Consider the following 56519-nt stretch of genomic DNA (forward strand, 5'->3'; position numbering starts at 1 on the left):
GCGTAACAACCTGTTCGTCGCCCCGATGGCCGGCGTGACGGATCGTCCGTTCCGCCAGCTGTGCAAGCGGCTGGGGGCCGGGTACGCCGTGTCCGAGATGGTCGCGTCCAATGCGCAGCTGTGGAAGAGCGCGAAGACGATGCGGCGGGCGAACCACGAAGGCGAAGTCGAGCCGATCGCAGTGCAGATCGCCGGTGCCGATCCGGCGATGATGGCCGAAGCGGCCCGCTACAACGTCGACAACGGCGCGCAGATCATCGACATCAACATGGGCTGCCCGGCGAAGAAGGTCTGCAACGTCGCGGCCGGCTCCGCGCTGCTGCAGAACGAACCGCTCGTGCAGCGGATCGTCGAGGCCGTCGTCGCGGCGGTCGGCACGGGGCCGGATGCGGTGCCCGTCACGCTGAAGATCCGCACCGGCTGGGATCGCGAGCACAAGAACGCGATCACGGTCGCGCGCCTCGCCGAGGCGGCCGGCGTCTCGATGCTGACCGTGCACGGCCGCACGCGCGCCGACCTCTACCGCGGCGACGCGGAATACGACACCATCGCGGCCGTGAAGGCGGCCGTGCGCATCCCGGTCGTCGCGAACGGCGACATCACGTCGCCGGCGAAAGCGAAGGCCGTGCTCGACGCCACCGGCGCCGACGCACTGATGATCGGTCGCGCCGCGCAAGGCCGGCCGTGGCTGTTCCGTGAAATCGATCATTTCCTGCAAACCGGCGAGCTGCTGCCCCCGCCGCGGATCGACGAGATCCAGCACGTGATGAACGAACACCTGGAAGACCACTACGCGTTCTATGGTGAATTCACGGGCGTCCGTACTGCGCGCAAGCACATCGGCTGGTACACTCGCGGCCTTTCCGGTGCCAACGGGTTCCGGCACAGGATGAACACGCTCGATTCCACCCGCGAGCAGCTCGCCGCCGTCAATGCATTCTTCGAGGCGCAAAAGGCGCTGTCGGACCACCTCGTCTACGTCGATGACGAAGAGGAAAACGGCCAGGGCGAGTCGGACGACCATAACCAGTTAGCAGCATGAGCAAGCACAACATCGAACAATGTGTCCGCGAGAGCCTGGACGTGTATTTCCGGGATCTAGACGGCTCCAATCCGCACGACGTCTATGAAATGGTGATGTCCTGCGTCGAAAAGCCGATGCTCGAGGTCGTGCTCGTACAGGCCGGCGGCAACCAGTCGCTCGCCGCGGAGTACCTCGGCATCAATCGCAATACGCTGCGCAAGAAGCTGCAGCAGCACGGCCTGCTGTAGGCGGCCGTCCCGTCCCCGTTTCCCTGGCTATTGGTGGTTCCATCATGATCAAGCAAGCGCTCATTTCCGTTTCCGACAAGACCGGCATCGTCGACTTCGCGAAGTCGCTGTCCGAGCTCGGCGTCAAACTGCTGTCGACTGGCGGCACCGCGAAACTCCTCGCCGACGCGGGCCTGCCCGTGACCGAAGTCGCCGACTACACGGGCTTCCCGGAAATGCTCGATGGGCGCGTGAAGACGCTCCACCCGAAGGTGCACGGCGGCATCCTCGCCCGCCGCGACCTGCCCGAGCACATGCAGGCGCTGGAGCAGCACGGCATCCCGACGATCGACCTGCTGGTCGTGAACCTGTATCCGTTCGTCGCGACGATCGCGAAGGACGACTGCACGCTCGCCGACGCGATCGAGAACATCGACATCGGCGGCCCGACGATGCTGCGCTCGGCCGCGAAGAACCACCGCGACGTGACGGTCGTCGTCGACCCGGCCGATTACGCGGTCGTGCTCGACGAAATGAAGGCGAACGGCAACGCGATCGGCTATGCGACCAACTTCCGCCTCGCGACCAAGGTGTTCGCGCACACCGCGCAATACGACGGCGCGATCACGAACTACCTGACGAGCCTGACCGACGAGCTGCAGCACGCATCGCGCAGCGCGTACCCGGCCACGCTGAACATGGCGTTCGACAAGGTGCAGGACCTGCGCTACGGCGAGAACCCGCACCAGAGCGCGGCGTTCTACCGCGACCTCGCGGCGCCGGCCGGCGCACTGGCGAACTACCGCCAGCTGCAGGGCAAGGAACTGTCGTACAACAACATCGCGGATTCGGACGCGGCGTGGGAATGCGTGAAGACGTTCGACGCGCCGGCCTGCGTGATCATCAAGCACGCGAACCCGTGCGGCGTCGCGGTCGGCAACGACTCGGCCGACGCATACGCGAAGGCATTCCAGACCGACCCGACGTCGGCGTTCGGCGGCATCATCGCGTTCAACCGCGAAGTCGACGAGACGGCCGCGCAGGCGGTGGCCAAGCAGTTCGTCGAAGTGCTGATCGCGCCGTCGTTCACGGACGCCGCGAAGCAGGTGTTCGCCGCGAAGCAGAACGTGCGCCTGCTCGAAATCGCGCTCGGCGACGGCCATAACGCGTTCGACCTGAAGCGCGTGGGCGGCGGCCTGCTCGTGCAGTCGCTCGATTCGAAGAACGTGCAGCCGAGCGAGCTGCGCGTCGTCACGAAGCGTCAACCGACCGCGAAGGAAATGGACGACCTGCTGTTCGCATGGCGCGTCGCGAAGTACGTGAAGTCGAACGCGATCGTGTTCTGTGGCAACGGCATGACGCTCGGCGTCGGCGCAGGCCAGATGAGCCGCGTCGATTCGGCACGCATCGCGAGCATCAAGGCGCAGAACGCGGGCCTCACGCTGGCCGGTTCGGCCGTCGCGTCGGATGCGTTCTTCCCGTTCCGCGACGGTCTCGACGTCGTCGTGGCGGCAGGCGCGACCTGCGTGATCCAGCCGGGCGGCTCGATGCGCGACGACGAAGTGATCGCGGCGGCCGACGAGCACGGCATCGCGATGATCCTGACGGGCGTGCGCCACTTCCGTCACTGATCGCACGCGGCCCGCGCGGCCGCCGCACGAAAACCCGGCGGCATCATCCCCGCCGGGTTTTTTATTGCGCGGCGCCGGCGCACGCAGCCACGCGGCCGGCCCCGCGCACCATTCGTTGTAGTATCGCGGCATCAGGTTTTTCTCCTCACTCATGCGAATTCTCGGCATCGACCCCGGCCTGCGCGTCACCGGCTTTGGCGTCATCGACGTCAGCGGCCACCGGCTCGCCTATGTCGCAAGCGGCGTGATCCGCACGCCCACAGCCGACCTGGCCACCCGGCTCGGTACGATCTTCCAGGGCGTATCGACGCTCGTGCGCGAACACGCGCCCGACCAGGCCGCGATCGAACAGGTGTTCGTGAACGTGAACCCGCAGTCGACGCTGCTGCTCGGCCAGGCGCGCGGTGCCGCGATCTGCGGCCTCGTCTCCGGCGGCCTGCCGGTGGCGGAATACACCGCGCTGCAACTGAAGCAGGCGGTCGTCGGTTACGGCCGCGCGACCAAGTCGCAGATGCAGGAGATGGTCACGAGGCTGCTCAACCTGACCGGCCAGCCCGGCAGCGACGCGGCCGACGCGCTCGGGATGGCGATCTGCCACGCGCACAGCGGCAATACGCTAGGCACGATCGGCGGCCTCGCGCCGGCGCTCGCGAAAAAGGGGCTGCGCGTGCGGCGCGGACGGCTCGTCGGCTGACGCGGCGGCACGCACCCCTTCGGCGCGGCGCGCGGCCACCCGCGTCGCGCGCATTGCGCCTGCCACCGTCCTGCCTGCCTACCCGCCCGCCTGATCGCCCCGCGTCGCGCGGCGCCCCGGCCTGACGGCCAACCCATCGGCATCGCGCCGCACCTGCGCTACACTCGCGCTTTCTTCCTCGCATCCCGCCATCCATGATCGGTCGCATCGCCGGCATCCTGCTCGAAAAGAATCCGCCTCACCTGCTCGTCGACTGCAACGGCGTCGGCTACGAAATCGACGTGCCGATGAGCACCTTCTACAACCTGCCGCAAACAGGCGAGCGCGTCGTGCTGCTCACGCAGCAGATCGTGCGCGAGGACGCGCACCTGCTGTACGGCTTCCTGACGCCGCAGGAGCGCACGACCTTCCGCGAACTGCTGAAGATCACCGGCATCGGCGCGCGCATGGCGCTGGCCGTGCTGTCCGGCATGAGCGTGCAGGAGCTCGCGCAGGCGGTGACGATGCAGGACGCCGCGCGCCTCACGCGCCTGCCCGGCATCGGCAAGAAGACCGCCGAGCGCCTGCTGCTCGAGCTGAAAGGAAAGCTCGGCGCGGACCTCGGTGCGCTCGCCGGCGCTGCGTCCCAGTCCGACCACGCGACCGACATCCTCAACGCGCTGCTCGCGCTCGGCTATTCGGAAAAGGAAGGCCTCGCCGCGATCAAGAACGTGCCGGCCGGCACCGGCGTGTCCGAAGGCATCAAACTCGCGCTCAAGGCACTGTCGAAGGTGTAACGGCCGCCCGAGCCGGCTGTCGGAGCCAGTGTCGCGCCGTCGCGCGGCACGCGCCAGTCGGCCGTTCGGCCAGTTCGGCCGCGTGACGGCGCGCGGTACAATGGCCGCATGATTGAAACCGACAAACTCGCCGCCGAGCGGATCATCGCCGCCACGCCCGCCTCGTCGCACGAGGAGGTGTTCGAACGCGCGCTGCGGCCGCGCCAGCTCGACGACTACGTCGGCCAGGAAAAGGTGCGCGGCCAGCTCGAGATCTTCATCGAGGCCGCGAAGCGCCGCGCCGAGCCGCTCGACCACGTGCTGCTGTTCGGGCCGCCGGGTCTCGGCAAGACCACCCTCGCGCACATCATCGCGCGCGAGATGGGCGTGAACCTGCGCCAGACGTCGGGCCCCGTGCTCGAACGCGCGGGCGATCTCGCCGCGCTGCTGACCAACCTCGAAGCGAACGACGTGCTGTTCATCGACGAGATCCACCGGCTGTCGCCGGTCGTCGAGGAAATCCTGTATCCGGCGCTCGAGGATTACCAGATCGACATCATGATCGGCGAAGGGCCGGCCGCGCGCAGCGTGAAGCTCGACCTGCAGCCGTTCACGCTGGTCGGCGCGACCACGCGCGCGGGGATGCTGACCAACCCGCTGCGCGATCGCTTCGGGATCGTCGCGCGCCTCGAGTTCTACGATGCCGAGCAATTGTCGCGCATCGTGCGGCGCTCGGCGTCGCTGCTGAACGCGCAGATCGATCCGAACGGCGCGCTGGAGATCGCGAAGCGCTCGCGCGGCACGCCGCGGATCGCGAACCGGCTGCTGCGCCGCGTGCGCGACTACGCGGAAGTGAAGGCCGACGGCCAGATCACCGCGGCCGTCGCCGACGCCGCGCTCGCGATGCTCGACGTCGACCCGGTCGGCTTCGACCTGATGGACCGCAAGCTGCTCGAGGCGATCCTGCACAAGTTCGACGGCGGCCCGGTCGGCATCGACAACCTCGCGGCTGCGATCGGCGAGGAGCGCGACACGATCGAGGACGTACTCGAACCGTACCTGATCCAGCAGGGCTTCCTGCAGCGCACGCCGCGCGGGCGCGTCGCGACGCTGCTCACGTACCGCCACTTCGGGCTCTCCGCGCCCGACGCCGGCAACCCCGAACGCGGGATGTGGGATACCGCCGACGGGAAGTAACCCGCTGCCCGCGCCAAGCTCGCCATGACCACGCCGCCCAGCCCGCACCCCGCCCCGCCCACACCGGGCCCGCGCTGGGTCGAACCGATCCGCAAGCGGCTCGTGGCCGGCATCACGCACCTGACGACGGGCGGCGGCGGTCCGTCGATCGATCTCTCGTCGCCGCCCGGAGACCCGGGGCTGTTCGGCCCCGACGCGATCTGCTGGCGCGTGCATGCCGATTTCACGTCGATGATGACGGGCGGCATTGCCGCGCTGCTGCTGCAGGCGCTCCATCCGCTCGCGCTCGCGGGCGTCTGGGATCACTCGTCGTTTCGCACCGACATCCTCGGCCGCTTGCGGCGCACCGCCACGTTCATCACGGGCACGACGTTCGGCAGCCGCGCGGACGCGCTCGCGCTCATCGAGCGCGTGAAAACGATCCACGCGCGCATATCGGGCACGGCGCCCGACGGCCGGCCGTATCGAGCCGACGATCCGGCGTTGCTGACCTGGGTGCATGTCGCGGAAGTTTCGAGCTTCCTCGCCGCGCATCTGCGCTACGTGAATCCGACGCTGTCGGGCGAGCTGCAGGACGGCTACTACGCGGAAACGGCATTGATCGCGGAGTTGCTCGGCGCCCGGGATGTGCCCCGTTCACGCGCCGAGGTAGCGGCCTATTTCGCGCGCATGCAGCCCGAGCTCGAAGCCGGGCCGCACACTTTCGAGGTCATGGACATCCTGCTGAACGTGCCGGTCGCAACGCCCGCGCTGCGGCCGGCCGCGTCGCTGATCATGCATGCGGGAATCGACCTGCTGCCGCCCTGGGCGCAGCGCATGCTCGACGTGTCGACGTTCGCGCCGCTGCGACGCGCGGTGGTCCGGCCCGGTGTGCGGGCAGTCGCCCCCGTGCTGCGCTGGGCGCTCGTCAACGGTGCGTCGAAGCGCGCACGCCGCCGCGCAACGGCGACACCGCCCGACGGCACCCCGCCCGCCTGACGATCGGCTTCTTCCGCCGGGCGGAGCCGGTACGACCGGATCAGAGTACCTTGCGATACCCGTCGTCGTCGCTCGCGGCGTCCAGGTGCGACACGTCGGCCCATTGCACGACCTGCGCGCGACCATCGACGTAATCGACGACGTTGATGCTCGTGTTGAGCAGCTGATAGCTGCGCGGCGCCGACAGGTCGATACCGTTTGCAAAGCGGTACACGCAGTCGAGCACGCCGCCGTGTGCGACACACGCGATCCGGCCGCCCGGATGCGCGGCGACGATCGGCTCGAGCGCATGCAGCACGCGATGATAGAACTCGCGCTGCGACTCGCCGCCGTCGGGCGCGAAGCCCGGGTCGCGCGTCTGCCACGCGGCGTAGGCGTCCGGAAACAGCGTCTCGATCTCGGTGCTGTCATGCCCCTGGAACACGCCGTACGCGCGTTCGCGCAGCCCTTCGCGCAACTGCAGCGGCAGCCCGAGCGCATCGGCAAAGGGTTGCGCGGTTTGTTGCGCGCGCATCAGGTCGCTCGAATAGATCGCGTCGATCCGCTGTCCTTCGCGCGCGTCCCGCGCGAGCCGGACGGCCAGCCGCTGCGCCTGCGCGAGCCCCGTGTCAGCCAGTGGAATGTCGATATGGCCCTGGATGCGCTTGATGCGGTTCCAGGCCGTCTCGCCATGGCGAATGAAGAGAATCTGCGTGGTGGCCATCGCGGCGTCTCCGGGAATGAATCAGGGCCGCACTTGCAGCCAGAACGTCACGGGGCCGTCGTTGACGAGCGACACCTGCATGTCGGCGCCGAACTCGCCCGTCTCGACGACCGGATGACGCTCGCGCGCGGCCGCGACGAAATAGTCGAACAGGCGCGCGCCTTCGTCTGGGGGCGCGGCCGGCGTGAAGCTCGGCCGCAGCCCGCTGTTGGTATCGGCCGCGAGCGTGAACTGCGACACGAGCAGCAGGCCGCCTGCGCCGCCCGCGCCGTCGATGTTCGACACGGGCAGGTTCATCTTGCCCGCGGCATCGCTGAACACGCGATAGCCGAGCAGCTTCGCGAGCAGCTTGTCGGCCGCGGCTTCGGTGTCGCCGCGCTCCGCGCAGACGAGCGCGAGCAGCCCAGCGCCGATCTCGCCCGTCGTGCGGTCGCCGACGCGCACGTCGGCGCGCTTCACGCGCTGGATCAGCGCGATCATGCGGTCAGCGTGACGCGCGCGAAGCGGCGCTTGCCGACCTGGACGACGAACTCGCCGGCCTCGACCTTCAGCCCCTTGTCGGAGACGGTCGCGCCGTCGATCTTCACGCCGCCCTGCTCGATGTTGCGCAGCGCTTCGCTCGTCGACGGCACGAGGCCCGCCTGCTTCAGCAGCTGGCCGATCGCGAGCGGCGCGCCCGCGAGCGTGACCGACGGGATGTCGTCCGGCACGCCGCCCTTCGCGCGGTGGTTGAAGTCCTCCAGCGCACGCTCGGCATCGGCCTGCGAGTGGAAGCGCGCGACGATTTCCTGCGCGAGCAGCACCTTGAAGTCGCGCGGGTTGCGGCCGCCTTCGGCGTCGCGCCTGAAGCCCGCGATTTCTTCGATGCTGCGGAACGACAGCAGCTCGAAGTAACGCCACATCAGCGTGTCCGAGATGCTCATCAGCTTGCCGAACATGTCGGTCGGCTTCTCGCTGATGCCGACGTAGTTGCCCTTCGACTTCGACATCTTCTCGACGCCGTCGAGGCCTTCGAGCAGCGGCATCGTGAGAATGCACTGCTGCTCCTGGCCGTACTGCTTCTGCAGTTCGCGGCCGACCAGCAGGTTGAACTTCTGGTCGGTGCCGCCGAGCTCGAGGTCGGCGTTCAGCGCGACCGAGTCGTAGCCCTGCATCAGCGGGTACAGGAATTCGTGGATCGAGATCGGCACGCCGCCCTGGAAGCGCTTCGTGAAATCCTCGCGCTCGAGGATCCGCGCGACCGTGTAGCGCGACGCGAGCTTGATCATCCCGTCCGCGCCGAGCGGCATCGACCATTCGCTGTTGTAGCGGATTTCGGTCTTCGCGCGGTCGAGCACGAGCGCGGCCTGCTCGAAGTAGGTCTTCGCGTTCGATTCGATCTGCTCGCGCGTGAGCGGCGGGCGCGTCGCGTTGCGGCCCGACGGGTCGCCGATCAGCGACGTGAAATCGCCGATGAGGAAGATCACGGTGTGGCCGAGGTCCTGCAGCTGACGCATCTTGTTCAGCACGACCGTATGGCCGATGTGGATGTCGGGTGCGGTCGGGTCGAGGCCGAGCTTGATGCGCAACGGCGTGCCGGTGGCCGCGCTGCGCGCGAGCTTCTGCGCGAACTCTTCCTCGATCAGCAGTTCGTCGACGCCGCGCTTCGTGACGGCGAGCGCATGGCGGACTTCGTCGGTGATCGGGAAAACAGGCTTGGAACTGGGTTCGGTGCTCATCGGGGCCAGGAAGAATGTCGCAAAGACAGGGATTTTCCCATAACTTGCGCGTGCATCGCTTAACGACGCGTCAGGTTGCGCGGATAATCGGGCGCAAGGCGCGTGGCACCGGCCCGCGCCGCTCGATCCAGGAGGACCCAACGTGCCGCAACGACATCCGCAACCCGCCCATCCGGCCGACGGCATCTACTTCGGGCTGATGTCGGGAACCAGCATGGACGGCGTCGACGGCGTCGCCGTGCGTTTCGAGACCGGCCGCGCGCCGGTCGTGCTCGCGGAAGCGTTCGTCGGCTTCGCGCAATCGCTGCGCGACGCGCTGTTCGCGCTGCAGCAGCCCGGCGACAACGAGATCGACCGCGAATCGGTCGCGGCGAATGCGCTCGTCGCGCGCTACGCGGTGTGCTGTCACGAGCTGCAGCGCACGGCCGGCCTGTCGCGCGACGAGATCCGCGCGATCGGCGTGCACGGCCAGACGGTCCGGCACCGTCCCGAGCGCGGCTACACGCGCCAGCTCAACAATCCGGCGCTGCTCGCCGAGCTCACCCATCTCGACGTGATCGCCGATTTCCGCAGCCGCGACGTCGCGGCCGGCGGGCACGGCGCGCCGCTCGCGCCGGCGTTCCACGCGACGGTGTTCGGCGCGCCGGGCGAGACGCGGGTCGTCTGCAACCTCGGCGGCATCAGCAACATCACGATCCTGCCCGGCGAAGGCGGCGACGTGCGCGGCTTCGACTGCGGGCCCGCGAACGCGTTGCTCGACGAATGGGCGACGCGCCATCTCGGCAAGCCTTACGACGACGGCGGCAAGTTCGCCGCGCGCGGTACCGTGCACGCGGCGCTGCTCGACGCGCTGCTCGACGAACCCTACTTCGTCGCGCCGCCGCCGAAAAGCACCGGCCGCGACCTGTTCAATCCCGCGTGGCTCGACGCGAAGCTCGCCGCGTTCGCGCAGGTCGCGCCGGAAGACGTGCAGGCGACGCTGACGGCACTCACCGCCGTCTCGGTCGCGCGCGAGATCGCCCGGCACGCGGCCGGCTGCAAGGCCGTGTTCGTCTGCGGCGGCGGCGCCCGCAACCCGGTGCTGCTCGATGCGCTCCGGCATGCACTGCACGAGGTCGGCGTGCCGGCGACGGTGGAGACGACGGCCGCGCTCGGCGTGCCGCCGCAGCAGGTCGAGGCGCTCGCGTTCGCGTGGCTCGCGTACCGCTTCACCGCGCGCCAGCCCGGCAATCTCGCGAGCGTGACGGGGGCCGCGGGCGAGCGCGTGCTCGGCGCACTTTATCCGCGCTGATGCGGAAACGAGGGGAGCCCCGGATGCGGCGCGTCCGATACACGCCGACAGGCCACCCACGCGGTTCGTCGCGTACAACGGACGCAAAAAAACGGGGCATCAAGCCCCGTTTTTCATTCCGGCGAACCGGACAGGATCCGTCGTGCGCTCAGACCGAGAACGACGAGCCGCACCCGCAGGTGGTCGTGGCGTTCGGGTTCTTGATCACGAACTGGGCGCCGTTGAGGTCGTCCTTGTAGTCGATCTCGGCGCCGACCAGGTACTGGTAGCTCATCGAGTCGATCAGGAGCTGGACGCCGTTCTTGTTCATCACGGTGTCGTCCTCGTTGACTTCCTCGTCGAACGTGAAGCCATACTGGAAGCCCGAGCAGCCGCCACCCTGCACGAACACGCGCAGCTTCAGGTCGGGATTGCCCTCTTCGTCGATCAGTTGCTTGACCTTGTCGGCCGCGGCGTCGGTGAAGACGAACGGTGCCGGCATTTCGGTGGTCGTTGCTGCGGATTCGGTAACAGCGTTCATGCGAACTCTCCAAAAAGCTTTAGCCGCTATTGTAGGGCCGATCAGAAGATCGTGCTGATGTCCATGAAATCAATAGGTTCTTGTTGATTTCAGTAAAGGAAACCGCCCGCGGGGCGCCGCCGCGCGGGCATAAAAAAACCGCCAGCGCGAAAACTGGCGGTTTTTCCGGCGGACGCCGCCCGGAAGCGGCGCGGCCATGAAGCGGAATTAACGCTTCGAGAACTGCTTTGCGCGACGTGCCTTGCGCAGACCAACCTTCTTACGCTCGACTTCACGTGCATCGCGCGTGACGAAGCCTGCGTTCGACAGCGACGGCTTCAGCGTTGCATCGTAGTCGATCAGCGCGCGGGTGATGCCGTGACGCACTGCGCCTGCCTGACCCGTTTCGCCGCCGCCGTTGACGTTGACCTTGATGTCGAACGTCTGGCCGTGGTTCGTGAGTTCCAGCGGTTGACGCACGATCATCAGCGACGTTTCACGCGAGAAGTAGTCGGCGATGGGCTTGCCGTTGACGATGATGTCGCCCTTGCCAGCCTTGATGAAGACACGTGCGACTGCGCTCTTGCGGCGGCCCGTACCGTAGTTCCAGTTACCGATCATGTGGGCTCCCCTTAGATCTCGAGCGCCTTCGGCTGTTGAGCCGAATGCGGATGCGTAGCTTCAGCGTAGACCTTCAGCTTCTTGATCATCGCGTAGCCGAGCGGGCCCTTCGGCAGCATGCCCTTGACCGCCTTCTCGAGCGCACGGCCCGGGAAGCGTTCTTGCATCTTGCCGAACGTCGTTTCATAGATACCGCCCGGGTAGCCCGAGTGACGGTAGTACTTCTTGTCCAGAGTCTTGTTGCCCGTGACCTTCAACTTGCTCGCGTTGATGATGATGATGAAATCACCAGTGTCGACGTGCGGGGTGAACTCAGGCTTGTGCTTGCCGCGCAGACGGCGTGCCACTTCGCTGGCAACACGGCCGAGAACCTTATCCGTCGCGTCAATCACGTACCATTCGCGCGTCACCTCATGGGCTTTTGCGGAAAACGTCTTCATGATCGATCCAAAAAAAATGCTTTGCCCGATGTGTTCTTCCTGCTTGTCTGTGTGCGCTTCGAGGCGCGGTGCAGGCTCTCCCTGTTCTTTTTCCGTGGGCATGAATGCGGAAAAGCCCTGAATTATAAAGGAAATACCGCAGCGCGGTCAAAGAGAATCCACGCCCCGTGCCGGCGGCGCCCGAAATGGGCCAAAATCCGGTCGTGCCCCGATACACCAGGCGAACCGAGCGCCTGGGGCGGCACCCATCGACGCGCGGCACCTGACCTTGCCGCGCCAGACCGGCCGATCACGGAAAAACAACAAACAAGCATGATGAAACAACGACTTACGCCATTTCTCGCGGCCGCGTTGCTGGCCGCCGCGGCGCCCGCCGTCGCCGCCCGGGCCGGCTGCGAGGCCAAGCTCGACGCCCTCGACGCCCGCATCGCCGACGCCCGCCGCGCCCATGCCGAAGATCGCATCGCCCGCCTGCGTGCGGTGCGCGAACGCGTACGCCACTTCTGCGCGCGCGGTCATGGCCAAGCGTCGGCCGCACACGTGCCGGCCCCTGCCGATCGTTCGACGAACACGCCGCCCGGCGCGGCCTCGCAGCCAACCACGCGGCGGCCAGCATAAACGGGAGTCAACGACGGATATCGACGCGCGCAAACTGCGCGCCGATGCTTGCATGGGACGAAAAAAAGCCCGAACGGCTGGTTCGGGCTTAATCCACCTTAGGAGGAGGGTGGAGGAGACATGCGGAGATTGCCGCAGCGCGACAACCAATGAGGCTCATTATACGAATGCGTCGCCGGCTTCACAAGAAAATTTGCATTACGAAATCCAACACCATAATGCGGAATTCAATGAGCCTCGCGCGACTAATGGATTTTCTCTTTTAAAATCAATCGATTGGGAAGCAAGCGCGCAACCGGGAGCCCGTTACGCCTAGAGTAAAACCCCTAAAGACAGCAGGGAAATCGCCGTTCGGTGCCCCGCCGGGCGCCGCACGCGGCGGCATGGCATGGCGCGTCGTGCAGCGCATCAGCCGACCGAAGCGCTGCGGGCTACAATGCCGGATCGAATCCGAATCAGGCAACGCTGGAGTGCAAGCATGGAATGCAAAGTAAGCTGGATGGGTCAGGACGGCATGGCGTTTTCCGCCCAGACCGGAAGCGGGCACCTCGTCGCGATGGACGGCGCGCCGGAAGGCGGCGGCCACAACCTCGCGCCGCGCCCGATGGAAATGGTGCTGGTCGGCACCGGCGGCTGCACCGCGTACGACGTCGTGCTGATCCTGAAGAAGAGCCGCCAGGAAGTCACCGGCTGCTCGGTCACGCTGAAGGCCGAACGCGCGAGCGAAGATCCGAAAGTGTTCACGAAGGTCCACTTCCATTTCACCGTCACCGGCCGCAACCTGAACCCGGCCACGGTCGAGCGCGCGATCAACCTGTCGCACGACAAGTACTGCTCCGCGTCGATCATGATCGCGAAGACCGCCGAACTCACGCATTCGTTCGACATCGTCGCCGACTGAACGCACGGCAGCCACGCATGAAAAAAAGGGCCGGCGCTCCTGACGGAGCGCCGGCCCTTTCGCATTCGAACGGCAAAGCAGGCCGATAAGCCGGATTCTGTGCACGCTGCACGCCGAAGCGCACAACGCGTGGCAGCCATTCCTCTAGGCGCGCCATTGCTGACGCGCTCAAGCTTCCTACCCGCAGACGAGACGGGGGCCCCGTCCTGCATCCGAAAATGCGCGCCTGCCTACTTGGAATTGCTCCGGGTGGAGGTTACCGTGCCGGCGGACGTCGCCGTCGCCGCGGTGCGCTCTTACCGCACCGTTTCACCCTTACCTGATCCCGGCTTGCGCCGGGCCATCGGCGGTTTGCTTTCTGTTGCCCTGTTCCGCGTGTCGCCACGGATGGCCGTTAGCCATCACCCTGCCCTGTGGAGTCCGGACTTTCCTCGCCCCCGCCGGCCCGAAGGCGGCGAGGCCGCGACTGCCTAGCCTGCTTTGCGACGCGCATTCTAGCACTGTGCGCCGCCGCCGGCAGCGCGCGAGCGGCGGCCGCTGCGGAAAACCGCCGGATCGTCGTAGAACGCGGGCGCGGCATTCGCTTCGCACCAGCCCGGCACGCCGAGCACCGGCAGCGGCGCGAAATCGTGGCTCGTCAGGTCGCGGGTCGCGATCTCGCCGGCGATCCGCGCATCGACATGCGCGGCACGCTGCGCGTCGGGCCACGAAAAATAGTCGTCGCCCACTTCGACGATCCATGCGTGCGCGGTGCACGACTTGTAGGGCGCGACGAGCTTCTCGAGCAGCGCATGGCCGACGAGCCGCGCCTCGCAGCGCGTGCCCCACGCGTCGCGCGCCGCCAGCAGCAGCAGCTGCCAGCTGAAGCCGCGCAGCGCGTCGGCGAGCGTGCGGTCGGCCGTCACGAACAGCGCGGCATTTTCGTCGAACAGCGTCAGCGCATCGCGCAGCGTGCCGCGCACCGGCCCGACGCCGCCCGCGGCATCGATCGCCGCGGCCTGGCGTGCGTTCAGCGCGGCCTTGGTGCGCGGATACGCGAACCAGACGAGCGCATTGAAGAAGTCGTGAAGATTGTGGCGGGTCGGGACGCCGCCGGTCGCGGCGATATGGGTTTCGTATGCGATGCCGGGCGGCAGCTCGGCCTGTGGCACGAAGCGCAGCGGCTTGCCGCGGCCGCTGACACGGGCATCACCGCGCAGTGCGCCGTTCAGTGCGTCGAGCAGCGCGGCCTCGCCCGCGAGCGCGGCCGCCTGAAGCGTGCGGCCCGGTTCCGCGTAACGCGCGAGCCACGGCGCGGACCAGTCGATCCGCGCGAACGCCGCCGCGCCGCCGCCGGCCGCGTGGCCGGCCGCGCGCGGCGGCGTGCCGGTCACGCGAGCTTCCAGCCGATCGATTCGCCGGCGCGCAGCGGCACGACCGGCGTATCGCCCGCGAACACCTCGCGCGGCAGTTCCCAGGTCTCGCGGCGCAGCGTGATCGTCTCGGTGCTGTGCGGCAGCCCGTAGAAATCGGCGCCGAAGCGGCTCGCGAAATTTTCCAGCTTGTCGAGCGCGCCCGCCTTGTCGAACGCTTCCGCATACAGCTCGAGCGCGTGCAGCGCCGTGTAGCAGCCCGCGCAGCCGCACGCGGTTTCCTTCGCGTCGCGCGCGTGCGGCGCGCTGTCGGTGCCGAGGAAGAAGCGCGGGTTGCCCGACGTCGCGGCTTCGACGAGCGCGACGCGGTGCGTTTCACGCTTCAGCACCGGCAGGCAGTAGTAATGCGGGCGGATCCCGCCGACGAACAGCGCGTTGCGGCTGTACAGCATGTGCTGCGGCGTGATCGTCGCGCCGAGCAGGCCCGGCGCCGCATCGGCGTCGCGCACGTAATCGGCGGCGTCCTTCGTGGTGATGTGCTCGAACACCACCTTCAGGCCGGGGAAATCGCGGCGCAGCGGCGTCATCACGCGGTCGATGAACACCTTCTCGCGATCGAACATGTCGATCGCCGGATCGGTCACCTCGCCGTGCACGAGCAGCGGCATGCCGGTTTCCTGCATGACCTCGAGCGTCTTCGCGCACTTCGCGAGATCGCTGACGCCGTGGTCGGAGTTCGTCGTCGCGCCGGCCGGATACAGCTTCACGCCGTGCACGAAGCCGCTGTCGCGCGCGCGGCGGATTTCGTCGGGCGACGTGTTGTCGGTCAGGTATAGCGTCATCAGCGGCTCGAACGCCATGCCCGCCGGCAGCGCGGCCAGGATTCGCTCGCGATAGGCCTGCGCTTGCGCGGTGGTCGTGACGGGCGGCTTCAGGTTCGGCATGACGATCGCGCGGGCGAACTGGCGCGCCGTGTGCGGCAGCACCGCGGCCAGCATGTCGCCGTCGCGCAGGTGCAGGTGCAGGTCGTCGGGACGGGCGAGCGTGAGCGTCGCCGGAGAGGAAGCGTTCGAGGCAGTCATAGGAGGCGTCGTGAGGAACGGGCTGGCCATCTGCGGGGCCGGAACGCGCGTGCGCGGGCCGACTGACGGCAAACCGCAACACGGGGCCTTCGGCCGGCGGAATCCGCTTTTTACCGCTCAAGGCTCGGTGATATGCTAGAAGCAACATTGTACCGGGGTTCACCCGGTTGGTTACCCTGCTTCCGCCCCCGCCCCAAGTAAAATGTGCCAACTCCTAGGAATGAACTGCGCCGCGCCGACGGACGTCACATTCTCCTTCACAGGTTTCGCGGCCCGGGGCGGCCTCACCGATCACCATGCCGACGGCTGGGGGATCGCGTTCTTCGAGGACAAGGCCTGTCGCCTCTTCGTCGACCACCAGGCATCGGCCACGTCGCCGCTCGCCGAAATGGTGAAGCGCTACCCGATCAAGTCCAAGAACACGATCGCGCACATCCGCAAGGCCACGCAAGGCCACATCCTGCTCGAGAACAGCCACCCGTTCATGCGCGAGCTGTGGGGGCGGCACTGGATCTTCGCGCATAACGGCGATCTGCAGGAGTACGAACCCGATCTCGACGGCAGCGTCTACCATCCGGTCGGCACCACCGACAGCGAGAAGGCGTTCTGCGTGCTGATGCAGGGGCTGCGCGAAGCGTTCCCCGGCGCGCAGCCGCCGTTGCCGGAGCTGTTCGAGCGCGTCGGCGAGCTGACGCGCGGCATCACCGATCACGGCGTGTTCAACTTCCTGATGTCGAACGGCCAGGCCCTCTTCGCGCACTGCTCGACGCGGCTGCACTACCTCGTGCGGCGCTGGCCGTTCTCGACCGCGCATCTGGTCGACGAAGACCTGTCGATCGACTTCGCGAAATACACGACGCCCGAGGATCGTGTCGCGGTGATCGCCACGCAGCCGCTGACCGACAACGAAATCTGGACCTCGTTCGAACCGGGCGAGCTGATCATGTTCCAGTGCGGCGACGTCGCCGCGCGGATGCAGATTCCGGTGCCCGAGTGCGTGCTCGAGAAACTGCGCAACCCGGCGCTCGACGCGTCGGCGTCCGCGCCGTGCGGTACGCAGCACGCCGCACTCGCGGCCGGCGCCGACGGCGATTCCGACGACGCGATCGATTTCTGAGCGCGCCGCGCCGCCGCCGGGCGCGCCCTTCATGCGTTGCGCTGTTCCGCCATCGTCGCGGCCCGACGATCCCGCGTCACGCCCGGATCGTTGAATCACGCATCCGGTGTCCGGCATCCGCCGATGATTGCCCGCATTGAAAATCTCCGCCCGACAACTCCATTCAGGCCGCCATTTCAAGCACGCTCGCGTCGCCACACGACATTCACTTTTCTTTTATTAATTTCCAAGTGAAAATAATTCACCGGCGAAACAAATAAAACAAGGCATTCAAAACCGGATAATCCGGAAGCCGCAGCTTAAAGCAAAACCCCCACGCCGATCGTGCGCCAGCCCACCGAACCGGTGATTTCGCCTGTTATATAAAAAACCCACCAAGTCTTTACCCACAAAGGCTTTCAGTTCGATTACCCACACAATTCAGAAATACCGCTCAATAGCGTTACCATCCCTACATATCCCGATTTTTTTGAAAGTCGGCCACCCCGCCGATTAGTAGACTCGCTCCATCTTCGGTGTAACGAAACCCGACCGGCGCGTCATGCAGCCACGGCTGCCGCATGTCCATTCGCGTCACACGTCACCGTGGAATGCGCATTCGCCGCATGCGGCGAATACCACTTCAAAACAAGAAAGAGGGCATGTCGTGAATCACTCATTTCGATCGATCTGGAGCGACGCCGCCGGCTGCTGGGTCGCGGTCGCGGAAACGACACGGGCGCGCGGCAAGCGTTCAGGCCGCGAATCGGGCGCAAGCCGCCGTGCCGCCCGCACGGCGATCCGCCGCTCGCCGCTGCGCGTCGCCGCGCTCGGTGCGGCGCTGGCCGCGCTGTCGGCCGGCTCCGCGTACGCGTCGAGCTGCGGCGACGGTTCGGCGGTCGCGAGCGGCGGCAGCTGCGCGCTCGGCAGCGTCAGCCCGACCGTGAACGACAACCTGGCCGGCGCCACGACCGTGTCCGGCGGCGACGCGGTCGGCGTGACGGGCGCATGGACGGCGCAGAACAGCGGCGACGCCGGCTACACGCGCATCCCGTTCGGCACGACGACGATCGTGTCGGGAAATCCGGATCAGCCGCTGGTGTCGCTCGGCGGCAAGACGCAAAGCATCGGCACGCCCGACACGATCATGGGCACCCATACGTCGGTCGCCACCTACGACTCGTCCGCGTTCGCCGCATCGACGGTCGGCGCGACCGACGTATCCGTCTACCGCGACGTCAACGGCGACCAGTACGTGAACACGCGGATCGGCACGGTCGACCGCTCCGGCGGCACGCTGAACGTGTCGATCGGCAATCCCGCCAACGCGCCCGGCTCGGCCGGCAACGCAATCACGCTGGCCGCGAAGCAGACGGACCTCACCGTCGCTGACGGGACGGGCGCCACCCCGAGCGTCGTCAACTGGAATTCGCGCAACCAGGTCTGGTTCACCACCGGCGACTACCTCGCGAGCGGCGGCTCCGTCGGCAACCTCCAGCTCGACGTGCCGGCCTATGCGGGCACCTTCACCGCGTTCGACGGCAGCACGTGGACCGTCAGCGACGCCGCGTCGCTCGCCGCCTACAACGACTTCCTCGTGCGTTCGGTCCGGAGCGGCGCGCTCGGCTCGCAGGCCGCGTACGACACCGCGTTCGGCCAGGCCGTCACGTTCTCGAAGGAGACCTTCCAGTACGCGAACAACGTGTCCGCCGGCGACAAGAACACGCTGCCGATCGATCACCTGTCGGCAATGCACGGCACCGGCGCGAACGCGACGCTGCAGATCGGCAAGGACGGCCAGATCGACTTCCGCGGCACCAACACGATCGCATCGAGTTCGGCCGTCGTCGCGGAAAACGGCGCGCACTTCGTCAACGACGGCCGCCTGTCGGGCGATTTCACGCTCGTGCGCCTGCTGAGCGGCGCGAGCGGCGTCAACAACGGCGTGATCTCGTCCGGCTACGCGTCCGGCGACAATTTCGACACGAGCAGCGGCACGCCGCCCGACAACTTCGGGTTCCATGCGTACACCGAGGGCAACGGCGTGTACGCGAACGGCTCGGGCACCTCGTTCGTCAACCACGGCATGATGAACGTCGGCGCGTGGACGCTCGCCGGCAACCGCCCCGACCTGCAGAACTACGCGGTGGCCGTGACGGGCGGCGCGAACGCGTCGAACGCCGGCACGATCAACGTCGGCGTCAACGCGACGACGCTCGACAGCCAGGTGATCGGCGGCTTCGCGGCGGGCGGCACCTTCACGAACGCGGCCGGCGGCACGATCTATCTCGGCCGCGCGGCCCAGTACGGGCCGGGGGCGGCGGCGAACGACGTCGCGCTGTCCGCGCACGCGTACGGGATCCTGCTCGGCGCGTCGGGCACCGCCAGCAACCGCGGCTCGATCGTGATCGGCTCGCAGACGCAGAACGGCGCCGGGATGGCGAGCATCGGCTCGTCGTCCGGCACGCTGCGCAACGCAGGCACGATCGTCGTGAACGGCGCGGCGCCCGGCACGCCGCTCGCGAACGTCGGCATGCTCGCGGCCAACACGGCCGCGACCGTGACCAACACCGGCACGATCACGCTGAACGGCGTGAACGGCATCGGCATCATGGTGGTCGGCACCGGCTCGAGCGCAACGGCCGCGACGTCGACCGGCACGATCAACGTGGCCGGCGGGCTCGATCCGGCATCGGACACGCGCAACTACGGCGTGTGGGCCGAAGGGCCGCGCGCGAAGGCCACGGTCGACGGCGCGCTCAACCTGACGGGCACCGGCGCGATCGGCGTCCATGCGCGCTCGGGCGCGACGATCAACGTCGACGCGAACGCGGTGCCCGACTTCAAGTCGGGTACGAACCAGATCGGCTTCTATGCATATGGCGCGGGCTCGAAGATCAACGTCGCCGCGCAGCACCTGAGCGTCGATACCGACGATTCGACGCTGTTCCGCATGGCGGGCGGCGCGGCCTATACGGGTGCATCGGCGGCCGGCACGCTGACGACCGACGTGAACGGCCAGCGCGCGCGCGGCGTGCTCGCGACCGGTGCCGGCACGGCGCTGTCGACCGGCCACGCCACCTACAACGTCAACGGCGCGAACGGCATCGCGGTAGCGGTCGAAGGCGGCGCGAACGGCACGATCGACTCGGGCGCGACCATCAACCTGAATGCGGCCGGCGCGATCGCGGGCGTCGTCGACGGCCAGGCGCACGACCTCGCCGGCGCGAATGCCGGCGCACCGGTCGCGACGACGCTGACCAACGATGCCGCGGTCGCCTCGTCGACCGCGGGCGTGACGGGTTTCGTCGCGCAGAACCTCGGCACGCTCGACAACCGCGATACGGTGCTGCTGAGCGGCGCAGGCTCGACGGGCGTCGTGGTCGGCACGCTCGGCACCGTGAACAACGCGTCGGCGATCCGCGTGGCCAACGGCACCGGCGCGCTCGTGCAGGGCGCGTCGGCGACGCTCGCCAACGCGGGCACGATCGAGGCCGACGACGGCGTCGCGGGCGTGCACCTGACCGGCGCGGGTGCGTCGGTCGCGCTGTCGGGCGCGGGCACCGTCGTCGCGAACGGCAGCGCCGACGGCGTGCTGATCGACTCGACCGTCTCGAACGGCGGGATCGCGGCCGGCGCGACGTCGATCGCGGCGGGCGGCGCCGGCAAGGGCATCGACAACCTCGGCACGAACACGACGATCGCGCTGTCGGGCACGCAGATCGGCACGACCGGCAATGGCGCCGACGGGTTGTCGTCGACGGGCACGGGCGCACGCATCGCGACCGACGCGGCGACCGTCGTACGCACCGCCGGCGACAACGCACGCGGCCTCTTCGTGACGGGCGCGGATTCGACGCTCGCGGCCGACGGCACGACCGTCGCGACGACCGGCGCCGGCGCGCATGCGATCGTCGCGGGCAGCGGCGCGACCGTGTGGCTGTCGGGCACGAAGGTCTCTGCGGCGGGCGCGGCAGCCGATGGCCTCGTCGCGCGCAACGGCGGCCGTATCGGCGACACGGGTTCGTCGCTCGCGAGCGCGGCCGGCAACGGCGCGACCGTCGACGGCGGCGGCGTGCTCGCGCTGAAGGGCACGACGCTCAGGGGCGCGACGGCCGGCGTCATGAGCACGGACACGCTCGCGACCGGCGCGACGAGCTCGGTGCGCGTCGACGGCGGCAGCGTCGCGTCGGTCGCCGGGCCGGCATTCGCTGCGCGCGGCAGCACCGTCGACATCGCGGTGCGCAACGGCACCGTCGTGACGGCCGGCAACGGCACGCTGCTGGACCTCGCGAACGGCAGCACCGCGACCTTCAACGCATCGGCCGTGAATCTCGCCGGCGACATCGTGTCGGACGCGTCGAGCACCGGCAACGTGTTCCTGACGAACGGCACGACCCTGACCGGCGCGATCGACCCGGTCGCGCTGACCGTCGACGGCTCGAGCACGTGGCACATGACCGGCAGCTCCGTGCTGAGCAGCCTGAACAACGCGGGCCTGGTCGCGTTCGCCGCGCCGTCCGGCGCGCCGACGGCCGCCGCCAGCTACCGGACGCTGACGACCGGCAGCTACGTCGGCAACGGCGGCACGATCGCGCTGAACACCTACCTCGGCGCCGACGCATCGCCGACCGACCGGCTGATCGTGAACGGCGGCACCGCGAGCGGCACGACCGGGCTGAAAATCGCGAACACGGCCGGCACCGGCGCGCAGACGACGGGCGACGGGATTCCGGTGGTCGTCACGGCCAATGGCGGCACGACTACCGCGTCGGCGTTCCATCTCGCGGGCCCCGTACAGGCCGGCGCGTACGAATACCGTCTCTACCGCGGCGGACAGGGCGATGCGAACGGCTGGTACCTGCGCTCGCAACTGGACCCGACGGACCCCGGCGATCCGGTCGGCCCGTCCGTCATCGAGGGCGGCGACAACGGCGGCGATCTCGCGTACCGTCCGGGCGTCGCGGGTTATGCGATGACACCGCTGCTCAACGCCGACTACGGCTTCTCGACGCTTGGCAAGCTGCACGAGCGCGTCGGCGACATCGATAACCTCGAGAAGCAGGCGCCGGGCAACCGCGACGGCGTGTGGGGCCGCATCGGCGGACAGAGCCTCGACGCGAACGCGGGCCGCTTCGCGGCCGACGAGCGCACGTTCTTCGCGCAGTTCGGCAAGGACTGGACGCTCGACCAGGCGCCCGCCGGCGGCAGCACGCATGCGGGCGTGACGGCGAGCATCGGCGTCGCGAACACGAGCTTCAGCGACACGGCACGCGCCGACACGGCCGGGCTGTCGACGTCGACGGGCTCGGTCGAGATGCACGCGCAGAGCATCGGCGGCTACTGGACGCGCTACCTGTCCGACGGCACCTACTTCGACAGCGTCGGCCAGGTCACGCACTACGGCAACCGCTATCGCGACAGCTACGGCAACGAGGCCTCGCAGAACGGCTTCGGCATCGCGCTGTCGCAGGAGGTCGGCAAGCCGTTCGGGATCGGCGGCACACCGATCGCGGTCGAGCCGCAGGCGCAGCTGATGTACCAGTACCTGAAGCTGAACGGGTTCAACGACAACGTATCGGCCGTGTCGGGCACGACGACCCACGCGTTGCGCGGACGCGTCGGCGTGCGCGTCTTCCGGCCGAACCTCGACGCGAACGCGGGCGGCGGCGCCGCGACACCGTACTTCACGGCTGACGTGCTGCACGACTTCCTGTCGCCGGGCCAGACCGTCGTCGGCGGCACGCCGTTCGCGACGCACCTGGGCCGCACCTGGTACGAGCTCGGCCTTGGCGTGACCGCGGGCTTCGGCAAGTCGGGCGCGTTGTACGCGAACGTGAAATATGCGCGCAACATCGGCGGCGATTACCGGCGCGGCGTGACCGGGCAGGTCGGCTACCGCTACAGCTGGTAACGCCCGACTCGGCAACCCGTACGCTGCCACCGGCGGGCGACGGGCAGCCCGCGAAAAAAAACCGCCCGGTGTTCAGCCGGGCGGTTTTTTTCATCGGCGTGCATGCGGCACACGCGCTGCACGAACGCTCAGTGCAGGATTTTCGCGAGGAAGTCCTTCGCGCGGTCCGACTTCGGATTCGAGAAGAAATCGTCCTTGCGGTCGTCCTCGACGATCGCGCCCTTGTCCATGAAGATCACGCGATGGGCGACCTTCTTCGCGAAGCCCATCTCGTGCGTGACGACCATCATCGTCATGCCTTCCTGCGCGAGTTCGACCATCACGTCGAGCACTTCGTTGATCATCTCGGGATCGAGCGCGGACGTCGGCTCGTCGAACAGCATCGCGATCGGATCCATCGACAGCGCGCGCGCGATCGCGACCCGCTGCTGCTGGCCGCCCGACAGCTGGCCCGGAAACTTGTGCGCATGCGCCTTCAGGCCGACGCGATCGAGCAGCTTCATGCCCTTCTCGGCCGCTTCGTCCTTGCCGCGGCCGAGCACCTTGACCTGCGCGAGCGTCAGGTTCTCGGTGATCGACAGGTGCGGGAACAGCTCGAAATGCTGGAACACCATTCCGACCTTCGAGCGCAGCTTCGACAGGTTCGTCTTCTTGTCGCCGACCGACTGGCCGTTCACGAGGATCTCGCCCTGCTGGAACGGCTCGAGGCCGTTCACGGTCTTGATCAGCGTCGACTTGCCCGAGCCGGACGGGCCGCACACGACCACCACCTCGCCTTTCTTGACCTCGGTCGTGCAATCGGTGAGGACCTGAAACTGGCCGTACCACTTGGAAACGTTCTTGATGGAAATCATCTTGTGACCTTTTTCTGGAGACCTTTGACGAGGGCAGACGCCACCGAGCAAATCACGAAATAGCATGCACCCGCGAACAGGACCATCTCGACGGTCGTGCCGTCGCGATCGCCGACGTTGGCGGCCGTGCGGAAGAAGTCCGCGAGACTGATCACGTACACGAGCGACGTATCCTGGAACAGGACGATCGCCTGCGTGAGCAGCAGCGGCACCATCGCGCGGAACGCCTGCGGCAGGATCACGAGGCGCATGGCCTGCGCGTAGTTCATGCCGAGCGCGAACGCGGCGTTGACCTGCCCGCGCGGCACCGCCTGGATGCCGGCGCGGATGATCTCGGAATAATACGCGGCTTCGAACAGCGAGAACGCGACCATCGCCGACGCGAGGCGAATGTCGATCGTCGGCGACAGCCCGAGCACGCCCTGCAGCACCTGCGGCACGATCAGGAAGAACCACAGCAGCACCATCACGAGCGGGATCGAGCGGAACACCGTCACGTACGCCTTCGCGAACCACGCGAGCGGCTTCACGCCCGACAGCCGCAGCAGCGCGAGCAACGTGCCCCAGACGATGCCGACGACGATCGCGATCAGCGTGATCTTGAACGTGACGATCGCCCCCGTCCACAGCGTCGGTATCGCGCCGGGAATACTACTCCAGTCGAACTGATGCATCACTTGCCTCCGATGTAGCCCGGCAGCCGCGTGCGGCCTTCGATCCAGCGCATGAACGCCATCACGACGAGGTTGATGATCACGTACGCGAGCGTGACCGCGATGAACGACTCGTAGGTCTGCGCGGTGTAGTCGACGAGCTGGCGCGCCTGCGCGGACAGGTCGAGGAGGCCGATCGTCGACGCGACCGCCGAGTTCTTGAAGATGTTCAGGAACTCGGACGTGAGCGGCGGCACGATGATCCGGTACGCAACCGGCAGCAGCACGTAGCGGTACGTCTGCCATTGCGTGAAGCCCATCGCGAGGCCGGCCGCGCGCTGGCCCTTCGGCAGCGCGTTGATCCCCGAGCGCACCTGTTCGCACACGCGCGCGCCCGTAAACAGGCCGAGACAGATGATCGACGAGGTGAAGAACTGCGTGGTCGGCGGCAACTGCTTGATCCAGGTGCCGATCGACGCGGGCAGCAGTTCGGGCACGACGAGGTACCAGATGAAGAACTGCACGATCAGCGGGATGTTCCGGAAGATCGACACGTACACGGTGCCGATCGCGGACAGCCATTTGTTCGGCACCGTGCGCAGCACGCCGAACAGCGAACCGACGATCAGCGCGATGACCCAGGCGACGAGCGACACCTCGATCGTCACCCAGAAGCCGGACATCAGCCATCCGAAATAAGTCGTCGGCTCGCCGGTCGAGACGGGGCTCAGGAAGACGCCCCAGTTCCAGTGGTAAGACATGGGCAAGACTCCAGCAAAAAGAAACGGAAGAAGCGTGGCCTCTTCCGTTTCAGTAGCGTCATTTCTGCGTCAACGGCCGCGTGGTCAGTCGAGCGCCTTGTCGTTCGGGTTCGCGTACAGCTTCTTCATCGAATCGGACAGCGGGAAGTTCAGGTTCAGCCCCTTCGGCGGGATCGGGTTCTCGAACCACTTCGCGTAGATCTTCGCGGCTTCGCCCGACTTCTCGACTTGCGAGATCGCGTCGTCGACGACCTTCTTGAAGTCCGCATCGCCCTTGCGCATCATGCAGCCGTACGCCTCTTCCGACTGCGGCGTGCCGACGATCACCCATTCGCCCGGCTGCTTCGCCTTCGCGCGCTCGCCCGCGAGCAGCGCGTCGTCCATCATGAACGCGACCGCGCGGCCGGACTCGAGCGTGTTGAACGAGTCGCCGTGGTCCTTCGCGCTGATGATGTTCATGCCCAGCTGCTTATCGTTGTTCATCTTGCGCAGCAGGCGCTCGGACGTCGTGCCGGCGGTGGTCACGACCGTCTTGCCCTTCAGGTCGGCGAAGTCCTTCACGCCCGAATCCTTCTTCGTCATCAGGCGCGTGCCGATCACGAAGATCGTGTCGGAGAACGCGGCCTGCTGCTGACGCTCCAGGTTGTTGGTCGTCGAGCCGCACTCGATGTCCACCGTGCCGTTCTGCACGAGCGGGATGCGGTTCTGCGACGTCACCGGGATGTTCTTGACCTGCAGGTTCGGCAGGTTCAGCTTCTTCTTCACCGCGTCCACGATCTTCATCTGGAATTCGCGCGAATAGCCGACGACCTGCTGGTTCTGGTCATAGTAGGAGAACGGAATCGACGATTCGCGGTGGCCCAGCGCGATCACGCCCGTGTCCTTGATCTTCTTCAGCGTGCCGGTCTCCTGTGCATGCGCGCCGCTCGCGAACGCGCACAGCGCCGCGACCATCAGGACTGCCTTGTGGTATTTCATTTTGGTCATCTCCTTGGCTAAAACCCGCGCCAGTGTATCAAAGTAATATTTTTGAAAGTACTGGTTGTTTACCGCACTACGAATCGCGCTGTGCGAAGCCGTCCTCCCGGCTCCGGGCGCCCGTTTCGGCACCTGAATGCGCGCGCGGGCGATGCCGGATTCGGCACCGCCCGCGAGGGTTCATGCACGCAATCGGGTGGATTGCGTCATGCTTTGATCGTAGTCAACCGATCGACAATCGGCAACGACGGATCAGGGGTACAGGCCGCGCATTTCGCGCGCCATCAGGATGCGCTTGCACGCGACGATGAACGCCGCCGTACGCACCGACACCTTGTGCTCTTCCGCGACCGCCCACACGCCGGCGAACGCTTCGCGCATCACGCGCTCGAGACGGTGGTTGATCTCGTCTTCCGTCCAGAAGAAGCTCGAGAAGTCCTGCACCCACTCGAAGTACGACACGGTCACGCCGCCCGCGTTCGCGATCACGTCGGGGATCACGAGCACGCCGTTCGCGCTCAGGATGTCGTCCGCTGCCGTCGTCGTCGGGCCGTTCGCGCCTTCGACGATGATCTTCGTGCGGATCTTCGCTGCGTTCTTCTCGGTGATCTGGTTTTCCAGTGCCGCCGGGATCAGGATGTCGGTCTCGACCGTCCAGAACTCGTCGTTCGGCATCGGCTCGGCGCCTTCGAAGCCCGCGACGCCGCCCGTGCGTGCGACGTGGTCGAGCAGCTTGTTCGAATCGAGGCCGGCCGGCTGGTAGATCGTGCCCGTGTGATCCTGCACCGCGATCACCTTCGCGCCCGCTTCCTGGAACAGCTTCGCCGCGATGCCGCCGACGTTGCCGAAGCCCTGCACCGCGATGCGCGCGCCTTCGATTTCCAGGCCCTTCTTCTTCGCCGCTTCGGAGCCGACGACGAACACGCCGCGGCCGGTTGCTTCCTTGCGGCCGAGCGAACCGCCGAGCGCGATCGGCTTGCCGGTCACGACGCCGGTCGACGTCTGGCCCTGGTTCATCGAATACGTGTCCATCATCCACGCCATCACCTGTTCGTTGGTGTTGACGTCCGGTGCCGGAATGTCGGTGTTCGGGCCGATGATGATGCCGATTTCGCTGGTGTAGCGGCGCGTCACGCGCTCGAGCTCACCACGCGACAGCTTGCGCGGGTCGACGCGGATGCCGCCCTTCGCACCGCCGTACGGCACGTTCACTGCAGCGTTCTTCACCGACATCCATGCCGACAGCGCCATCACTTCCGACAGCGTCACGTCCTGGTGGTAGCGCACGCCGCCCTTGCCCGGGCCGCGCGACACGTTGTGCTGCACGCGATAGCCTTCGAAGTGCGCGACGGTGCCGTTGTCGAGCTCGATGGGGCAGTCGACGATCAGGATGCGCTTCGGACGCTTCAGCGTTTCGAGCCAGCGCGACAGCGAACCGAGGTACGGCGCGACGCGATCGACCTGCTGAAGGTAGTTGCCCCACGGGCCGAGATCGTCGGCGTGAAGGTAGGACGGGATGGACTGCAGTTGCGAAGACATGGACACTCCAAGTTCAACGGATTGCGCACATTGTCGAAAAACCCCTTTTTTTTATCCAATGCCGTTTGCTTATTCGATTATGCGTTTCTTGCATGATCGTGATTTTTCGCAAATCCGCGGTCGATTTGCGCAAGAACGCCCGCGATCGGCCATGCATCGCGTGCGTGAAAAATCGTCGGCGAAAGTCGCGGGACGCCCGCCGGACGGGCGTCCGAGCGGCGTCGAAAGCGGCTCGTCAGTCGCTCGCGCCCGACCGGCCCGGTTGGCCCGGTTAACCGCCCACGGTTAACCGGTGGTTTCGCGCAGTTCGTCGCGCACGACGTCCCACAGCGCGCGCACGAGTTTCTGGTGCGGGTCGTCGCCCTGCAGCGCGAGCTTGTCGCAGTACAGGCGGATCTCCATCGTCAGCGTGAACGGATGGGTGCCGCCGCGCGCGGCACGGTCGAGCCGGATCAGGCGGCCGCTCGCCACCGCATCCTCGACCGCGCTGTGCGGCAGGAACGCGACGCCGTGGCCCGCGAGCGCCATCGCCTTCAGCCCTTCCGCCATGTCGGTTTCGTAAACACGATCGAGGAACAGCGACGTCGGTGCATTCGCCACGATGACTTCGGTCATCCGGCCGAGATACGCGTTCGGCGTATACGACAGGTACGGCACGCGCGCCTCGGCCGTGCCCGGCAGCGTGTAGCGCGGCCGGCCCGCACGGCCCGGCGCCGAAAACGCGCTGATCGGCTCGCTGCCGAGCACCAGCATGTCGTAGCGGGCCGGGTCGAGCGCGACCGGGTGGCTCGGGTGGTGGTAGCCCATCACGAGATCGCAGCCGCCCTCGACGAGCGACAGCACGGCATCGTGCACGTTCAGCGCGCGCAGCCGCGTGTGGACCTGCCCCATCTTCGCCTCGATCCGCTGCAGCCAGCGCGGAAAATACGTGAGCGACAGCGTGTGCGGCACCGCGAACTCGATCGTCGGCACCGGCGCGCCGACGTGGCCGCGCAGCAGCGTGCGCGCCTCGTGCGCCTGCGACAGCATCGTCAGCGCCTGCTCGTAGAAGATCTGGCCGGCCTGCGTGAGCCGCGTCGGATAGACCGAACGATCGATCAGTTCGGTCGCGAGCCACGCCTCGAGCGCCTGGATACGCCGCGAGAACGCGGGCTGCGACACGTGCCGCAGTTCGGCGGACCGGCTAAAGCTGCGCGTTTCCGCGAGCGAGACGAAGTCTTCGAGCCATTTCAGTTCCATGCGGGCGGGCGCGGCGGGCGGCGGTCGGGAAGAAGCCAGCATTCTACCGGCGGGCGGGCCGGCCGGCCCGGCGGCGTGGCGGGCGCCCCAGCGAGCCGGCGCGGGCGCCTGCCGGCAGGCCGGTCGCGCGCCGCCCGGGCGCCGGGCGGGTGCCGATCGCCCGCGGCGGCCGCGGCCGGACCGGTTCGGCCGGGATCGCCCCGCGGCGATGGTAAAATGCCGGATTCTTCCCCCCTCGCTCGACCCGGCCCCAAGGCCCGCCCGATCATGTCCGACACTCGTCCCGATACGCTTTTCGCCCTCACCGCGCTCTCGCCCATCGACGGCCGCTACGCCAGCAAGACCGAAGCGCTGCGCGACTGGCTCTCCGAAGCCGCCTTCATGCGCCACCGCGTCACCGTCGAGGTGCACTGGCTGATCGCGCTGTCGCGCGCCGGCTTCGCGGAAGTCCCGCGCTTCTCCGACGCGTCCGAACAATTCCTGCTGCAGTTCGCCGAGCGCTTCACCGCGCACGACGCCGCGCGCATCAAGGAAATCGAGCGCGTGACGAACCACGACGTGAAGGCCGTCGAATACTGGCTGAAGGAATCGGTCAAGGGCCAGGCCGAACTCGAGAAGGCCAGCGAATTCATCCACTTCGCGTGCACGTCCGAAGACATCAACAACACGTCGCACGGGATGATGCTCGCCGGCGCGCGCGAGCACGTGATCGTGCCGGCGCTGCGCACGGTCCACCAGCGCCTCGTTGCGCTGTCGCACGCGCTCGCCGAGCAGCCGATGCTGTCGCGCACGCACGGCCAGCCGGCCAGCCCGACGACGCTCGGCAAGGAACTCGCGAACGTCGCCGCGCGCCTCGCACGCGCGATCACGCGCATCGAGAAAGTCGAGATCCTCGGCAAGATGAACGGCGCGGTCGGCAACTTCAACGCGCACCTGTCCGCGTATCCGGAATTCGACTGGGAAGCGTTCTCGCGCGACGTGATCGAGAACCGCCTGAAGCTCACGTTCAACCCGTACACGATCCAGATCGAACCGCACGACTACATGGCCGAGCTGTTCGACGCGGTTGCGCGCGCGAACACGATCCTGCTCGACCTCGATCGCGACGTGTGGGGCTACATCTCGGTCGGCTACTTCAAGCAGAAGACGAAGGCCGGCGAAATCGGCTCGTCGACGATGCCGCACAAGGTCAACCCGATCGACTTCGAGAACTCGGAAGGCAACCTCGGCCTCGCGAACGCGACGCTGCGCCACCTCGCCGACAAGCTGCCGGTGTCGCGCTGGCAGCGTGACCTGACCGACTCGACGGTACTGCGCAACATGGGCGTCGCGCTCGGCTATTCGCTGCTCGCGTACGACTCGCTGATCCGCGGCCTCGACAAGCTCGAAGTCAACCCGCAGCGCCTGAACGAAGATCTCGACAACTGCTGGGAAGTGCTCGCGGAGCCGGTGCAGACGGTGATGCGCCGCTACGGCATCGAGAACCCGTACGAACAGCTGAAGGAACTGACGCGCGGCAAGGGCATCACGCGCGAAGCGCTGCAGGAATTCGTCGCCACGCTGGCGATCCCGCAGGATGCGAAGGACCGCCTGCTCGCGATGACGCCGGCGTCGTACATCGGCAAGGCCGTCGAACTCGCGAAGCGGATCGCGTAAGCGCCGCCGTCGCCGGACGGAAAAAAAGCCCGATGCGAAATTGCTCGCATCGGGCTTTTTCTTTGGCGGCTCGCGCGCGCTCGACGAAAAAAGGCGCCCCGAGGGGCGCCTGTCTCACTGCGGCCTCACGATTGCCGCGAACCGCGCTCAGTGCGCGTGGCCGATCTTCGCCATCACCTGATCGACGATCTGTTCGGGCGTCAGCTCGATGCTGACCTCGATCGCCTCGTCCGGGCCCGGCTCTTCGAGCGTGTCGAGCTGGCTCTTCAGCAGCGACGGATCGAAGAAATGGCCGGTGCGGCTTTTCAGGCGCTCGTGCAACACCTCGAACGAGCCCTTCAGATACACGAACCGCACGTCGGTGTCGGTGCCGCGCAGCACGTCGCGGTACGACCGCTTCAGCGACGAGCACGTGAACACGGCCGTCTCGCCGGCACGCTGCTTTTCCTCGATGGCCGCGCGGATCGTGCGCAGCCACGGCCAGCGGTCGTCGTCGGTCAGCGGAATGCCGTTGTGCATCTTTTCCTTGTTCGCCGCGCTGTGAAATGCGTCGCCGTCGGTATAGCTGCACGACAGGCGTTCTGCCAGCATTTCGCCGATTCGCGATTTGCCCGCGCCCGACACGCCCATTGCGATCAGAATCATTGACTACCCCTTGTTACAAAACCACGCTCAGCAGCAGCGTAAAGCTCAGACCGAGCACCGAGATGATGGTTTCAAGCAGCGACCAGGTCTTGAACGTCTGGCCGACCGTCATCCCGAAGTATTCCTTGATCAGCCAGAAGCCGCCGTCGTTCACGTGCGAGAAGATCAGCGAGCCCGAGCCCGTCGCGAGCACCAGCAGCTCCGGACGAACCGCCGCGCCCGACGCCGCCGCGATCGGCGCGACGATGCCGCAGGCCGTCGTCATCGCGACCGTCGCCGAACCCGTCGCGAGACGCATCAGCGCCGCGACGAACCAGCCGAGCAGCAGCGGCGACAGGTGCGCGTGCTTCGCGGTCTCGACGATCTGCTGCGAGATCCCGCTGTCGCGCAGGACGCCGCCGAAGCCGCCGCCCGCACCGACGATCAGCGTGATGCCGGCGATCGGCGCCAGGCATTCGCCGCAGAACTTCTGGATCTGGTCGCGGTTGAAACCCTGCAGCTTGCCGAACGTGAAGAAGCTCACCAGCACGGCGATCAGCAGCGCGACGTCGGAGTTGCCGGCAAAGCGCAGCAGGCTGTTCGGCAGCGACTTCGGCGTGAAGATCAGGTCGGCCCAGCTGCCGACCAGCATCAGGATCACCGGCAGCAGGATCGTGAACAGCGTGATGCCGAAGCTCGGCAGTTCGCGCTGCTTGCCTTCCGTGTGCGATTCGACGAACTGCGCGGCGAGCGGATTGTTCTCCGGCAGCTTGACGAACTTCGAGATCATCAGCGCGAACAGCGGGCCCGCGACGATCGCGGTCGGCACGCCGACGATCAGGCCGAACGCGATCGTCTTGCCGATGTCGGCACCGTATTGCTGGACGGCCAGCAGCGCGGCCGGGTGCGGCGGAATCAGCCCGTGCACGACGGACAGGCCCGCGACCATCGGCAGGCCGACGACGAGCAGCGACTTGCCGGTGCGCTTCGCGACGTTGAACGCGATCGGGATCAGCAGCACGAAGCCGACTTCGAAGAACACCGGCAGGCCGACGATGATCGCGACGAACATCATCGCCCAATGGATGTTCTTCTCGCCGAACCAGTCGATCAGCGTGGTCGCGATCCGCTCCGCGCCGCCCGATTCGGCCATCATCTTGCCGAGCATCGTGCCGAGGCCGACGACCACCGCGATGTGGCCGAGCGTGTTGCCGTTGCCGGTCTCGAACGACTTGACGATCTTGTCCATCGGCATCCCGACCACGAGGCCGAGGCCGAGCGAGACGATGATGAGCACCAGGAACGGATAGATCTTGAACCGCGCGATCATCACGATCAGCGCGACGATCGCGATCACGGTATAAATGAGCAGCATGCTGCCTTGGACAGCCCCCATGTGGCACTCCTCCTAGGATTGTTCGAACCGGGCGAGTTGTTGCGAGTATGCCCGGCTATGCAGGTCTCCGAAACACGGGGGGTACCCACCCCGTGAGGACGCTGAATTTTACTTATCTTTACGGTCCGCGGATAGAACCGGTTCCATCAGCAAAAACCCTCGGTAAAACAAGCACTAAGCGCTCGCTTACCGAGGGTCAAACGGTCGTTTCGTACAAGTCTTAACGGGGGAGCTGGCTCGCGGCTTGCGCGAGGCGCGTGACTTCGGCCCAGTCCTGCGCGGCGAGCGCGGCCTTCGGCGTGAGCCACGAACCGCCGACGCATACGACGTTCGGCAGCTTCAGGAAATTCGGCGCGGTGTCGACCGTGATGCCGCCCGTCGGGCAGAACTTCAGCGCCGGGAACGGACCGTGGAACGCCTGCAGCATCGGCACGCCGCCGGCCTGCTGCGCGGGGAAGAACTTGACGATCTCGTAGCCGAACTCGAGCGCCTGGATGATGTCGCTCGGCGTCATCACGCCCGGCAGCAGCGGCAGGCCGGCGTCGAGCGACGCGAGGTGCAGGTCCTTCGTCAGGCCCGGCGACACGCCGAACTTCGCACCCGCGCGCTTCGCCTGCTCGCAGTGCTCGGGCTTCGTGATCGTGCCGACGCCGACGACGATGTCGTCCGCGAGCTGGCTCGCGCGCTGGATCGCCTCCAGGCCGGCCGGCGTGCGCAGCGTGATCTCGAGCACCTTGACGCCGCCCGCGTGCAACGCGCGCGACACGTGTTCGCCCTGCTCGACCGAGTCGAATGCGAGCACCGGAATCACCGGGCCCAGCTTCACGATTTCAGCAATCGTCTTCATCTGGAACACTCCTTGAAATTCATGCAGCGACGCTGACGGCCGTTTCGCCGACCAGCGTCCCGAAAACCGATGCGCCCTGCTCGGCTGGCGCGGCCGCCGAGCGGAACACGCCGAACAGTTCGCGCCCGAAACCGACCTCGTTCTCGGCCTGGTGCAGCGGCTGCGCGACCGGGCGCGCCTGCCACTCGGCGTCGTCGACCTCGATGTCGAGAATGCCGGCTTCCGCGTCGATCACAAGCGTGTCACCCGTCTTCACCTTGCCGAGCGGGCCGGCCAGCAGCGCTTCCGGCGACACGTGGATCACGGCCGGCACCTTGCCCGACGCGCCCGACATGCGGCCGTCGGTCACCAGCGCGACGTGGAAGCCCTGATCCTGCAGCACGCCGAGCAGCGGCGTCAAACGATGCAGCTCGGGCATCCCGTTCGCGCGCGCGCCCTGGAAGCGCACGACCGCGACGAAATCGCGCTTCAGCTCGCCGCGATCGAAGGCCTCCTGCACGGCTTCCTGCGAATCGAACACGATCGCGGGTGCCGTCACCTTGCGGTGCTCGGGCGCGACCGCCGAGATCTTGATCACGCCGCGGCCGAGCCGGCCCTGCATCAGGCGCAGGCCGCCGTCCGGCTGGAACGGGTCGCGAATGCCGCGCAGCACCTTCGTGTCGTGGCTCTCGGCCGTGCCGTCGACCCACGTCAGCTTGCCGTCGATCAGCTTCGGCTCCTTCGTGTAGTGCGACAGGCCGTGGCCCGCCACGGTCGTCACGTCTTCGTGCAGCAGCCCGCCCTCGAGCAGGTTGCGCACCAGGAACGCGACGCCGCCCGCCGCGTGGAAGTGGTTCACGTCGGCCTTGCCGTTCGGGTAGATCTTCGCGAGCAGCGGCACGACCGCCGACAGCTCGTCGAAATCGTTCCAGTCGATCAGGATGCCGGCCGCGCGCGCGATCGCGACGAGGTGCAGCGTGTGGTTGGTCGAGCCGCCCGTCGCGAGCAGCGCGACGATCCCGTTGACGATCGCCTTCTCGTCGATCACGTGGCCGATCGGCGTGTAGTGGCCGCGCTCGACCGTGAGGTCGAGCACGCGGCGCGCGGCTTCGGCGGTCAGCGCGTCGCGCAGCGGCGTGTGCGGATGGACGAACGCCGAACCCGGCAGGTGCAGGCCCATCAGCTCCATCAGCATCTGGTTGCTGTTCGCGGTGCCGTAGAACGTGCAGGTGCCGTGGCCGTGATACGCGGCCGATTCCGCTTCGAGCAGCGCGTCGCGGCCGACCTGGCCGGTCGCGAACTGCTGGCGGATCTTCGCCTTGTCGTCGTTCGACAGGCCGCTCGTCATCGGGCCGGCCGGCACGAAGATGGTCGGCAGGTGGCCGAACTGCAGCGCGCCGATCAGGAGGCCCGGCACGATCTTGTCGCAGATGCCGAGGCAGAGCGCCGCGTCGAACATGTTGTGGGTGAGCGCGATCGCGGTGCCCATCGCGATCGCCTCGCGCGAGAACAGCGACAGCTCCATGCCCGGGTTGCCCTGCGTGACGCCGTCGCACATCGCCGGCACGCCGCCCGCGAACTGCGCGACGCCGCCGTTCTCGCGCGCGGCGGCCTTGATGATGTCGGGAAAATCCTTGTACGGCGCGTGCGCGGACAGCATCTCGTTGTACGAGGACACGATGCCGATGTTCGGCTCGCGGATCGCCTTGATCTGGAACTTGTCGCTGCCTTCGAGACCCGCGAAGCCGTGCGCGAGGTTCGCGCACGACAGCGCGCCGCGCGCCGGGAACTTGCCTTGCGCGCCGTCGATGCGCTGCAGATAGGCGGAACGGGTCGATTGGCTGCGGGCGATCACGCGATCGGTGACTTTCGCCAGGGTGGGGTGCAGCGACGTCATGCTGGGCGCTCCTGTATGCCGGACGGACACCGGCGGTTGGAATCGTGGGGACGGTCGAGTGCATCGAACGAACGAAGCCAGTCTAGTAGAAAAACTACAAGCGCGCAATGCGGATCAGCATACGCGCAACTCACATCCCCGCCACCAGCAAGGCTTTCCTAGTGAAAACCCTAATCCACGACATCTTCCGTTGCAGAAATTGCCGACGATAGAGCTAGCATTTCCATGTAGATTTTCTACAATTCGATTGCGATACACTCCCTCATCCGAACCCGATTTCCATCCGCCGTCCCATGCTGCCTCGCATCGAAGCGATCCGCGCCGACCTGCGCCCGTCCGAGCGCAAGCTCGCCGACTACATCCTCGCCGCACCGCGCGAGGTGCTCGACCTCGCGATGACCGAGCTGTCGACCCGCGCGGGCGTCAGCCAGCCGACCATCGCGCGCTTCTGCCAGGCGCTCGGCTGCAGCGGCTTTCGCGAATTCAAGATCCGGCTCGCGCAGAGCGTCGCGCCGGGCGTGTCGTCCGTGTATCGCGACGTCGAGCCCGACGAGCCCGCGCCCGGCATCATCGGCAAGGTGTTCGACCGCACGATCGGCGCGCTGATCGAGGTGCGCAACAGCCTGTCGGCCGGCAGCGTCGCCGACGCGATCGCGCTGCTGTCGAACGCGTCGCGCATCGAGTTCTACGGCGCCGGCGGCTCCGGCATCGCCGCGCAGGACATCCAGCACAAGTTCTTCCGGCTCGGCGTGCCGAGCGTCGCGTATTCGGACCCGCACACGTTCTCGATGTCGTCGGCGCTGCTCGGGCCGCACGACGTCGTCGTCGCGATCTCGAACACCGGCCGCACGCGCGACATCGTCGAGGCCGCGCGCTCCGCGCTCGCGTGCGGCGCGAAGGTCGTCGCGATCACGCAGAGCCATTCGCCGCTCGCGAAGCTCGCGACGGTGAGCCTCGCGTCGAACGTCGCGGAGGAAACCGACGTGTTCTCGCCGATGACGTCGCGCATGTCGCATCTCGCGATCGGCGACATCCTCGCGGTCGGCGTCGCGCTGTCGCGCGGGCCCGCATTGATGGAGCGCGTCGGCCGCGCGAAGGAAGCGATCACGCGCCGCCGGATCGACGACGGCACGAAGGATTGACCCACGCACGGCGCCCCGCCGGCGCATGAGCGATGCAGAACCGACGCACGGTCCGGCGCATCAGCCGCTACCCGGCACGCACGTAAACGACGAACGGCGCCCCGAGGGGCGCCGTTGCGCATGGGTCGGTGCAGCCGACCGGCCGCTCAGCTCAGAACGGCTTGATCACGACCAGCGCGACCGCCACGAGCATGCCGAGCACCGGCAGTTCGTTGAACACGCGATACCACTTGTCGGTGCGACGGTTCTCGCCGCGCTCGAACACCTTCAGCAGATGCCCGCAATACGCGTGGTAGATGACGAGCAGCAGCACCACCGTCACCTTCGCATGGATCCAGCCCTGCCCCTGGCCGATGCCGATCACGAGCCACAGCCACAGCCCGCATGCGAGCGCCGGCACGGCGATCATCGTCATGAAGCGGAACAGCTTGCGCGCCATCAGCAGCAGGCGCCGCACCGCGGCCGGATCGGTCTCCATGGCCAGGTTCACGTAGATGCGCGGCAGGTAGAACAGTCCCGCGAACCACGCGGCGATCAGAACGATATGGAACGTCTTGACCCAGAGCATTGCCATCGGTTGTGCGCCTCGCTTTACTGGCGGCCTTCGCCATGCCCGAGCACGACGTACTTCAGCGACGTGAGCCCTTCCAGGCCGACGGGGCCGCGTGCGTGCAGCTTGTCGTTCGAGATGCCGATTTCCGCGCCGAGGCCGAATTCGAAGCCGTCCGCGAAGCGCGTCGACGCATTGACCATCACGCTCGCCGAATCGACTTCGCGCAGGAAGCGCATCGCGCGGTCGTGATCCTCGGTGACGATCGCATCGGTGTGGTGCGAGCCGTAATGATTGATGTGCTCGATCGCGGCGTCGAGGCCGTCGACGACCTTGATCGCCAGCACCGGCGCGAGATATTCGGTGTGCCAGTCTTCGTCGGTCGCGTCGACGAGCGGACCGACGCCCGCCTCGGCGAGCACCGCGCGCGCGGCCGCATCGACGCGCAGCTCGACCTGCTTGTCGCGATACAGTTTGCCGAGCGGCGGCAGCAGCGCGGCCGCGATGCCGCCCGACACGAGCAGCGTTTCCATCGTGTTGCAGGTGCCGTAGCGGTGCGTCTTCGCGTTGTCGCACACCGTCAGTGCCTTGGCGAGATCCGCGCGATCGTCGACGTACACGTGGCAGATGCCGTCGAGGTGCTTGATCATCGGCACGCGCGCCTCGTTGATCAGCCGCTCGATCAGGCTCTTGCCGCCGCGCGGCACGATCACGTCGACGTATTCGGTCATCGTGATCAGCTTGCCGACCGCCGCGCGATCGGCGGTCGCGACGACCTGCACCGCGTCCTGCGGCAGGCCGGCCGCCTCGAGCCCTTCGCCGATCAGCTTCGCGAGCGCCGCGTTCGATTCGAGCGCCTCGGAGCCGCCGCGCAGGATCGTCGCGTTGCCCGACTTCAGGCACAGCGCGGCCGCGTCGATCGTCACGTTCGGGCGCGACTCGTAGATGATGCCGATCACGCCGAGCGGCACGCGCATCTGGCCGACCTGGATCCCGCTCGGGCGATACTTGAGATTGCCGATCTCGCCGATCGGATCGGCCAGCGACGCGACCTGGCGCAGGCCTTCGACCATCGTGTTCAGCGCCTTGTCCGACAGCGTCAGGCGGTCGATGAACGCCGCATCGAGCCCCTTTTCGCGGGCACGGGCGACGTCGCGCGCGTTCGCGTCCTTCAGCGCCTGCGCGTCGCGCTCGATCGCGCGGGCCACGGCGTCGAGCGCCGCGTTCTTCGCCGCCGTGCTGGCGCGCGCCATCGCGCGGGAAGCGTGCCGGGCACGGCGGCCCAGGTCCGTCATGTACTGGTCGATATCCATCGTGTGACTCGAGAAGCGAGCCGCTTGGCGCGGCATGAATTCGTGGAGAAGCGTGAGGCGCGGCGGCAGGAAGGCCGCGCCGGCCATCGAAATATTGTAAGCGGGTTGCGATGCGTGCGCTGAAGGCCCGGACGGGGCTTAACGCCGCACACGACCCGCGGTCGGCGGTCGTTCGCCGCGCGCGCCCGCCACCGTCATCGCGAGCTGGAACAGGCCGTCCCACGGATCGGGCGGCGGCTCGTCCTGCGTGCGGCGGCCCGGCGTGACGGCCGACAGCCCCTTCACCTGCCGGTCGAGCTTCGCGGCAAACGCGAGCGCCTTCTCGAGCACGCCTTCCGACACGCGGTTCAGCGCGGGGCCGATCAGCCGCTCGCGCGGCCCCCACACGCGGTTCTCGCGCAGCAGCGTGGCCAGCGGCTTGCCGGCCGTCGTGCCGCGCTTGATCCGCAGCAGCGTGCGCAGTTCCTCGACGACGGCCCACATCACGAGCACGATCGCCTCGCCCTCGCCCTTCAGCCCGTCGATCATCCGTGCGAGCCGCGCGGCGTCGCCCGCGAGCATCGCCTCGTTCAGCTTGAACACGTCGTAGCGTGCGACGTTCAGCACCGCGTCGTGCACCTGCTCGAACGTCAGCACGCCCTGCGGATAGAGCAGCCCGAGCTTCTGGATTTCCTGGTGCGCGGCGAGCAGGTTGCCCTCGACGCGCTCCGCGATGAACTGCAGCGCGCGCCGGCCGTCGTCGCCGGGCGCGACGCGCTGGCCCTGCATCGACAGACGCTGGCCGATCCAGTTCGGCAGCTGCGCGCGGTCGACCGGATCGATCTTCAGCGCGACGCCGCCGTTCTGCAGCGCGGTAAACCACGCGGATTTCTGCGTGGCCGCGTCGAGGCGCGGCAACGTGACGAGCATCAGCGCATCGGGGTTCGGTGCGGCCGCGAGCGTCTTCAGCGCGTCGGCGCCTTCCTTGCCGGGCTTGCCCGACGGAATGCGCAGCTCGATCAGCTGACGCTCGCCGAACAGCGACATCGCCTGGGTCGCGCCGAGCAGCACGCTCCAGTCGAAACCGCGCTCGACCGTGTGCACCGAACGCTCGGTGAAGCCGGCCGCGCGCGCGGCCGCACGAATGCGGTCGCACGCTTCCTGCGCGAGCAGCGGCTCGTCGCCGTAGACGGTGTAGAGCCCGGCCATCCCCTTCGCGAGGTGCGGCTCCAGCGCATCAAGTCGCAATTGCATCGATACGTGCGCCGGCGATCAGAGCGGCGGCGGCGGCAGCGGTGCGCGCGGCGCAACGCCCGGCACCACGTCTTCCGGCGCCGGCGTCAGCGAGTGGACGATCGCGAGACGCCGCATCAGCTGGTCGACCGCGTCGTTCTGCATGTCGCCGTACAGAATCTCGGCTTCCTGCGCCTTCGCGTTCGTGTACTGGTCGCTGTACGTCATCGCGCGGTTCAGCGCGATCGCGCTCGGCGGGATCAGCACGGTGCCGTCCTTGCTCGTCAGCGTGTAGTTCAGCGTATAGAACAGCGCGTATTCCTGCGCCGAGCCGTACTTGTTGAGCGTCAGCGTGTTCTGCCCACGCGACTCCCACATGCGCAGCACGGCGTCGGCGTCGTCCGCCGACTTGACGATCTTCGTGTCGCTGCCGGCCTCGACGAGGCGCACCAGGCGCGCCTCGACGGGCGCCGGCGCGCCGGCCACCAGCAGGCGCTTGAACGCGTAGTCCTGCTGGCCGCGCAACTGGAAACCGCATGCCGACAGCGCGAGCGCGCTGCCGACGGCGAGCATCAAAAACGATCTGCGGATCACCTTCGCTCCTTCTGTGTGCGCCCGGCGGCCAACGGCCGTCAGACGACGATGTTCACGAGGCGGCCCGGCACGACGACGATCTTCTTCGCCGGCTTGCCGTCGCTGAACTTCGCGAATGCTTCGTCGGCCACCGCCGCCGCTTCGATCGCCTCGCGGCTCGCGTCCTTCGCGACCTTCAGCGCGCCGCGCACCTTGCCGTTCACCTGCAGCACGAGTTCGATCTCGGCCTGCTCGAGCGCAGCCTCGTCGACCTTCGGCCACGGCGCGTCGAGCAGCGGGCCGAATTCGTCCGCATAGCCGAGCGCCTTCCACAGTTCGAACGTGACGTGCGGCACGACCGGGTACAGCACGCGCAGCAGCACGCCGTACGTCTCGCGCAGCACGCCGGGCGTCGCGCCCTTCGCGCCGTCGATCGCGTTCAGCATCTTCATCGCGGCCGACACGACCGTGTTGTACTGCAGGCGCTGGTAGTCGAAATCGGCCTGCTTCAGCACGCTGTAGATCTCGCGGCGCAGCGCCTTGTCGGCATCGCCGAGCGCGGCCGCGTCGAAGCCCGCGCGCGCGGCGAGCGCTTCGCGGTTCGTCGCGCCGAAGCTCCACACGCGGCGCAGGAAGCGGCTCGCGCCTTCGACGCCCGCGCCCGACCATTCGAGCTGCTGCTCGGGCGGTGCGGCGAACATCGTGAACAGGCGCGCGGTATCGGCGCCGTACTGGTCGATCAGCACCTGCGGATCGACACCGTTGTTCTTCGACTTCGACATCTTCTCGATGCCGCCGAGCACGACCGGCTCGCCGTCGGCGTTCAGCGTCGCGCCGACCGGGCGGCCCTTCTCGTCGAACGCGACGGTCACGTCGGCCGGGTTGTACCAGGTCTTCTTGCCCGATGCGTCTTCGCGGTAGAACGTCTCGTTCAGCACCATGCCCTGCGTCAGCAGGTTCTTCGCCGGCTCGCCGAACTTCACGAGGCCGAGGTCGCGCATCACCTTGGTCCAGAAGCGCGAATACAGCAGGTGCAGGATCGCGTGCTCGATGCCGCCGATGTATTGATCCATCGGCATCCAGTAATCGGTGCGCGCGTCGACCATCGTCTCGGCGTCCGGCGCCGTGTAGCGCGAGAAGTACCACGACGAATCGACGAAGGTGTCCATCGTGTCGGTTTCACGCTTCGCGGCCGCGCCGCACTTCGGGCACGAACAGTTCAGGAACGCTTCCGACTTCGCGAGCGGGTTGCCCGAGCCGTCCGGCACGAGGTCTTCCGGCAGCACGACCGGCAGGTCCTGCTCCGGCACCGGCACGTCGCCGCACGACGGGCAGTGGATGATCGGGATCGGCGTGCCCCAGTAGCGCTGGCGCGACACGCCCCAGTCGCGCAGGCGCCACGTGACCTGCTTGTCGCCGAAGCCGCCGGCCTTCAGGTCGGCCGCGATCGCGTCGACCGCCGCGCCGTACGCCAGGCCGTCGTACTTGCCGCTGTTGATGCAGGTCGCGACTTCCTTGTCGCCGTACCACTCCTGCCATGCGTCGAGCGAGTACGTCTGGCCTTCGGCCGCGATCACCTGCTTGATCGGCAGGTCATATTTCTTCGCGAATGCGAAATCGCGCTCGTCGTGCGCCGGCACGCCCATCACCGCGCCTTCGCCATAGCTCATCAGCACGTAGTTGCCGATCCACACCTCGACCGGCTCGCCCGTCAGCGGGTGCTTGACCGAGAAGCCCGTCGCGACGCCCTTCTTTTCCATCGTCGCGACATCGGCCTCGGCGACGCCGCCGCGCTTGCATTCGTCGATGAACGCCTGCAGTTCCGGCTTGCCCTGCGCGAGGCGCGTGGCGAGCGGGTGCTCGGCCGCGATCGCGCAGAACGTGACGCCCATGATCGTGTCGGCACGCGTCGTGAACACGCGCAGCAGCTTCTGCTCGCCGTCGAGTTCGTACGGGAAGCCGAAGTTCACGCCGAAGCTCTTGCCGATCCAGTTCTGCTGCATGATCTTCACGCGCTCGGGCCAGCCGAGGCCGTCGAGGTCGTTCAGCAGCTCATCCGCGTACTGCGTGATCCGCAGGTAGTACATCGGGATCTCGCGCTTCTCGACGAGCGCGCCCGAACGCCAGCCGCGGCCGTCGATCACCTGCTCGTTCGCGAGCACGGTCTGGTCGACCGGATCCCAGTTCACGGTGCCCGTCTTCTTGTACGCGATGCCCTTCTCGAGCATCTTCAGGAACAGCCACTGGTTCCACTTGTAGTAGTCGGGCTTGCACGTCGCGATCTCGCGCGACCAGTCGATCGCGAGGCCCATCGACTGCATCTGGCCCTTCATGTAGTCGATGTTGTCGTAGGTCCACTTCGCGGGCGGCACGCCGTTCGCCATCGCGGCGTTCTCGGCCGGCATCCCGAACGCGTCCCAGCCCATCGGCATCAGCGTGTTGTAGCCGTTCATCCGCAGATAGCGGTACATCACGTCGTTGATCGTGTAGTTGCGCACGTGACCCATGTGCAGCTTGCCGGACGGGTACGGCAGCATCGACACGCAGTAGAACTTCGGCTTCTGCGAATCTTCCTTCGTCTTGTAGGCATCGGCTGCGCGCCAGTCGCCCTGAGCGGCGGCTTCGACGTCGGCGGGTACGTATCTCTCGTGCATGGTGTGGTTCGGACTAGGCTTTAAGCGGCGCGCCACGAGGCGGGCACGCGGAAGTGGACGAAATCGGGCAGCCCGGCGGCGGGAGCAGGCTCGCGGTTCTCGTGCCTGCCTCATGATCCGGATATTCGCCGGGTAACCCGGAGGGTCTCCAGGTTACCCGGCGAAACCCAGCCAACCGGGCGGAAACGACGATTATACCGTCCGTGGCGGGCGGTACGGCCGGTCTCGCGGGCCGGCCCGCATTCTGGTGTGCGCGGGATGGGTGGGTGACCGTCGTGGCGGCGGCTCGGCGGGCTGCCGGGCTGCGGCTCTGCAGCTGCGGCCCGTGCGTCTACGTGTCCGCGGTCCGCGCGGCAGCGGCTCAGCGCGCCGCGCCCGCGGCGGCCGGCGCGGCGGCGCCCGCCGACGGCACGTCGGTGACGAAGCCGATCCGCGTGAGCCCGGCGGCCTGCGCAGCGCCCATCACCTGCGCGATCACGTCGTAGCGGGTCGCCCGCGAGGCGCGCAGCCGCAGCTCGGGCGGCGCGGCGCCCGCGGCGGCGGCCCGGAAGCGCGCCGGCAGCGCGTCGAGTGCGACGGGCGCGTCGTCCCAGTAGAGCTTGCCGGCGTCGTCGATCGACAGCGTGACCGACTGTGGCGTGTCGCGCGCGACGCTGGCCGCGACCTTCGGCAGGTCGAGCCGGATCGCGTGCGTCATCAGCGGCGCGGTGATGATGAAAATGACGAGCAGCACGAGCATCACGTCGATCAGCGGCGTCATGTTGATCTCCGCCATCGGCGCTGACGTCTTGTGGTGCTCCAGTCCGCCGAATGCCATGGTCGTCCCTCCCGGCCGCGCGTCAGGCGCCCTGCGCGCACACGAATACGTGCAGGTCGCGCGCGAAGCCGTCGAGTTCCTCGGCGAGCTGGCGCACGAGCCGCCCGAGGATGTTGTAGGCGAGCACCGCGGGGATCGCGACGACGAGCCCGAACGCCGTCATGATCAGCGCCTCGCCGACCGGCCCCGCGACGCTCTCGATCTGCGCCTGCCCGCTCGCGGCGATGCTGCCGAGCGCGTGGTAGATGCCCCATACGGTGCCGAGCAGCCCGACGAACGGCGCGGTGCTGCCGATCGACGCGAGCAGCACCTGGCCGAACTCGAGACGCCGCTGCGAGCGCAGCATCGCGTGACGCAGCGCGCGCAGCACGCGTTCGCTGCGCTCGACACGCGCGGCGAGCGCCGCCGGATCGTGTTCGTCGGCCGCATCGCGCGCGGCTTCGGCGAGCGGCACGAACACGCGCTCGCGATCGGTGCCGGCGAGCGCGGCGATGCCCGCGTCGAGCGACGCCGCGCGCCAGAACGCGGCGAGCGCGCGCGGCCCCTGCCGCTTCGCGCGGACCAGCAGCCAGGCTTTCATGAGGAGGAAGCACCAGCTGGCGACGGACATCGCCAGCAGCACGTAGGCGACGGCGTGCGTGATCGCATCGCCGCTTTCGAGGTAGTGGACAACGCCGGTGGGAATCGCCATCGGAGTTTCCCCGTGAGGGTCAGCGCAGGCCGAGCACGTCCTGCATGTCGAACAGGCCGGCGCCGCGCGCCGACAGGAAGCGGACCGCACGCAGCGCGCCCTGCGCGTACGACACGCGGCTCGACGACTTGTGCGTGATCTCGATCCGTTCGCCGATCCCGGCGAACAGCACGGTGTGATCGCCGACGATGTCGCCGCCGCGCACGGCCGCGAAGCCGATCGTCGACGGGTCGCGTTCGCCCGTCACGCCCTGGCGGCCGTACACCGCGCAGTCGTCGAGCGAGCGCCCGAGCGCGCCGGCCACGGCCTCGCCCATCATCAGCGCGGTGCCCGACGGCGCGTCGACCTTGTGACGGTGGTGCGCCTCGATGATCTCGATGTCGTAGCCGTGCGAGAAATGCTTCGCCGCGAATTCGAGCAGCTTCAGCGTGACGTTCACGCCGACGCTCATGTTCGCCGCGAACACGATGCCGATCTTGCCTGCCGCGGCCTGCAGCTCGGCCTTCTGCTCGGCGGTGAAGCCGGTCGTGCCGATCACGAGCTTCACGTCGTGGCGCAACGCGGCCGCGACGTGCGCGATCGTGCCTTCCGGCCGCGTGAAGTCGATCAGGTAGTCGGCCTGCGCGAACACGGCGTCGAGGTCGTCGGTCAGCTTGATCCCGGTTTCCTTGCCGAGGAACGCGCCCGCGTCCTGGCCGAGGAACGGCGAATCGGCGCGGTCGAGCGCGCCGACGAGCTGCGCGTCGGAATCGTTGAGAACGGCTTCGATCAGCATCCGGCCCATACGGCCCGATGCACCGGCAATCGCAATCTTCATGGCTTTCTACACGACAGGTCTAAAGGCGGGCGGCGCATGCCGCCCTGTTTCCGCACGCCGGCCGCTTACTGGGCCGGCGCGGTGAGCGGCTGGTTCTGCAGGTTGTCCGAGCCTTGCGGGCCGACCGGCGGCGACGCCTCGTTCGACGCGTTCGGCTGCGGCGGGCGATGGAACTGGAACTGCGGCTGGATCGCCGGCGCGGCGCCCGGCGGCTGGCCGCCCGGCACCGGCGCGCCGCCCGAGGCCTGCGCGGACGGCGTGAAGCGGCGGGCGGTCGTGCCCTGCCCCGACACCTGGTTGGTCGCGCGGTTCGCCGCGCGCGCCGCCTGGGCGTTCGCATCCTGATCGACCGCCGCGCCGGAAACCGGCTCCAGGGACGGGCTCGCGGCCGCGGTCGCCTGCGCGGCGCTCGCCGCAGCCGCGGCAGCGGCGGCTTCGGACGCCTTCTTCGCCGCGGCCGCGGCCTTCGCCTTCTTGCCGCCGCGATCGCCGTCGATATCGGCCAGCAGGTCGAGTTCGGACGGCAGGTTCTCGGCGCCCGTCCAGCTCGCGAGGCGATCGCCCGAGAACGTCAGCACGAGGTCGCGCTGCTGGACGACGGACGTTGAGCCGCGCTTGAAGTAAAAGAGGTAATCCCAGCGGTCGGCATGGAACATGTCCGACAGCAGCGGCGTGCCGAGCAACGCGCGCACCTGCTCGCGCGTCATTCCGGCCTGCAGCTGCGCGGCCTTCTCCTGCGACACGAAGTTGCCCTGCACGACAGTGATCCGATAGGGCGTGATGCTCTGCGCGATGCGCTGCGTCACGCTGTCGTACGACGAACAACCAGCCAGCGCGGCAACGGCGGCGGCAGCGATGATGGCACTCCGCATGCGACTCCTCTGATAGTGCGAAAGGGATTCCGGGAACATTTCCGTCACCGAGCTGGCCCGCGTCGCGGGTCGCGCGTGTTTCTGGAACGGCCAAAAGCCGGTAACATTGAAGCCCTGCATTGTACTCTAGGGATGCCTAGCCATGACCAATCCGACGGATCTCAAGAATATCGGGCTAAAGGCCACCCTACCGCGCCTCAAGATTCTCGAGATCTTCCAGCAAAGCCCGGTGCGTCACCTGACGGCCGAAGATGTCTACCGCAACCTGCTCAACGAGCAGCTCGACATCGGGCTCGCCACCGTTTACCGCGTGCTGACGCAGTTCGAGCAGGCCGGCCTGCTCACGCGCAGCAACTTCGAATCCGGCAAGGCCGTGTTCGAGCTCAATGAAGGTTCGCACCACGATCACCTCGTCTGCCTCGATTGCGGCCGCGTCGAGGAATTCTTCGATGCCGAGATCGAAGGCCGCCAGCAAGCGATCGCCAAGGAACGCGGCTTCCGGCTCCAGGAACACTCGCTCGCGATGTACGGCTCCTGCACGACCGAGAACTGCCCGCACCGCAAGCACTGATCCGTACCCTGCGCGCACGCGCGACGGCCCGGCCGGCAGCTCGCCGCCCGGGCCGTGTTGTTTTGGGGAAGGAAAAACGGCCCGCACGTCGCGTGCGGGCCGGGTCGGAACATTTTCGGTCGATCGTGCGGGACGAGGCGCCGCGTGTCGCCGGCGCGCGGCGCTCGATCTACTCGAATCCGCTCAATCCCTGACCCTACCTTCGCGCGTCAGGCCGCGCTCGCGCACGCCGGCGCGAACTCGAGCGCCCACGCGTCGTCGAGCGGAATCTCGTCGCAGTTCGGCTGCGGGCCGCCACGGTCGACGATCACGAAGTCGCTGACCGCGTCGAGCGCGAGCAGCGGATGGTGCCAGACGCCCTTCGCGTAGTTCACGCCCTGCCAGCCTTCGGCGAGGAACGCGCGCATCGCGTCGGGCCGGAACTCGCCGGCCGGCGCGACGACGATCGCATAGCGCGACACGGCCGCCAGCGGGATGAACGCCTGGCTGCCGTGCGGATGGCGCTCCATCAGCGTGATCGCCACCGGCAGCGCGCGCGGCTGCGCACGAAACACGCTGACGAGCGGCCGGCCGCCGTCCGCGCAGACGTCGATCGTCGCGAGATCGTGGAAGCGCTCGGTCGTGCCGCCGTTGATCGGGAAGTGCCGCGCCCCTTCGAGCGCGATCACGTCGCCGAACGGCGCGAATGCCTCGCGGGTCAGGCGCTCGACGCGCAGGATGTGTGGTCCGCTCATGCCGATGCCCTCCTTCAAGCCGGCTCGCCCCACAGACGCAGGCGCGACACGCCGCCATCCGGGAAGATGTTGAAGCGCACGTGCGTGACGGGGCCCAGCGCCGCGAGCTGGTCGAACGTATGCACGTGGTCCATCTGCAGCTTCTGCTCGCCGAGCAGTTCGGCCCAGAACATCGCCTGCGTGACGAGCGAATCGTCGGTGCCGCCGGCGACGTGCGCGGCCTGCAGCGAACAGCGGTCGGGGAAGTTGCCCTTGAAGAACGCCGTATCGACCTCGACGCGCCGGATGATGCCCGGCCGCGCCAGCGCGACGATCGCCCAGTCGTTGCCGGGCTCGCGGCGGCGCCGCGTTTCCCAGCCGTCGCCCATGTTCGCGCCGCGCCCCGGCATCAGCATCTGCGAGGCCGGGCCGAAGTGCTGGTTGTTCGCGGCCACCAGGTAGCCGCCGTTCTCGATCGCCGCGAGATCGACGAGTTCGCCCGCCGGCACGTGGCGCCAGTCGCGCTGCGGCTGGCCGTACACGCGCAGCCGCGCGAGCCCGCCGTCCGGATACAGGTTCACGCGCAGGTGCGTGACCGGCTGCGCATCGTCGACGCTCACGTAGTGATGCGAATTGCCCTGCAGCGTCGTCGCGGGGACGATCGTGCGCCATTCGGTGTCGTCCGGCGGCGTGTCGCCGTCCACCGCACAGGCCTCGATCGACGCGGCCGGCGGAAAGTTGCCGGTGAAGTGGCTCGTATCGAGATCGACGCCGTAGATCACGCCCGGCCGCGCGAGCCGGACCACGCAGAAGTCGTGGCCGGTGGTGCGCTTGCGGCGCGTTTCCCAGCCGTCCATCCACTTGCCGTGGTCGTCGTACTTGCCGGGAATGAAGACGGCCGGCTCGGGATTCAGCATGCGCTCCTTCGGCGCGAAGAATTCGTCGCTGGCGAAGAGCGCCTGCGCGCCCAGGCGCGGGTCGGCGAGGTTCATGTAGCGCCGCGTGAAGGCCGGCGCGTTCGGATCGAGGATGGGGGCTGCCATGTCGTCTCCATTATTTTGGCAAGGACCGGCGCATCGTCGCGCCGGCCGCGGGACATTCGTTCGCGCGAAGCAGCCCGGGAGGCCGCCTCGCGCGCGGGTGCGCTCAGAGCGCGTGGGCCTGGTCGCCGGCGACCGGCGCGGCGCTGCCGGCTTCGTCGGCCACGTAGCGCAGTTCGCGGTTCAGCACGCGCTTCGCACGGGCCCGGTCGATGTCGTTCTCCCACACGGCGACGACCACCGTCGCGACGCAGTTGCCGATCAGGTTGGTCAGCGCGCGGGCGATGCCGACGAACCAGTCGACCGGCAGGATCAGCACGAGGCCGAGCACCGGAATCGCGGGAATCGCCGACAGCGTCGCCGCGAGGATCACGATCGCCGAACCGGGAATCCCGTGCGCGCCCTTCGACGTGACGAGCGACACGAGCAGCACGACGATCAGGTCGTGCGTGGACAGCGGCGTGTTGGTGGCCTGCGCGATGAACAGCACGGCGAGCGTCAGGTAGATCGAGAAACCGTCGAGGTTGAACGAATAGCCGGTCGGGATCACGAGGCCGACCGTCGAATCCTTGATGCCCATGTATTCGAGCTTGCTCATCACCTGCGGCAACACCGCGTCCGACGACGCCGTGCCGAGCACGATCGACAGTTCCTCGCGCAGGTAGCGGATCAGCTTGAACACCGAGAAGCCCGCGAGACGCATCACCGCGCCGAGCACGACCGTGACGAACACGAAGCAGCTCAGGTAGAACACCGCGACGAGGTAGCCGAGCTGCTTGAGCGACGCGACGCCGTACTTGCCGGTCGTGAACGCGATCGCGCCGAGCACGCCGAGCGGCGCGAGCTTGATGATGAAGCCGATGATGCGGAAGAACACGTGCGACAGTTCCTCGATCAGCGAATTGACGCGCTGCGCCTTGTCGCCGAGCAGCGACAGCGCCGAGCCGAACAGCACCGCGAACACGAGGATCTGCAGGATGTCGCCCTTCGCGAACGCGTCGATCGCGGTCTCGGGGATGATCTTCATCAGGTAGCCGGCCGTGTCCTTCAGGCTTTCGGCGTTCTTCGCGTACGTCGAGAGCGAGGCCGCGTCGAGCGAGCGCAGGTCGATGTTCATGCCGACGCCGGGGCGCGTGACCCATGCGAGGACGAGCCCGATGCCGAGCGCGAGCGTCGTCATGATCTCGAAGTAGACGACCGCCTTCAGGCCGACCCGGCCGACCTTCTTCAGGTCGCCCGCATTGGCCATCCCGCTGACCACGACGCAGAACACGATCGGGCCGATGACCATCTTGATGAGCTTCAGGAAGCCGTCGCCGAGCGGTCGCAGCGACTCGGCGAAATGCGGGAAGAACGCGCCGAGCGCGACCCCCAGGATCAATGCGACGACTACCCGGCCAAACAGCGAATTGAGGAATTTCGACACGGCACTCTCCCGATCCAACGGTTGCAGTTTCGTCTGTTCATACTGGTAAGACCAGTGATGTTATGGTGGATAGTAGGAAGCCGATATAGTGGAGTCAAGGACGGACAAAATAGGGATTTCCCGCCCCTGTGCCCCGCACCGTGCGGGGGCGGATCGTGGCTTTCCCGTAGGCCGGTCGTGCACCGCGCGCGTGCGGATTACAATGCCGGTCAGACCGGCCATCGTTCACATCATGAAAAACGTTCCGCACACCGTGACCGACGCCGCCATCGCGACGATCCGCGACCGGATCGAGGCAGGCGTGTATCCGGTCGGCAGCCTGCTGCCGGCCCAGCGCCAGCTCTCCGAGGAGCTGGAGATCAGCCGCGCGTCGCTGCGCGAGGCGCTGTCGACGCTCGAGGCGCTCGGGATGCTGCGCATCCGCGCCGGCAAGGGCGTGTACGTCGAAAGCGCGCAGGCGTCGGCCGCGCATCCGTGGCAATTCGCCGAGCAGTCGTCGCCGCCCGATACGTACCAGATGCGCTATGCGCTCGAAGGGTTCGCCGCGCGGATGGCCGCGCACGTCGTCAGCGACGACGACATCGCGTGGTTCGAGGACAACCTCGCCGACCTGCACGTCGCGCTGACCGAGAGTGCGCTCGACGAAGCGTCGCAGCTCGACTTCGATTTCCACATGCGGATCATCCATCTCGCGGGCAACGCGGCGATCGAGTCGGTGCTGCGCAGCAGCGCCGACATCATGAAGGAAAGCCAGCGCATGCCGTTCTACCGGCGCGAGCTGCTGCTGTCGACGTGGCACGAGCACCGCGCGATCGTCGACGCGCTGATCGCCCGCGATGCGGCCGCGGCCGGCACCGCGATCGAGACGCACATCGCGAACGCCGCGCAGCGCGCGGGCATCTTCTTCCCGACGCCGGGCACCTGACGCAGCCACCGGCCTCCGGTCGCGGCCGGTGCGGCAGCGGTTCGCCGGTCGTACCGGTCATCCCCCCGAAGGATCGCGATACGCGAGCGCGCGCTCGATGAACGCGCGCGCCGCGACGCTGCGGTATGCGCCCTTGCGCGTGAGCAGCGCGGCCGTGCGCGACGGCAGCGGCGGATCGAGTTCCAGCGCGCACAAGTCGCCGCTCTCGCGCGCGATCGCGTCGGGCAGCACCGTCGCGAGCCGCCCGCAGCGCACGAGTTCCAGCACCGCGCTGACCGTATTCGTCTCGATCGCGATCTTCGGCTGCGCACCCTGCTCGATGAAATACCGGTCGATGCTCGCGCGCGTCGCGAACGCGCGGCTCAGCAGCACCAGCGGCTCGCCGGCGAGTTCGGCCGGGCTCAGCGCGCGGCGGCGGGCGAGGCGGTGCGCGCGGCCCGTCACCAGGGCGAGCGGCTCGTCCCACAGCGGCAGCGCGTCGATGTCGGGCGCGCGCGGCGGCAAGAACGCGAAGCCCGCATCGAGCCGGTCGTCGGCAAGCTGCGCCTCGATGCGCTCCTGCGGCATCGCGTCGATCGTCAGCGCGACGTTCGGGAAATCCGCATGGAACGCATCGATCAGCGAGCCGCTCAGGTAGGCCGCGAAGGTCGGCATCATCGCGAGCCGCAGCGAACCGCTGCCGAGATCGGCAACGTCGTGCAGCGCTCGCTGCCCGGTGTCGAGCTCGTGCAGCGCCGCGCGCGCGTGGCGCGCATAGACCTCGCCGAATTCGGTGAGCCGCACCGTGCGGCCCGAGCGGTCGAACAACGGCACGCCGAGCATGTCCTCCAGCTGGCGGACCTGCTGCGACAGCGTCGGCTGCGACACGTGCAGCGCATCGGCCGCGCGCGTGAAGCTGCGCTGCTCGGCGACGGCCAGGAAATAGCGGATGTGGCGGAGTAGCATGGCGGCCCGGGTATTGGTAGAACCAATGGATACCATAAGGATCCAGTCTTGGACGCTATGGTTCGGTTCCCGCATCATACGCACATCCGCTCCCGCGCACGCCGCCTGGCCGCGCACCGGAGCGGCCCGCCCGGGCCCGCCCTCCCCGCCCGCCGCACGACGTTGCGCCGCCGCCTCGACCGGGCGCCGGCCACGCGCCCCCGGCGCGCATCGCGCGCATCGTCGATCCGCTGACGCCGGCCCCGATTTCCGCAACCCCGCGTTGCCGACGGCCCGTGCCGCCGGCCGGCACCGCTGTTTCTTTCGCGACCATGGAACCGCATCAAGACAACCATCCTCCCCTGACCCGCGCGATGACGCTGCTGTTCGCCTGCGCGTGCGGCATCGTCATCGGCAACATCTACTACGCGCAGCCGCTGCTCGCCGCGATCGCGCACAGCTTCGGCCGCCCGCCCGCCGAACTCGGCTATCTCGTCACGCTGACGCAGCTCGGCTATGCGGCGAGCCTGCTGCTGATCGTCCCGCTCGGCGACGCGGTCAACCGCCACACGCTGATCGTGCGGCTGCTCGTGCTCAACGTGATCGCGCTGGCCGCCGTCGCGTTCAGCACGAACTTCACGATGTTCGTCGTCGCGAACATCGCGCTCGGCTTCGTCACCTGCTCGACCCAGCTGCTCGTGCCGTTCGCCGCGTCGCTCGCCGACGCGCGCACGCGCGGCCGAGCGGTCGGCACCGTGATGAGCGGGCTGCTGCTCGGCATCCTGCTCGCGCGCGTCGCCGCCGGCGCGATCGCCGATGGGTTCGGCTGGCGCGCGGTGTACGGCATCGCCGCGGCGATGATCCTCGCGCTGACCGGCGTGCTCGCGGTGAAGCTGCCGAAGGATCGCCGCCACGCGCGGCTCGACTACGCGGCGCTGATGCGCTCGCTGGTCGCGCTGGTGCGCGCGCAGCCGTTGATCGCGCTGCGCTCGGCCTACGGCGCGCTCGTGTTCGCGTGCTTCAGCCTGCTGTGGACCGGCCTCACGTTCCTGTTGAGCCAACCGCCGTACAGCTATTCCGAAGGGCGGATCGGCCTGTTCGGGATCGTCGGCGCGGTGGGCGCGCTCGCGGCGACGTCGGCCGGCCGGCTCGTCGATCGCGGCCACGGCAACGTGGCGACCGGCCTGTTCGCGGCGGCCGTGCTCGCGTCGTTCGCGCTGATCGCGGCCGGCGCGCATTCGCTCGGCGCGCTGATCGCGGGGATCCTGCTGCTCGACGTCGGCGTGCAGGGCATGCACATCTCGAACCAGAGCGTGATCTATGCACTCGCGGGTCACGCGCGCAGCCGCGTGACGACCATCTACCTGACGAGCTACTTCATCGGCGGCGCATGCGGATCGTTGGCGGCGAGCGTCGCGTACGGCATCGACGGCTGGCGCGGCGTGTGCATCGCGGGCGCGGCGCTCGCGGGCGTGCTGATCGCCCTGTGGCTCGCGTCGCAGCGCATCGGCGCGCGGCAAGTCACGCAATGATCGGGTTTCGCTCCAGCCGATGAAAAAGACACGCTCTGCCAATCGCGGGCGTGCCTTCTTGGCCTTGCGCGCCGTCGCGCGCCATCAGCGGACGATCAAGCCGCCGCGTCCGCGAAATCGATCAGCACCTTCATCGCGCGCTGCCGGTCGCCGGCCAGCTCGAACGCGCGGTTCGCGTCGCGCATCGGGAACACGCCCGTCACGGCCGGGCGCAGGTCGACGCGCTCGGCATTGATCAACTGCACCGCGAGCGCGAATTCCGCGTGGAAGCGGAACGATCCGCAGATCGACAGCTCCTTCGCGACCACGACGTTCTGCGGCAGGCTGACGTCGCCGCCGAGCCCGAGCTGCACGACGACGCCGCGCGGCCGCATCACGTCGAGGCCGTCGCGCAGCGCGCGCGCATTGCCCGAACACTCGATCATCACGTCGAACGTGCCCTTGTCGGCACCGTAGCGCGCGACCCAGCCGGTGTCGGCCGCCGCGTTGATCGTATGGTCGGCGCCGAGCGCGCGGGCGACCTCGAGCGGCGCATCGACCACGTCGGTCGCGACGATCTCCGCCGCGCCGTGCACCCGCGCCGCCGCGACCGCCAGCACGCCGATCGGCCCGCACCCCGACACGAGCACGCGCCGCCCGATCAACGGGCCCGCGCGCGACACTGCATGCAGCCCGACCGCGAACGGCTCGGCGAGCGCCGCGAGCGACAGCGGCACATGGTCGGCCACCTTCACGCACTGCGCGGCATCGCACACGAGCGCGTTGCGAAACGCGCCCTGCACGTGCGGCATGCGCATCGCGCTGCCGTAGAAGCGCATGTCGAGACACTGGTTCGGCAGCCCTTCGAGGCAATAGCGGCACGCGCCGCACGGGCGGCTCGGATTCACCGCGACGCGATCGCCGACCTTCACCGACGTCACGTCCGGCGCGACCGCCGCCACCGTGCCGGCGACTTCATGGCCGAGTACCATCGGCTGCTGCAGCCGGATCGCGCCGAAGCCGCCGTGCCGGAAGTAATGGAGATCCGAGCCGCAGATGCCGCCCATCGCGACCTCGACGCGCACCTGGCCCGCGCCGACCTCGCCCGCGTCCTGCTCCTCGAGCCGCAGGTCGTTCGGTCCGTGGATCACGAGACACATGCAACGCATACGCATGACAGCCTCCTCAGACGACCGGCGTGAGCAACGGCGCGCCGGCGAAGTGCGCGGCGAGGTTGTCGCGCACGAGCCAGCCCATCGCCTGGCGCGTCTCGACGGTGCCGCTCGCATGATGCGGCTGCAGCAGCACGTTCGGCAACGCGAGAAAGCGCGGGTCGATGCGCGGTTCGTTCCAGAACACGTCGAGCGCCGCGCCGGCGATCGCGCCACGTTCGAGCGCGTCGAGCAGCGCGGGCTCGTCGACGGTCGTGCCGCGCGACACGTTCACCAGATAGCCGCGCGGGCCGAGCGCGTCGAGCACGGCCGCGTCGACGAGGTGGCGAGTCGACGCGCCGCCCGCCAGCGTGACGATCAGCACGTCGCACCAGCCGGCCAGCTCGGCCAGGCGGCCGAAGAAGCGATGCTGACTGTTGTCGCGCGGCGCGACGTCGAAGTAGCCGAGTTCGACGTCGAAACCCGACAGCCGGCGCGCGAGCGTGGAGCCGATCCGGCCGAAGCCGACGATGCCGACGCGCTTGCCGTACAGGCGCGTGACGAGCGGCATGTCGCCGTCGGACCATGCGCCGGAGCGGACGTACGCGTCGCCGGCGCCGATCCGGCGCAGCAGCGCGAGCGTGAGGCCGACGCCGAGATCGATCGCATCGGTGCCGACACCGTAGCACGCGATGATCTCGAGCTTCGGCAGCGCGGCGATCAGCGCCGCGTCGGCGCCGAGGTCGCCGCGCGTCGCGATCGCGCGCACGCCGGCGCCGTGTTCGGCGAGGCATGCCGCACGATCGGCGGCCTCCCACAACCGATGGACGTCGTAGCCGGTCGACAACCATGCGTCGTCCCACGGCTGGTAAGGGCCCGTCATCAGCAGCTCGGGCCGCCGGTTCGATTCGTGCGCCATCTGCGCTTGCTCCTGTCGAAAAGCGTTGAAAGTCGAATGCGTGCCGGGCCGCGTCGGCCGCCCGGCCCATTCATGCATGCCGTGCGAGCGATTCGGCGTCCGGGGCCGATTGCGCCTGCGCGGCGTCGAGCGGATCGTCGAGATCGCGGTTCAGCGTCTCCGGCATCCGCGCGGTGGTGAACAGCGTGATCAGCGTCAGCAGCACCAAGTACGCGGCGATCGGCACCCATGCATGCACGCCCGCCGCATGGTCGCCGCCGTGCCGCGCGATCACGGTCGCGATGAGCGTCGCGCCGACGAGCGGGGCGATCCCGCCCGCGAGCACGGCCGACACTTCGCGCGAGAACGACACGCCCATGTAGCGATGCCGCGCGCCGAACAGTTCGGGCAGCAGCGCGGCCTGCGCGCCCAGCATCCCCCAGTTCGCGAAGCCCTGCGCGATCGAGATCGCGATCACGCTCGCCACCACGTTCCCCTGGCTGAAGATCCACCACACCGGAAACGCGAGCGCGAGCTGCAGCCACGCGAACGTGCGGTACACGCGCACGCGGCCGAAGCGATCGCTCAACCGCCCGGCCAGCGGCACCGTGCATGCGCCGACGGTCGCCGCGCACACCAGCGCGAGCGCGCCGATCGGCCCCTTCATCCCGATCACGCCGGCGAGATAGCTGACCGCGAGCGCCTGGTAGATCGACGAGCCGCCGTTCTCGGCCATCCGCAGGCCGATGCCGATCAGCAGCGTGCGCTTCGAATGCCGGACCGCGCTCTTCAGCGGATTCGCCGACACCTGCGCGCGCTTCTCGAGCCGCACGAAGGTCGGCGACTCGTGCAGCCGCACGCGCATGTAGAGCCCGACCGCGACGATCACCGCGCTGAACAGGAACGGCACGCGCCAGCCCCAGCCGTCCGTCACGCGCTCGAGGTTCGCGAGCAGCAGGAAATAGACGGCCGCCGCGAGCAGCGTGCCGAGCTGGATCCCGAGAAACGGCAGCGACGCATAGAAGCCGCGTTTGCCGGGCGGCGCGTATTCGGTCATCAGCACGGCCGCGCCGGCCTGCTCCGCGCCGGCACCCAGGCCCTGCAGGATGCGCAGCAGCACCAGCAGCGCCGGCGCCCAGTAGCCGGCGCTCGCATAGGTCGGCAGCACGCCGATCAGCGTGCTCGCGACGCCCATCAGCAGCACCGTCGCGGTCAGCACGAACTTGCGGCCGACGCGATCGCCGAGCACGCCGAACACCACGCCGCCGAGCGGGCGCACCGCGAAGCCGACGAAGTACGTGCCGAAGCTCGCGATCAACCGCATCTCGGCGGTTTGCGCGGGAAAGAACAGCGGTCCGAAGACCAGTGCCGACGCGAGCGTGTACAGCGCGAAATCGTAGTATTCGAGCGCGCTGCCGAGCGAGCAGGTCCATGCCGCGCGGTTCAGCTGCTGCGTGTCGACGCCGCGACGCTCGGCGGCATCGGCCGGCGCGTCCGTGCCGGGCATTGCATCGCGCCGCGCGGGCGGCGGGGAAGTGCGATCCATCGTTGTCTC

At 67.9% G+C, this 56519-nt stretch carries 51 protein-coding genes and 1 other RNA gene (1 of these 52 running past the window's edge); 17 read left to right on the top strand and 35 right to left on the bottom strand.

Annotation, left to right across the window (positions count from 1 at the left end):
* From dusB to NQV17_RS02625, 7 genes are all read left to right on the top strand, one after another.
* Nucleotides 1-1042 carry the 3' portion of a tRNA dihydrouridine synthase DusB gene (gene dusB, locus NQV17_RS02595; protein ID WP_257768518.1) on the top strand. It extends 26 nt beyond the left edge of the window, so only the last 1042 of its 1068 coding nucleotides appear in the window; the start codon falls outside the window, past its left edge; its stop codon occupies nucleotides 1040-1042.
* Entirely contained in the window at nucleotides 1039-1272 is a 234-nt protein-coding gene (locus NQV17_RS02600) for a Fis family transcriptional regulator (protein ID WP_006476892.1), read from the top strand. The genes dusB and NQV17_RS02600 overlap by 4 nt, the downstream gene beginning before the upstream one ends.
* Nucleotides 1273-1316: 44 nt before the next feature.
* Complete coding sequence (gene purH / locus NQV17_RS02605) at nucleotides 1317-2882, top strand: bifunctional phosphoribosylaminoimidazolecarboxamide formyltransferase/IMP cyclohydrolase (RefSeq protein WP_257768521.1); 1566 nt, start codon at nucleotides 1317-1319, stop codon at nucleotides 2880-2882.
* Between the two features lie 151 nt (nucleotides 2883-3033).
* A complete protein-coding gene (gene ruvC / locus NQV17_RS02610; protein ID WP_124610553.1) occupies nucleotides 3034-3576 on the top strand; it encodes a crossover junction endodeoxyribonuclease RuvC in 543 nt (180 codons plus the stop codon).
* Between the two features lie 194 nt (nucleotides 3577-3770).
* A complete protein-coding gene (gene ruvA / locus NQV17_RS02615; protein WP_044848281.1) occupies nucleotides 3771-4352 on the top strand; it encodes a Holliday junction branch migration protein RuvA in 582 nt (193 codons plus the stop codon).
* Nucleotides 4353-4460: 108 nt separating this feature from the next.
* Nucleotides 4461-5528 carry a Holliday junction branch migration DNA helicase RuvB gene (gene ruvB / locus NQV17_RS02620; RefSeq protein WP_044848282.1) on the top strand — a complete coding sequence of 356 codons (1068 nt, stop codon included), beginning with the start codon at nucleotides 4461-4463 and terminating at the stop codon, nucleotides 5526-5528.
* 24 nt (nucleotides 5529-5552) lie between these two features.
* Nucleotides 5553-6506 (top strand): oxygenase MpaB family protein, encoded by a 954-nt coding sequence (locus tag NQV17_RS02625; RefSeq protein ID WP_257768530.1) that lies wholly within the window; start codon nucleotides 5553-5555, stop codon nucleotides 6504-6506.
* A 40-nt stretch (nucleotides 6507-6546) separates the two neighbouring features.
* On the opposite strand, the gene NQV17_RS02630 is transcribed toward NQV17_RS02625, so the two are convergent.
* Genes NQV17_RS02630 through tyrS form a run of 3 tightly spaced genes read right to left on the bottom strand, consistent with a single transcriptional unit; the run spans nucleotide 6547 to nucleotide 8927 of the window.
* Nucleotides 6547-7209: a histidine phosphatase family protein gene (locus tag NQV17_RS02630; protein WP_124487989.1), complete on the bottom strand. Its 663-nt coding sequence runs from the start codon at nucleotides 7207-7209 to the stop codon at nucleotides 6547-6549.
* Nucleotides 7210-7230: 21 nt separating this feature from the next.
* The gene (dtd, locus tag NQV17_RS02635; RefSeq protein WP_006751891.1) at nucleotides 7231-7689 is read right to left on the bottom strand and encodes a D-aminoacyl-tRNA deacylase; all 459 of its coding nucleotides are present in this window, start codon (nucleotides 7687-7689) and stop codon (nucleotides 7231-7233) included.
* Nucleotides 7686-8927 (bottom strand): tyrosine--tRNA ligase, encoded by a 1242-nt coding sequence (gene tyrS, locus NQV17_RS02640; protein ID WP_257768534.1) that lies wholly within the window; start codon nucleotides 8925-8927, stop codon nucleotides 7686-7688. The genes dtd and tyrS overlap by 4 nt, the downstream gene beginning before the upstream one ends.
* Nucleotides 8928-9069: 142 nt before the next feature.
* Here tyrS and NQV17_RS02645 point away from each other — a divergent pair, with 142 nt between their 5' ends.
* Complete coding sequence (locus NQV17_RS02645) at nucleotides 9070-10218, top strand: anhydro-N-acetylmuramic acid kinase (protein WP_257768536.1); 1149 nt, start codon at nucleotides 9070-9072, stop codon at nucleotides 10216-10218.
* Between the two features lie 148 nt (nucleotides 10219-10366).
* Here the strand turns inward: NQV17_RS02645 and erpA are convergent, their stop codons facing one another.
* The 3 genes from erpA to rplM all read right to left on the bottom strand — a co-directional run bounded on the left by erpA (nucleotide 10367) and on the right by rplM (nucleotide 11778).
* Nucleotides 10367-10738 carry an iron-sulfur cluster insertion protein ErpA gene (erpA, locus tag NQV17_RS02650; protein ID WP_006401687.1) on the bottom strand — a complete coding sequence of 124 codons (372 nt, stop codon included), beginning with the start codon at nucleotides 10736-10738 and terminating at the stop codon, nucleotides 10367-10369.
* A 207-nt stretch (nucleotides 10739-10945) separates the two neighbouring features.
* Nucleotides 10946-11338, bottom strand: a complete 393-nt coding sequence (gene rpsI / locus NQV17_RS02655) for a 30S ribosomal protein S9 (protein ID WP_011883283.1) — start codon at nucleotides 11336-11338, stop codon at nucleotides 10946-10948.
* 11 nt (nucleotides 11339-11349) lie between these two features.
* Entirely contained in the window at nucleotides 11350-11778 is a 429-nt protein-coding gene (gene rplM / locus NQV17_RS02660; RefSeq protein WP_009687896.1) for a 50S ribosomal protein L13, read from the bottom strand.
* Nucleotides 11779-12090: 312 nt separating this feature from the next.
* Between rplM and NQV17_RS02665 the strand changes: the two genes are divergently transcribed.
* On the top strand, nucleotides 12091-12396 hold the full coding sequence (locus NQV17_RS02665) for a DUF1090 family protein (protein WP_257768541.1): 306 nt from the start codon (nucleotides 12091-12093) through the stop codon (nucleotides 12394-12396).
* A 436-nt stretch (nucleotides 12397-12832) separates the two neighbouring features.
* Nucleotides 12833-13297 carry an OsmC family protein gene (locus tag NQV17_RS02670; RefSeq protein ID WP_072465471.1) on the top strand — a complete coding sequence of 155 codons (465 nt, stop codon included), beginning with the start codon at nucleotides 12833-12835 and terminating at the stop codon, nucleotides 13295-13297.
* Between the two features lie 70 nt (nucleotides 13298-13367).
* Here the strand turns inward: NQV17_RS02670 and rnpB are convergent.
* The 3 genes from rnpB to pyrC form a co-directional block, all read right to left on the bottom strand.
* An RNA gene (gene rnpB, locus NQV17_RS02675) (RNase P RNA component class A) lies at nucleotides 13368-13779 on the bottom strand.
* A 12-nt stretch (nucleotides 13780-13791) separates the two neighbouring features.
* Nucleotides 13792-14670: a DUF3025 domain-containing protein gene (locus tag NQV17_RS02680; protein WP_257768545.1), complete on the bottom strand. Its 879-nt coding sequence runs from the start codon at nucleotides 14668-14670 to the stop codon at nucleotides 13792-13794.
* The gene (gene pyrC / locus NQV17_RS02685) at nucleotides 14667-15731 is read right to left on the bottom strand and encodes a dihydroorotase (protein ID WP_257768547.1); all 1065 of its coding nucleotides are present in this window, start codon (nucleotides 15729-15731) and stop codon (nucleotides 14667-14669) included. Before pyrC ends, NQV17_RS02680 begins: the two co-directional genes overlap by 4 nt.
* A 202-nt stretch (nucleotides 15732-15933) precedes the next feature.
* On the opposite strand from pyrC, the gene NQV17_RS02690 reads away from it, so the two are divergent.
* Entirely contained in the window at nucleotides 15934-16848 is a 915-nt protein-coding gene (locus NQV17_RS02690; RefSeq protein ID WP_257768549.1) for a class II glutamine amidotransferase, read from the top strand.
* A gap of 646 nt (nucleotides 16849-17494) precedes the next feature.
* Nucleotides 17495-22741, top strand: coding sequence for an autotransporter outer membrane beta-barrel domain-containing protein (locus NQV17_RS02695; RefSeq protein WP_257768551.1), 5247 nt, complete (start codon nucleotides 17495-17497; stop codon nucleotides 22739-22741).
* 128 nt (nucleotides 22742-22869) lie between these two features.
* On the opposite strand, the gene NQV17_RS02700 is transcribed toward NQV17_RS02695, so the two are convergent.
* The 6 genes from NQV17_RS02700 to NQV17_RS02725 form a co-directional block, all read right to left on the bottom strand.
* Nucleotides 22870-23595, bottom strand: coding sequence for an amino acid ABC transporter ATP-binding protein (locus NQV17_RS02700; protein WP_044848292.1), 726 nt, complete (start codon nucleotides 23593-23595; stop codon nucleotides 22870-22872).
* A complete protein-coding gene (gene gltK, locus NQV17_RS02705; RefSeq protein WP_014898078.1) occupies nucleotides 23592-24269 on the bottom strand; it encodes a glutamate/aspartate ABC transporter permease GltK in 678 nt (225 codons plus the stop codon). The genes NQV17_RS02700 and gltK overlap by 4 nt, the downstream gene beginning before the upstream one ends.
* Entirely contained in the window at nucleotides 24269-25009 is a 741-nt protein-coding gene (locus tag NQV17_RS02710; protein WP_044848294.1) for an amino acid ABC transporter permease, read from the bottom strand. The genes gltK and NQV17_RS02710 overlap by 1 nt, the downstream gene beginning before the upstream one ends.
* Before the next feature lie 84 nt (nucleotides 25010-25093).
* Entirely contained in the window at nucleotides 25094-25987 is an 894-nt protein-coding gene (locus NQV17_RS02715) for a glutamate/aspartate ABC transporter substrate-binding protein (protein WP_059581206.1), read from the bottom strand.
* Between the two features lie 252 nt (nucleotides 25988-26239).
* Nucleotides 26240-27526: a Glu/Leu/Phe/Val dehydrogenase gene (locus NQV17_RS02720; protein WP_014898081.1), complete on the bottom strand. Its 1287-nt coding sequence runs from the start codon at nucleotides 27524-27526 to the stop codon at nucleotides 26240-26242.
* A 285-nt stretch (nucleotides 27527-27811) separates the two neighbouring features.
* Nucleotides 27812-28765: a LysR substrate-binding domain-containing protein gene (locus tag NQV17_RS02725; protein WP_257768558.1), complete on the bottom strand. Its 954-nt coding sequence runs from the start codon at nucleotides 28763-28765 to the stop codon at nucleotides 27812-27814.
* Nucleotides 28766-29032: 267 nt separating this feature from the next.
* Here NQV17_RS02725 and purB point away from each other — a divergent pair, with 267 nt between their 5' ends.
* Nucleotides 29033-30421: an adenylosuccinate lyase gene (purB, locus tag NQV17_RS02730; RefSeq protein WP_257768560.1), complete on the top strand. Its 1389-nt coding sequence runs from the start codon at nucleotides 29033-29035 to the stop codon at nucleotides 30419-30421.
* Nucleotides 30422-30568: 147 nt separating this feature from the next.
* Here purB and NQV17_RS02735 read toward each other — a convergent pair whose 3' ends face one another.
* The 4 genes from NQV17_RS02735 to edd all read right to left on the bottom strand — a co-directional run bounded on the left by NQV17_RS02735 (nucleotide 30569) and on the right by edd (nucleotide 35164).
* Nucleotides 30569-31066 (bottom strand): gluconokinase, encoded by a 498-nt coding sequence (locus tag NQV17_RS02735; protein ID WP_044844149.1) that lies wholly within the window; start codon nucleotides 31064-31066, stop codon nucleotides 30569-30571.
* Between the two features lie 13 nt (nucleotides 31067-31079).
* Nucleotides 31080-32441 (bottom strand): GntP family permease, encoded by a 1362-nt coding sequence (locus tag NQV17_RS02740; protein WP_044844150.1) that lies wholly within the window; start codon nucleotides 32439-32441, stop codon nucleotides 31080-31082.
* Nucleotides 32442-32661: 220 nt separating this feature from the next.
* Nucleotides 32662-33288, bottom strand: a complete 627-nt coding sequence (eda, locus tag NQV17_RS02745; protein WP_044844151.1) for a bifunctional 4-hydroxy-2-oxoglutarate aldolase/2-dehydro-3-deoxy-phosphogluconate aldolase — start codon at nucleotides 33286-33288, stop codon at nucleotides 32662-32664.
* A 19-nt stretch (nucleotides 33289-33307) separates the two neighbouring features.
* Nucleotides 33308-35164 carry a phosphogluconate dehydratase gene (edd, locus tag NQV17_RS02750; RefSeq protein ID WP_257768565.1) on the bottom strand — a complete coding sequence of 619 codons (1857 nt, stop codon included), beginning with the start codon at nucleotides 35162-35164 and terminating at the stop codon, nucleotides 33308-33310.
* Nucleotides 35165-35457: 293 nt separating this feature from the next.
* Between edd and NQV17_RS02755 the strand changes: the two genes are divergently transcribed.
* A complete protein-coding gene (locus tag NQV17_RS02755; protein ID WP_044844153.1) occupies nucleotides 35458-36306 on the top strand; it encodes a MurR/RpiR family transcriptional regulator in 849 nt (282 codons plus the stop codon).
* A gap of 151 nt (nucleotides 36307-36457) precedes the next feature.
* Here the strand turns inward: NQV17_RS02755 and NQV17_RS02760 are convergent, their stop codons facing one another.
* From NQV17_RS02760 to NQV17_RS02800, 9 genes are all read right to left on the bottom strand, one after another.
* On the bottom strand, nucleotides 36458-36880 hold the full coding sequence (locus NQV17_RS02760; protein WP_124488267.1) for a CopD family protein: 423 nt from the start codon (nucleotides 36878-36880) through the stop codon (nucleotides 36458-36460).
* A gap of 17 nt (nucleotides 36881-36897) precedes the next feature.
* Nucleotides 36898-38169: a glutamate-5-semialdehyde dehydrogenase gene (locus NQV17_RS02765; RefSeq protein ID WP_044844155.1), complete on the bottom strand. Its 1272-nt coding sequence runs from the start codon at nucleotides 38167-38169 to the stop codon at nucleotides 36898-36900.
* Nucleotides 38170-38307: 138 nt separating this feature from the next.
* Entirely contained in the window at nucleotides 38308-39402 is a 1095-nt protein-coding gene (gene holA / locus NQV17_RS02770) for a DNA polymerase III subunit delta (protein WP_124488266.1), read from the bottom strand.
* An 18-nt stretch (nucleotides 39403-39420) separates the two neighbouring features.
* On the bottom strand, nucleotides 39421-39975 hold the full coding sequence (gene lptE / locus NQV17_RS02775; RefSeq protein ID WP_257768583.1) for an LPS assembly lipoprotein LptE: 555 nt from the start codon (nucleotides 39973-39975) through the stop codon (nucleotides 39421-39423).
* Between the two features lie 38 nt (nucleotides 39976-40013).
* Entirely contained in the window at nucleotides 40014-42608 is a 2595-nt protein-coding gene (gene leuS / locus NQV17_RS02780) for a leucine--tRNA ligase (RefSeq protein ID WP_257768585.1), read from the bottom strand.
* Between the two features lie 361 nt (nucleotides 42609-42969).
* Nucleotides 42970-43425, bottom strand: a complete 456-nt coding sequence (locus tag NQV17_RS02785) for a biopolymer transporter ExbD (protein ID WP_257768587.1) — start codon at nucleotides 43423-43425, stop codon at nucleotides 42970-42972.
* 22 nt (nucleotides 43426-43447) lie between these two features.
* Nucleotides 43448-44116: a MotA/TolQ/ExbB proton channel family protein gene (locus NQV17_RS02790; protein WP_257768589.1), complete on the bottom strand. Its 669-nt coding sequence runs from the start codon at nucleotides 44114-44116 to the stop codon at nucleotides 43448-43450.
* A 19-nt stretch (nucleotides 44117-44135) separates the two neighbouring features.
* Nucleotides 44136-44933, bottom strand: coding sequence for a 4-hydroxy-tetrahydrodipicolinate reductase (gene dapB / locus NQV17_RS02795; protein WP_044844161.1), 798 nt, complete (start codon nucleotides 44931-44933; stop codon nucleotides 44136-44138).
* 65 nt (nucleotides 44934-44998) lie between these two features.
* Nucleotides 44999-45805 (bottom strand): outer membrane protein assembly factor BamE, encoded by an 807-nt coding sequence (locus NQV17_RS02800; protein WP_257768592.1) that lies wholly within the window; start codon nucleotides 45803-45805, stop codon nucleotides 44999-45001.
* A gap of 142 nt (nucleotides 45806-45947) precedes the next feature.
* On the opposite strand from NQV17_RS02800, the gene fur reads away from it, so the two are divergent.
* The gene (gene fur, locus NQV17_RS02805) at nucleotides 45948-46376 is read left to right on the top strand and encodes a ferric iron uptake transcriptional regulator (protein ID WP_011350926.1); all 429 of its coding nucleotides are present in this window, start codon (nucleotides 45948-45950) and stop codon (nucleotides 46374-46376) included.
* Nucleotides 46377-46585: 209 nt separating this feature from the next.
* Here the strand turns inward: fur and NQV17_RS02810 are convergent, their stop codons facing one another.
* The 3 genes from NQV17_RS02810 to NQV17_RS02820 all read right to left on the bottom strand — a co-directional run bounded on the left by NQV17_RS02810 (nucleotide 46586) and on the right by NQV17_RS02820 (nucleotide 49555).
* A complete protein-coding gene (locus NQV17_RS02810) occupies nucleotides 46586-47110 on the bottom strand; it encodes an ureidoglycolate lyase (RefSeq protein WP_059535280.1) in 525 nt (174 codons plus the stop codon).
* 14 nt (nucleotides 47111-47124) lie between these two features.
* Nucleotides 47125-48132 carry an allantoicase gene (gene alc, locus NQV17_RS02815; RefSeq protein ID WP_257768597.1) on the bottom strand — a complete coding sequence of 336 codons (1008 nt, stop codon included), beginning with the start codon at nucleotides 48130-48132 and terminating at the stop codon, nucleotides 47125-47127.
* Between the two features lie 103 nt (nucleotides 48133-48235).
* Nucleotides 48236-49555, bottom strand: coding sequence for a C4-dicarboxylate transporter DctA (locus tag NQV17_RS02820; protein WP_124488262.1), 1320 nt, complete (start codon nucleotides 49553-49555; stop codon nucleotides 48236-48238).
* 202 nt (nucleotides 49556-49757) lie between these two features.
* Here NQV17_RS02820 and NQV17_RS02825 point away from each other — a divergent pair, with 202 nt between their 5' ends.
* Nucleotides 49758-50480 carry a FadR/GntR family transcriptional regulator gene (locus NQV17_RS02825; RefSeq protein ID WP_257768601.1) on the top strand — a complete coding sequence of 241 codons (723 nt, stop codon included), beginning with the start codon at nucleotides 49758-49760 and terminating at the stop codon, nucleotides 50478-50480.
* 57 nt (nucleotides 50481-50537) lie between these two features.
* On the opposite strand, the gene cynR is transcribed toward NQV17_RS02825, so the two are convergent.
* Complete coding sequence (cynR, locus tag NQV17_RS02830; RefSeq protein ID WP_257768603.1) at nucleotides 50538-51425, bottom strand: transcriptional regulator CynR; 888 nt, start codon at nucleotides 51423-51425, stop codon at nucleotides 50538-50540.
* A gap of 311 nt (nucleotides 51426-51736) precedes the next feature.
* Between cynR and NQV17_RS02835 the strand changes: the two genes are divergently transcribed.
* On the top strand, nucleotides 51737-52936 hold the full coding sequence (locus NQV17_RS02835; RefSeq protein ID WP_257768605.1) for an MFS transporter: 1200 nt from the start codon (nucleotides 51737-51739) through the stop codon (nucleotides 52934-52936).
* Between the two features lie 95 nt (nucleotides 52937-53031).
* On the opposite strand, the gene NQV17_RS02840 is transcribed toward NQV17_RS02835, so the two are convergent.
* From NQV17_RS02840 to NQV17_RS02850, 3 genes are all read right to left on the bottom strand, one after another.
* The gene (locus NQV17_RS02840; RefSeq protein WP_257768607.1) at nucleotides 53032-54090 is read right to left on the bottom strand and encodes an L-idonate 5-dehydrogenase; all 1059 of its coding nucleotides are present in this window, start codon (nucleotides 54088-54090) and stop codon (nucleotides 53032-53034) included.
* A gap of 10 nt (nucleotides 54091-54100) precedes the next feature.
* Nucleotides 54101-54985, bottom strand: coding sequence for a 2-hydroxyacid dehydrogenase (locus tag NQV17_RS02845; protein WP_257768609.1), 885 nt, complete (start codon nucleotides 54983-54985; stop codon nucleotides 54101-54103).
* A 70-nt stretch (nucleotides 54986-55055) separates the two neighbouring features.
* On the bottom strand, nucleotides 55056-56510 hold the full coding sequence (locus tag NQV17_RS02850) for an MFS transporter (protein WP_257768611.1): 1455 nt from the start codon (nucleotides 56508-56510) through the stop codon (nucleotides 55056-55058).
* Nucleotides 56511-56519: the final 9 nt, after the last annotated feature.

The sequence above is a fragment of the Burkholderia sp. SCN-KJ genome (assembly GCF_024656005.1).
Taxonomy (GTDB): domain Bacteria; phylum Pseudomonadota; class Gammaproteobacteria; order Burkholderiales; family Burkholderiaceae; genus Burkholderia.

Excerpts from the sequence above, each read along its gene's own strand:
- NQV17_RS02600 (WP_006476892.1), top strand. The coding sequence starts at position 1,039 with ATGAGCAAGCACAACATCGAACAATGTGTCCGCGAGAGCCTGGACGTG.
- purH (WP_257768521.1), top strand. The coding sequence starts at position 1,317 with ATGATCAAGCAAGCGCTCATTTCCGTTTCCGACAAGACCGGCATCGTC.
- ruvC (WP_124610553.1), top strand. The coding sequence starts at position 3,034 with ATGCGAATTCTCGGCATCGACCCCGGCCTGCGCGTCACCGGCTTTGGC.
- ruvA (WP_044848281.1), top strand. The coding sequence starts at position 3,771 with ATGATCGGTCGCATCGCCGGCATCCTGCTCGAAAAGAATCCGCCTCAC.
- ruvB (WP_044848282.1), top strand. The coding sequence starts at position 4,461 with ATGATTGAAACCGACAAACTCGCCGCCGAGCGGATCATCGCCGCCACG.
- NQV17_RS02625 (WP_257768530.1), top strand. The coding sequence starts at position 5,553 with ATGACCACGCCGCCCAGCCCGCACCCCGCCCCGCCCACACCGGGCCCG.
- NQV17_RS02630 (WP_124487989.1), bottom strand. The coding sequence starts at position 7,209 with ATGGCCACCACGCAGATTCTCTTCATTCGCCATGGCGAGACGGCCTGG.
- dtd (WP_006751891.1), bottom strand. The coding sequence starts at position 7,689 with ATGATCGCGCTGATCCAGCGCGTGAAGCGCGCCGACGTGCGCGTCGGC.
- tyrS (WP_257768534.1), bottom strand. The coding sequence starts at position 8,927 with ATGAGCACCGAACCCAGTTCCAAGCCTGTTTTCCCGATCACCGACGAA.
- erpA (WP_006401687.1), bottom strand. The coding sequence starts at position 10,738 with ATGAACGCTGTTACCGAATCCGCAGCAACGACCACCGAAATGCCGGCA.
- rpsI (WP_011883283.1), bottom strand. The coding sequence starts at position 11,338 with ATGATCGGTAACTGGAACTACGGTACGGGCCGCCGCAAGAGCGCAGTC.
- rplM (WP_009687896.1), bottom strand. The coding sequence starts at position 11,778 with ATGAAGACGTTTTCCGCAAAAGCCCATGAGGTGACGCGCGAATGGTAC.
- NQV17_RS02665 (WP_257768541.1), top strand. The coding sequence starts at position 12,091 with ATGATGAAACAACGACTTACGCCATTTCTCGCGGCCGCGTTGCTGGCC.
- NQV17_RS02670 (WP_072465471.1), top strand. The coding sequence starts at position 12,833 with ATGCCGGATCGAATCCGAATCAGGCAACGCTGGAGTGCAAGCATGGAA.
- pyrC (WP_257768547.1), bottom strand. The coding sequence starts at position 15,731 with ATGACTGCCTCGAACGCTTCCTCTCCGGCGACGCTCACGCTCGCCCGT.
- NQV17_RS02690 (WP_257768549.1), top strand. The coding sequence starts at position 15,934 with ATGTGCCAACTCCTAGGAATGAACTGCGCCGCGCCGACGGACGTCACA.
- NQV17_RS02700 (WP_044848292.1), bottom strand. The coding sequence starts at position 23,595 with ATGATTTCCATCAAGAACGTTTCCAAGTGGTACGGCCAGTTTCAGGTC.
- gltK (WP_014898078.1), bottom strand. The coding sequence starts at position 24,269 with ATGCATCAGTTCGACTGGAGTAGTATTCCCGGCGCGATACCGACGCTG.
- NQV17_RS02710 (WP_044848294.1), bottom strand. The coding sequence starts at position 25,009 with ATGTCTTACCACTGGAACTGGGGCGTCTTCCTGAGCCCCGTCTCGACC.
- NQV17_RS02715 (WP_059581206.1), bottom strand. The coding sequence starts at position 25,987 with ATGAAATACCACAAGGCAGTCCTGATGGTCGCGGCGCTGTGCGCGTTC.
- NQV17_RS02720 (WP_014898081.1), bottom strand. The coding sequence starts at position 27,526 with ATGTCTTCGCAACTGCAGTCCATCCCGTCCTACCTTCACGCCGACGAT.
- NQV17_RS02725 (WP_257768558.1), bottom strand. The coding sequence starts at position 28,765 with ATGGAACTGAAATGGCTCGAAGACTTCGTCTCGCTCGCGGAAACGCGC.
- purB (WP_257768560.1), top strand. The coding sequence starts at position 29,033 with ATGTCCGACACTCGTCCCGATACGCTTTTCGCCCTCACCGCGCTCTCG.
- NQV17_RS02735 (WP_044844149.1), bottom strand. The coding sequence starts at position 31,066 with ATGATTCTGATCGCAATGGGCGTGTCGGGCGCGGGCAAATCGCGAATC.
- NQV17_RS02740 (WP_044844150.1), bottom strand. The coding sequence starts at position 32,441 with ATGGGGGCTGTCCAAGGCAGCATGCTGCTCATTTATACCGTGATCGCG.
- eda (WP_044844151.1), bottom strand. The coding sequence starts at position 33,288 with ATGAAGACGATTGCTGAAATCGTGAAGCTGGGCCCGGTGATTCCGGTG.
- edd (WP_257768565.1), bottom strand. The coding sequence starts at position 35,164 with ATGACGTCGCTGCACCCCACCCTGGCGAAAGTCACCGATCGCGTGATC.
- NQV17_RS02755 (WP_044844153.1), top strand. The coding sequence starts at position 35,458 with ATGCTGCCTCGCATCGAAGCGATCCGCGCCGACCTGCGCCCGTCCGAG.
- NQV17_RS02760 (WP_124488267.1), bottom strand. The coding sequence starts at position 36,880 with ATGGCAATGCTCTGGGTCAAGACGTTCCATATCGTTCTGATCGCCGCG.
- NQV17_RS02765 (WP_044844155.1), bottom strand. The coding sequence starts at position 38,169 with ATGGATATCGACCAGTACATGACGGACCTGGGCCGCCGTGCCCGGCAC.
- holA (WP_124488266.1), bottom strand. The coding sequence starts at position 39,402 with ATGCAATTGCGACTTGATGCGCTGGAGCCGCACCTCGCGAAGGGGATG.
- leuS (WP_257768585.1), bottom strand. The coding sequence starts at position 42,608 with ATGCACGAGAGATACGTACCCGCCGACGTCGAAGCCGCCGCTCAGGGC.
- NQV17_RS02785 (WP_257768587.1), bottom strand. The coding sequence starts at position 43,425 with ATGGCATTCGGCGGACTGGAGCACCACAAGACGTCAGCGCCGATGGCG.
- NQV17_RS02790 (WP_257768589.1), bottom strand. The coding sequence starts at position 44,116 with ATGGCGATTCCCACCGGCGTTGTCCACTACCTCGAAAGCGGCGATGCG.
- dapB (WP_044844161.1), bottom strand. The coding sequence starts at position 44,933 with ATGAAGATTGCGATTGCCGGTGCATCGGGCCGTATGGGCCGGATGCTG.
- NQV17_RS02800 (WP_257768592.1), bottom strand. The coding sequence starts at position 45,805 with ATGCGGAGTGCCATCATCGCTGCCGCCGCCGTTGCCGCGCTGGCTGGT.
- fur (WP_011350926.1), top strand. The coding sequence starts at position 45,948 with ATGACCAATCCGACGGATCTCAAGAATATCGGGCTAAAGGCCACCCTA.
- NQV17_RS02810 (WP_059535280.1), bottom strand. The coding sequence starts at position 47,110 with ATGAGCGGACCACACATCCTGCGCGTCGAGCGCCTGACCCGCGAGGCA.
- alc (WP_257768597.1), bottom strand. The coding sequence starts at position 48,132 with ATGGCAGCCCCCATCCTCGATCCGAACGCGCCGGCCTTCACGCGGCGC.
- NQV17_RS02825 (WP_257768601.1), top strand. The coding sequence starts at position 49,758 with ATGCCGGTCAGACCGGCCATCGTTCACATCATGAAAAACGTTCCGCAC.
- cynR (WP_257768603.1), bottom strand. The coding sequence starts at position 51,425 with ATGCTACTCCGCCACATCCGCTATTTCCTGGCCGTCGCCGAGCAGCGC.
- NQV17_RS02835 (WP_257768605.1), top strand. The coding sequence starts at position 51,737 with ATGGAACCGCATCAAGACAACCATCCTCCCCTGACCCGCGCGATGACG.
- NQV17_RS02840 (WP_257768607.1), bottom strand. The coding sequence starts at position 54,090 with ATGCGTATGCGTTGCATGTGTCTCGTGATCCACGGACCGAACGACCTG.
- NQV17_RS02845 (WP_257768609.1), bottom strand. The coding sequence starts at position 54,985 with ATGGCGCACGAATCGAACCGGCGGCCCGAGCTGCTGATGACGGGCCCT.
- NQV17_RS02850 (WP_257768611.1), bottom strand. The coding sequence starts at position 56,510 with ATGGATCGCACTTCCCCGCCGCCCGCGCGGCGCGATGCAATGCCCGGC.